Here is a 57,671-nt window from a genome sequence, read left to right on the forward strand (position 1 = left end):
ATCCCTCGTGCCATCAATTCTTCATTAATTTCCTCCAAAATTGGAGTCAGTTGCAAGAAAATAGATGGCTGCAAAAGTCTTAGTACAAGTAAATGCGTCGCTGGATCCGGATCTAACTCTATCCATGCACGATGCACCGCATCGACAAAAATCTCTGGTCGAAAAGGATTCTGGCTCACATCGATGGGCATACGATTCAAAATACGCCCAATCAAAGTATTCAGCAACACCAACGGCTCGGCATTTAGGACTTCTAAAGCCTGACTCGCATTACGAAGCAAGATCTTTGCTTCCATTTGTTCATAGGTCTGCGCCGTAGTATCGAGTTGTGCGTCATCCCTTCTTGTCCGCTTTTTTGTATTGAAAACACTGACTTCTTTACTCAAAGCCGCGTTAATTTGACCCGCGACCAAGCGATAAAACGCCGTGCTATTACGCATCACCAATTGATGTGCTTCAAAACTAATTTTGGCTTCATCAGGTCGAATTGACTGATCCGATAACTTAAAAAGCTCGTCAGCTAATCGCGTCGAAAAACCTTCCAATTGTGACGAAACCAAATTAGTTGCAAGCGGCACCATGTTTTGCAAGATTAACAGTCGCGCAGCATTCGACGACTCTGCTTTTTTCCCGGCAGCCGTCATTGATCTCGCGGAATTTCTCTTGGTTGTAGCCTGAATCTCAGGGATGAATGGGATCGTGTCCATATTTATGTTTTGTGATGACAATCAAAGGTCTGGAGGCCAAGTCGTTGATGGTTTCAAAATCAACGTGTGTGGTATGCCTCCGTAGCAAAAGTAATCACGACGATCAAGGCTACCGCAAACAACAACACGAGCAAAAGGCGACCAAACTTTGGACTCCCATCATCAGAAGTGTCATGCATCGGTTTACTCGACTTTTCTTCGCTCATAAATTATTCCTAATCATTACTACCAATCGCCCCGATAAGTAAGCGTCATAGGGGAAGAGTATATGTTGTTTTGTGTCAATTCGACTAGGGTCGAATGTCGATTTGTGAACGAAGCCACGACGAAATCAACAAAATAAAAGGAATTTCGGTAAATTCGCAGGATTTCCGCGCTTTCACGATACCAATTCTTATTTTTTGCTCAACAAATACATACCGATCATCACCAAGCAAGACCCTACAATTTGCCAGCCGCTGATTGGCTCATTCAAAATAAAAACGCCCAAAATCAGTGTTGAGACCGGCCCAATCATCCCTGCTTGAGAGGCGGTCGCGGCGCCGATTCTTTGAATCGCAAACATCGTCAAAAAAACTGGAAAAACAGTGCAGACGATCGCGTTCACGAAAGATAAACTCAACACGACTTGCGGTTGGACCAAAGTCGATAAAGGCTTGAGGAGAACAAATTGCAATAGGCATGCAATGCTCGATACGCACATGGCATAAGAAACCAAACGAAGTGGGCCGATCCGAGCAACCATCTCTCCAGAAAGTATTAGATAGCTCGCATAGGCAATGGCAGATCCCAATACCAAGCCCGAACCTAACACTACACTTGTTCCAAGAAATGAAAGATCGTGCATAAAAACCAAAACAATACCTAAATATGCAAGTCCCAACGACAAGAATTCGATCGAACGCACTCGACGCTTGAACCAAATTACATGAATCGTGAGGACAAAAGATGGCGTTAAGAACAGAATTAAACGCTCCAATCCGGCAGAGATAAACTGTAGTCCAAGGAAGTCGAGAAAACTCGACAAATAATAACCAAGCAATCCGAGCAATAGGAGACGCCATCGATCAATAGCATCTAATTTTGGATGCCGGCGTGCCTGCCAAATCGCGACACATGCGAAAACGGGCAATGAAAACAACATACGAAAGGCGATGACGGTGACGGCGTCAAGTTGATAGCGATAAAGTAGTTTGGCAACGATCGCCTTGGTGGAGAATAAAATTGCACCAATGATTGCCATGCCGAGACCAATAAGCTGATTCTGTCTACGTCTCGTTTCATTCATCAAAATCAAAACATCACTCCCTTAAATAATGCCCATCTTCCCGTCACGGCGCATTGCGAGACTACCAAAGTGATATCTCGAACGAAGATTGAAACGAGTATTGTGCGTGCTCAGTTTGAAATCGAGTATCGAAAGTTTGGGTTTCAATACATGTCTTCACCATTCATTGCGGTAATTGAATCTCAAAACGGGCACCGCCCAAACTCGAACGGGATACGATCACCAATCCGCCATGTCGGGCGATAATTTGCTTTACGATAGACAGACCGAGTCCAAAACCACCTGTCGCACGGTCTCGACTACGATCTAGTCGGTAAAAGGGTTCAAAGATAGCGTCATATTCTGACTCTGGAATTCCAGCGCCATCATCCTCGACGACAATTAGATACCGAGTGGATTTATTTTGTCCAACCGAAATTGTATTATTTGAAAGCGACAACAATACCCGCTGATCTGCGTATTTCATCGCGTTTTTGAGTAAGTTTTGAATCGCACGTAGTAACAATCGTTGATCCCCGTAGATCAGACCATGCGCGGAATGGTTCTGAATTTGTAGATCGATGTGATCGGGAATTGGCGGCAATTGTTGAACACTCAAATGCATCAGCTCGTCCGAAGAAATAAATTCTTTTTGAATTGCATCTTGCGCATCAATCTTCGCCATGTTCAACAACTCGGCGACAAGTTGGTTCAACTCACCCAAATCATCCTGCATCGCTACGATGCGCGTTACTTGTTGATGATGACCTTGCGAAATTAATTGTTCCTGCAAAATCTCCAATGCAAATTCAAGGCGGGCAATTGGAGTTCGCAACTCATGCGAAACCGAATGCAAGAGCGACTTCTGCGCACTCAACAATTCCTCAATTCGGCCTGCCATTTGATTAATTTTTTCTGACAAGGGATAAATACTTGCGCGCTCCGCCATGTTGGAGCGCGCTCTCAATTTACCCTCGCCAATATCAGCGGCAACTTTAGACAATGCTTGAATATCTCGCCAGTGAGCTCGTGACCAATAAGCAATGGGAATCAATAGGACGAATGCGATAATCACAAACCGAAGAATTTCGAGTTGCACATTGAACCAATAATCGATAGGCAAATTCTGCACAGACAGTACGTCTTCTTCACTACCGATATAGCGCTCACCATTCAAATCAACTCGACGATAAAACGCCTTGTTGGCGGCATCCATCACAATTGCACCGCGCAATAATTTTTCACGTTGACCTCGCCCCATTTTTTCAAGGGCGATTCCCATTGGGATCAATTCAAATTGAACTTGCGAAACCTCTCGAACCTTATTTAATCGCGCCAGCCACTCGTCGGTTCCAGCTTTATCGATATATTGTTCTAGCAAAAAAATCTGTGGGGCAGCTTGATGTTCCGCATTCTTCTCAATTGGATCGCCAAACAGGCTTATCACTACAATGTAAACAAGCGCTGTCGCGAATCCGATCGACAGTAAGACTGGAAACAAAAAACGTAAGAACAGGCGATTCAATGCCAGCTACTCCTATGTAAATGAACAAGTGGCATTCGGCGCCATGATAAAGATTTCTTATTTATTTTATCGAATGCTTAGGCCAACGTGGATCTTTTTACAGGATTTCTCTTCCTTTTGGAAATTTTTTAAGCTTTGTACAAATTGAAGACAAATTCCCTTTAATTCGCGGATGAATCAAAACCTGATCGCCTCTAAGATAACAATACAGATGATTGACGTGTCATATTTTGAAAGGATCGGTCTGTGCGAAATAACATATTGCAACTTGTTGCGATCGTCAGCCTGCTCACTTTGGCAGCCTGCGGTGGCAGCACGACAGAATATCAAATCAAAAACGGACAGACACCTGCACCGATTGCCACAAACGAATTTATCGCCATGGCAAAGACGGCAAACTGTGCAGAATTCAAAAATCGTTTGTTGGTAATCGATCAAAAGTATGTTCTTTGGGATAAAGCAGGCTCGTGCAGCGATGCGTCCTACTCTCGTAGCTTGTATGGCAATACAACACAAAATCTCCTGTGCAGTCATGTCGACAGCATTGCCGGTCCTCGTTTTCATTGCCAGGATGTGAGTGCGAGTCAACTTTTTAGAACAATCGTCGACAATATCGATCAAACGGACTTAGGCTTAGGAAAACAGCATAGCGTGCAAGCATTGACTATCCCAGAACCATTGCTAACCGTACTACCGATCAAGGTGTTGAGCATTCCTTTTTACACTAGCTTGGATATTGACTGGTTACTTATCAAAGATAAAGCTGGCTGGGATCAGTTTTGGCGGGCTTTTACCGTGAAACCAGCTGCCTCACAGCTAGTGCCTGATTTTAACGCGAGCATGACCCTCACGACTTTTTACAAGACTGCCAATTCATGCAGCATCACCCGGTTCTTGAAATTAACATCCGACGGCCAGCAAGTACGGGCAAATTTTTTTCGAGAGGACAGAATTGCACTAGAGAAGTGTAACAACGATGCGGCTTTCTCGACCCCGATGCAAATGATCGAGTTACCAAAGATTTTACTTCCGATCGATCTAAAAAACGTTAGTGCTAATTTAATTCAAGACAACGCCATCGCGACAGGAGAAAACTCTGACATAGAGATCGCACAACAATTAGTGATTCGCGATCAAGCAAGCTGGCATCAGCTTTGGAAACAACATGCAAACAGCGCATCACCCATCGTTGATTTCAACAAAAAAATGATCATCGCCGTTTTTCTTGGCGAGAGAAATTCGGGTTGTTCGGGACTCCAAGATGTCAGAGTTTGGCGAGATAGTCATGCCATCAACGTCAGCTTTTTCGTTCGACAAGCGGGCCCCCTCGATCTATGTACGGCGAATATCACGCGTCCTTACTACATCAGTGAAATTGACCGTTCGTCTGATACAGTCGAATTTAACCAAGTGATCGTACCAGCACATTAATACGATTTGTGATCAAAATTTACACCAAATTGCCACGATTCAAACATGAAAGTATTTCTCGATTGTAAAATGGTCAAACCTTTAGAACATTTCTAGCAATCCCGAGATTTAACAATGAGAAAAATATACGCTTTTTTTACCGTTGCATTGGCTAGCTGTAGCAATGCTTACGCACAAAGCCCCGCACAAAATCTGATGCCTGATGGCAGTCATGATATGTATGTTGGCTTGGGTATATTGTCTCGTCCGTTATATGAAGGTGCGATAAAAAATAAGCAAACCTTGATGCCCGTGGCACAGATTCAATGGAGTAATGGCTTGTTTCTAGCAGGTATGAGTGCAGGCTGGCATCTTTCGAACCAATTTGATGTCGAGTATGGCCCCATTCTCACGCTGGAACCAAATCGCACCCCGTCGGGAACCTCAAATAGCATTCATGTTGCCTATGACAGTCAATCCGGTTTGGTGGGACCTGAAAGTGCAGGTAGAACTCAGATAAAGAGCACAAACAAACTGGTTGGTATGGATGATTTGCGTACTCGCTTGTTGATGGGCGGTTTTTATAATCGCCAATTGACTAGTAATCTGCGTTTCACAAACACTTTCTTAGCTGGTGCGGGTAATAATAAAAAAGGATTACGTTGGACTAGCGACTTGCGTTACCACTTGAAAGATATTGCGCCCCACCATCAATTAACTTTTGGTATTGGGGTTAACCTTGTTAATGATGCCTATGCGCAAAGCTATTTTGGCGTCAGTGATAGTGAAGCAGGAAGAAGCATTAATCCAGCTTATTCGGCAAGTGGGGGAATTAAAGACTACCACGCAGATATCTTCTGGAACTGGAATTTAAGCTCAGCTTGGTTAATCACTTCGAAACTGAATGTGTCCCGACTACAAGAAGTACAAGCTAGCCCATTAATAGATCGCAAGACAAATTATTCGATTTCCACTGCACTCGCTTATCGTTTTTAATTTATCAACTACAAAACTTGTATTTACTCATCGTGACCTTACGCCAAAAATTCCTTGCCATCTTACTCGCATCTTCTGCATCCATTGCAGCAGCGCAGTCAGCTGACGACGCTATACGCGCAAAGGATGCGGAATGGATGAGCTATCGCGATGCTTACAAATCCATGTTGTGGTTCGAAAAATTTGGCAAGGCAAAGAATTTGATTCAATGGCACCTGCAAGTTTTCCCAAAAGATAAAAACATCTCAATCGAGAGTTTACGCTTGCATATTCTTAGCAAAAGTACGCACTTGGATTTAAGCTTGGATCCTATTGGACGTGCTAGCCTCCCCCTCTTAAAAGCAGCTTATGATGAAAACGCAGAATTAGTTTTGAATCAAAAAGCCGGACAAGCAGGTTTCCGATTTCGCACAAGCATTAACTTACGTGCTGATGGTATCTACGAGATTGCCGATCTACGAACTGCATGCGAGCAAACACTGGCATTTCAGTCATACATGGGCATGACAACTGGCACTGGAAGAAAATGTATTGGCGTACGATTTGCGTTTGCGAAAAAAGATCAGGCCGCACAAATTGAAATTCGACAAACCAATCAAGCTGTTCAAACTCTAACAATCACTGACAATACAGCAGTCTGGAGCGAAACCGCCAGCAATCTTAAAACTGGGAATTACCTGTTTGCGAATGCGAGTGACAAAGGCCAAATCATCACTCGTACGACACCGTTGGTCGTGATCGCTTTAATTGAATAAAAATGCGCATCCATGGGGTTCGATTAACACCAAGCTCTTGATAGATTTCGTATCGGTCAAGAAGAATACGCGAAGTTATCGATTCGCAAGAAATCCAAAAGTGTTTCGCTTTCGCTGGATCTCAAATGGAATAATAAACAATTCCCTTCGGCAGATTTAATCCCAGGCGGACGGCGAAAACAAATACCCCTCGCCCCACACTGTCTTAATTTTTTCTGACTGCTGATCGTCAAAACGGCGGCGTAGTCGAGAAATTAAATTATCGATACTACGGTCTAGCCCATCAAATTCTATCCCACGCATTTTCTTCAAAATGTCATCGCGAGAAAGTACTTTGCCGGGCGCCTCAACCAATACCATCAATAATTTGAATTCTGTATTCGATAAATCAACCACCTGCTGACGCCATGTCACAACTCGGTCGCTGCGGGATATGTGCAAGCTACCAAAATTCAGACTTTCTGTTTCAGTCTTTAAGGAAGCATTTTGACTCGGGATTCTTCTTACTAGAGCGCGCAAACGAGCAAGCAAAATTCGCGGTTGGACAGGCTTGCTGACGAAATCATCCGCTCCTTGTTCTAAAGCTGACACCTCGTCATAAGAATCTTCTCTCGCAGTAAGGATCAAGATGGGAACCTTGCTAATATCGCGAATTTGCCTGCATACAACCATTCCGTCCATACCCGGCAACATCAAATCGAGAACAACCATGTCCGGTGGATTTTCAGTAAATCGCGACAGGGCCAAATCGCCGCGGGGAACCAAATCAACCGTAAATTCATACGCTTGTAAATACTCGATAACAAGCTCTGCCAGACGCTCATCATCCTCAACTAACATCACACGATACATAGCAATTCTCCTTGCGTGCGATTGTATAAGGCAACGGGATTTACGGCAATCGATTCAGGAGAAGGATTTGCAAGAAATCATTTCAACTCTACGGAATAAACCATCAATCTTCAATTTTCAATTTTCAATTTTCAAATAACGTCGGATTGCTGATTTTAAGGAGGGCATCTGCTTCACGACTTGTTCAAAAATAATCGGTGTTCGAGAAAAATCCGCGTTTTTGCCTTTTTGCTCCAAAGCACGCGCAAGTTCCTCTATCGGCCTAGCATTAAAATTCGCAACCAGTCCCTTCAGAGTATGAGCGCTACGATATAACAACTCGGCGTCGTGTCGATCTAATGCAAGCTGCACTTCTTCAGTCATTTTGTCGCAGCCCTCCAAAAACATGGGGGCAATAATATCTAAAACCTCGGTGTCACCCTCGTGAATTGCGGCAAAAAAATCAAATTTAAGACCATATTCATCTGTGGCTCGCGGGGTCGCTTCCAATTCGATAGTTTGCGCTGGTTCTGACGGCCGACGTTCAATTCGATTTGTCGACATGAGGCTCGACAACAACTCACGCAATGACTCTGATTTGATCGGTTTCGAAAGATAGTGATCCATCCCCGCTTCTAAACATCGCTCTCTATCGCCGGGCATGGCATTTGCCGTCATCGCAATAATCGGGATATGCTGTCCATTTGATTCGAGACTGCGGATGATTTGCGTGGCTTCAATCCCGCCCATTTCAGGCATCTGCATGTCCATCAGGATTAAATCATAAGCTTGACTCTGATACTTTTCGATACCAACAATGCCGTTCTCCGCGACATCGGCGTGGTGTCCCCATTTCTCCAATAATGACAACGCTAGTCTCTGATTAATCAGATTGTCTTCGACTAACAAAATATTCAATTTATCGCGTGCAGTAACGACGGGGGCAGGATCGACGACTGAGTAATGCATCGCACCGCTTGGCAAGCCGCGCATGATTGCGTCAATGGAACTCTGTAATTCTTGTTGACTAAGCGGCTTCCGAACATAGCCATCAATTTGAAGTGCTTCGCAATGTTGTACATCATCATGCCCTGCAGCCGATGACAACATCAGTATCTTTGTCGTGCCAACTAAGCCTTGCTTCTGCAAGGACTCGACAAATGAGAAGCCGTCCATTTCAGGCATGCAAACATCAAGCAATATTAGGTCAGCTGGCGCATGCTTATCATGCATCTCTGTGACCACCAGAATCCCCTTCGCTGCCGAGTCGGCGAGCTGAACCGACATCTGCCAATTCATTAGCGTATCCAACAAATATTGTCGATTAATCGCATTATCGTCGACGACTAAAACTCGCATTCCTTTAAATTCGATAGGCGCAGAGAATTGTTTCTCTGCACGACTAACCCCAAAAATCGCATTAAAGTAGAAACGACTACCAAGCCCCGATTCGCTTTCAACTTGCAGCTCACCTTGCATGCTTTGGACTAAACGTGAGGAGATAGAAAGCCCCAATCCAGTTCCACCGTATTTGCGGGTCGTCGACGCATCAGCTTGACTAAATGGCTCGAAAATATGCTCGAGTTTTTCTTTTGGAATACCGATCCCGCAATCTTTAACCGAGAATAGAATCGGCATTTCACCCAAATTCGACTCAGCGCCGGCCCGATTTATTTCGACAGAAATATCACCGCTTTCACTAAATTTAATGGCATTGCCGACCAGGTTTGTTAAAACTTGCCGTAGCTTGCCTGGGTCGCCAATTAAGAGATCTGGAATCGATGGATCGATACGATAGACCAATTCCAAATCGCGCTCTTCAGCGCGAAGTGCCAATGACTTTAATGTCGTCGCAATTAACTCGCGCAAAGGAAATTCAATATTCTCAAGAACCAGCTTACCTGACTCAATTTTAGAAAAATCCAAAATATCATTGATAATACCCAGCAAGGCATGAGAAGAGACCTTCACCAAGTCGAGATACTCCCGCTGTTGCGGTTGCAAATCGGTATCTAATGCCAACTCTGTCATTCCAATGATGCCATTCATCGGTGTTCGAATTTCATGGCTCATCGTCGCGAGAAATTCACTTTTCGCACGACTCGCAGATTCAGCACCCATTTTCGCTTGAATCAATGCGGATTCAAATTCTTTGCGACTCGTGATGTCACGACAAGAGCCATAAATACTTCCATCTGGGAGCAAAGCCGCATTCATTTCAACCGGAACATGCTTGCCATCTTTCCTAACCAAACGAATTTCCTGACGAATCAATTTACTTTCGGCCAATTGACCAGCAAATGTCCGACGTGAGACTTCGCGATGCGTCTCTGGCAAAGTATCATAAATGCTCATGCCTATCAGTTCGTCACGTTGATATCCCAGCATTTGGGTTGCAAGATCATTCACGTAAGCCCAGCGTTCATCCTTACCAGCAACAAACACCGCATCCGCTGCGTTATCGAGCATCATACGTTGTTTATTTTCACTCTCCCGCAACGCTTCATCGGCAGCGCGACGCGCAGAAATATCTTGGAATGCCGCGACCGATCCAAGAATCTTTCCGTCTTCAAAAATGGGAGATGCGACGATCGAGATCGGCAACAGACGCCCCGATTTATGCTGGAAGTATTCATTATCGGAACGGAAGACCTCGCCTTGCCCTACCGCGTGCGTAATTGGACAGTCTTCCCGATCGACATGGTCACCATGCAAAGTCATTGAATGAATCAAATCGTGCAAAGTTTGTCCACGCATTTCATCGAAGGTCCAGCCCAAAATCTTTTCAGCCTCGGGATTGACGAAGGTACAACGGCCATCGGCATCAAGCGTATATACCCCTTCGCCCAACGTATTCATAATATTTTTGAGTAGCCGTTCGCGTGAAGCGATTTCATCCTTTAAAAAACGTTCGTGCGTGATATCCGTGCGAATTGAAATAAATTGATAGGGAATTTGATTTTCATCCAGGAAGGGAACGATGGTCGCATTCGTCCAATAAAAACTTTTGTCCTTCGCCTGATTACGAATCTCGCCGTGCCAAACCTTGCCACTACTAATCGTATTCCACATGCCCTGAAAAAAGTCTTTACTATGCAATGCGGAGTTAACGATTCGGTGATTGACGCCAATTAATTCCTCCCGAGCATATTGGCTAATCTCACAGAATTTATCATTGGCATAAATTATGTCACCTGAAGCATTTGTGATGCTCACGATCGCATGTTCATCCAGTGCAAACTGTTGATTTTTAATTGCAGCCAAAGCATTTTGCAATTCGCTTCGCGTATTCAGAATTTCGACCACTAATCCCGCAAGTAAAGTACTGAGATTTTCAAGGCTTTCTTCATCGGCCAAACGTTTCCCTAGTTGCGCTAGAACTTCATTTGTGGTGTCACGCAAGGTTTGCATGACAGAACGACGCATCTCGGCTTCGTGACGTAAAGTGATGTTTGCATTGGTTAATTCTTCGGAACTTAATTCTAAACTACGCTTGCCGAGCGCCAAATCACGGTCTGCTTGTTCATAGGCTTCTTCAACTTGTGAAAAAAATTGCCGCATGCCGCGTACCACAGTCAAGGCCTGATCACTCAGTGGCTCACCTTCTTTCAAACGATCAAATTCGTCCAGAACAAGGGCAAGTTGTTCTTCATTTTGAATTCCCAACAAACGCTTGAATTGGCGCGTTGCAAGTTTGTGTGCCATTCTTCCTCAACCTTTACCCATATAACGCAATCCAACAACCAAAATTCTAAGCATTCTTCTCTGTCAAATAGGTGATCGTCATAGTTTGATTATGCAATCCACAAGTTTGTACTTGGTAGCCAGGACTAATTTCCCCATTTGAATAAAATCCACAAATCACCGTACTATCACCGAGTACATCCTGAACTGCCTCCAATTCCTCATCAACCCGGCCACCCATCACCAACTTACGTCCGACGCAACTAACGAGCAATCCCAAGGACTGTCCTGCGCCTGCGCTTTTACCGTCCAAAACAGCGTTCGCTGCGGTTTCAGCGCCATCTACCAAATCGTTGGTATGTGCATGCATAAGCCGCAAGTAACCATCTGGGTTAATCGCACCGGCTAGGACAAGGCTACCCTCGCTTTCATTGACCCCAAGGATAGTCCGTATTTGTCCCAAAGATTCGCGGGCGTCTGTAAGCATTTCGAAAGGAAACAACAAACCAGAACCAGGAAGATCTTTGGCATAGTCGCCAAGGTAGCGCTTATACACCTCGAGAGCGGGCTCACCATCGAGTTCATACAAGATATTTCCAACACAACGTGTGACCTTACGGGTCGGCCCAAAGGGCTTCCATCCCCCAAAACTACCGTGATAAAAAACCAAATCATCGCCGCCCAAGCCAATACCGACAACTTGAGAAGTTGAAACACCGGCATTGGAAATGGTGTAGGTTTTCACAAAGGCTCCATCATCACCTGCAAGTCCGCCTGTGATCGGAAGCGTTGGACCTAATTGGCTCACCATGCCATCGATCAAAGCACTTCCGTTAATACTAACGCCTTGGCCAAACACCATCGCAGCTCGTAGATCGGGCCTAAGCAATTTGCGAGCGAGTTCTTCACCCGTTTGAAAAGACTGCTCCATATTCGCTAATTCGGCCGTTGCAACCTGAAACGCGATGGAAGCAAATCGAATCGCCGTTACAACCGTCGTATGATTCAATACAGCACTTCCAGCAATCTCACCTGCCGTTGTACATCCCACAATTTGCGCTGACGAAAAATGTTTTTGCAGCAATTCGGCTAACAAAGGATTTGCAAAATGTTCGACTGCACCAAAGACTAAAACGAGTTGTGGCTCGAGTGACACCAAACTCGCTAAGCGATCCGCATCACTCTCCAGATTGTTAAGTACAACTTGTGCGATTTTCATAAATAGTCCTATGTAAAAAGTGAAGGCATCTCGGCTAATTTTTGCATCACAGGTAAATTACAAGTGCGGTTCTTTGGTTCTAATTTGATAATATTAATGGCTCTTAATAGGAACCAAATCGCTTGAGGTCATCTTTATCTTCTTGATACTTTTCACGTATCGTCATGACATCAGTCAGACGAGCGAGAAATGCATCCACACATTCAGGATCAAAGTGTTTTTCACGCCCTTCTCGCAACAAATCCAAGGCCTGTTCAATCGGCCAAGCAGGTTTATAAGGGCGTTCCGAAGTGAGTGCGTCAAACACATCGGCCACGGCAACGATACGCGCGACCAAAGGTATCTGCGTACCAATCAAGCCTTGTGGATAGCCACTACCGTCATATTTTTCGTGGTGTGATAAAGCAATCTGCGCACCCATTTGCAATGTCGAAGAGGCACTTCCATCTAATATCTGAAATCCCAAAAGAGCATGACTTTTCATAATACTGAACTCTTCAGGCGTCAACTTACCAGGCTTCAATAGGATGTGATCGGGAATGCCAACCTTGCCGATATCATGCATCGGGGCTGCTTCCAACAACATTTGCTGTTCTTCTAAGGAGCAACCCAACTGCTCGGCAATGAGACGCGAATAATTGGCCATACGGACGATGTGCGCTCCCGTTTCAGGGTCCCGCGAGTCGGCGGCTTTTGACAAACGTAAGATAGTTTCTTGTTCGCGTGCCCGAATTTCCTCGGTTGCTTTCAACACCTCGGCATTCAGCCACTCAGCTCGGTCTTCCAACATCCGTTGGTGGCTACGCAATGTGAGCATATTCTTTGTACGAGCTAAAAACTCTATGCGATCAACTGGCTTGATCAGAAAATCATTCGCGCCCACTTCGAGAGCCTCATACCGCAACGCAACCTCGTCATTCGCGGTGATCATCAAAATTGGAATATCTTTACAACGAGGAAAAGCGCGAAAGCGACGAATGAACTCTATCCCATTCATGCTCGGCATCATGTAATCGACTAAAACCAAGTCAGGAATATGCGATTCACACCATTCCAGAGCCCGCTCTGGCTCGAGGAAACTCAAGGACGAACAATGTTCTAACTTGTCGAGCAAGCGACATAGCAACGTTACATTGATCTGTGCATCATCAATGACCAGTACCTGCATTTCCATTTCGCAGCCCTCAAACTGTCACATCAGGAATTGCCACAAGCATTGCTGTGGTGAAACCAGTGTAACGTATTCCAGCTACAAAGCTAAAGGCATAAATGCAGAAATGTTACATTTAAGAAAATTTGACAATAAACCCAAATGACTTTAACCGAAATCAAAGGATTCAGCGTACTTTCATGAAGAGGATTTAGTGTAGGCAATTCAGTTTAATCCGCTCCTTATTCTGCACAATTTTGGAGCATGGGCTGGCGAATTGCACGTATAGACCTTAGTCGTCTAACAAGGCTATACGGGAAGGGAATTGCACAGCAAATTGACTGCCGACACCCGGTACAGAATCGATCAGAAGATGGGCATGATGACGGATCAATACGTGTTTGACAATTGCCAAGCCAAGGCCTGTACCCTGCGTTTCGCGGGAACGGCTTTTATCCACTCGATAGAAACGCTCAGTAAGCCTAGAGATATGTTCTGGGCTAATACCTATCCCATTGTCTTGCACATAAAATTGCGGTCCCTGTTGGGTATTTTTCCAAACCAGCTTAATGGTCCCATTCACTGGCGTATAACGCACCGCATTCGTCACCAAATTGCTGAGTGCGCTACGAATTTCGTCACTACTACCTTGAATGTCTGGGCCATCAATTTCACAAGAAATCTGATGCTTGCCCGCTGATAGTGCCTCGGCCTCTTGCACAATTTGCGATAACATCGAATGTATGCGCACGCGCTCGGGTCGCAATTGAAAGTCGGCAGACTCAAGCCGACTCAGGGTCAGCATATCTTCGACAAGACGTTGCATCCTCTCACCTTGTTCGACCATCAATTTGACATGTGAGTTACGAATCGCCACATCCAAATCGGGCTGCATCGTAGCAATTTCCAAAAAGCCATTAATGACCGTCAGTGGGGTGCGCAATTCATGCGACGCGTTAGCGATAAAATCTCTGCGCATCATATCGATGCGCTCTGACTCAGTGATGTCGTGTGTAACCAAGATTTGACGTCGATTTTCAAAAGGTATCACGTGTACAACGAGCTTACGTTCTCGCACCGATAAAATTAGAGGCGTCTCATAGCGCCCCAAAATAATATAGTCAATAAATTCTGGAGCACGAACTAAGTTGGTCACACGCATCCCTTTATCGCGTGCTAAATCAAGTCCCAGATCACGTTCAGCAATCGGGTTACACCATTCGAGAAACATGACGTCGTCCATAATGACAACGCCGTCAGGCAACAGAGTCATCGCTTGCCGAAAGCGAGCGAGCCACTCGGCTAATTCAGATTGGTTTTTTTCATCGCCGCGGCGCAGTTTATACAAGCGTGAAAAAATCTCTGTCCATGCACCCCATCCATCGGGAAGTCGCGCACTACTGGGATTATCCAGCCAATCAGACAGATTCAACAAATACTTGAGCTGCACAAAAATCAGCGACAACATGCCGAGCAAAGCGAGCGCAAATCCGGTCGTCAAACCAAAGAAGTAGCCACACACCGCGGCTGTACCAAGCACAATGCCGAGACGCACTGAAGCAGAAATCCAAAAAATTAGGTGAGGATGCATTGTTTAGATTTGCAATTGAAAAGAAGTCATGCGACAAATAGTCTACTTTTGGGAGATTAATCGAGAATCGTCGCCGCTAGTCGAAAAACTAACTATTTTTTATTTTTCCGACAACATATATCCCACACTACGCACGGTTCTGATCAAGCCCTCCGCCTCTTTCAACACTTTTCTCAAACGTAAAACATGAACATCGACGGTACGCTCCTCAATAACCACGTGGTCCCCCCAGACTTTATCTAATAATTGACTACGCGAAAAAACACGCTCTGGATGAGCCATGAAGAATTTAAGTAACTTATATTCCGCATGTCCAATTTCAATTTTCTTGTCATCGATTTTGACCGTGCAACTGACTGGGTCAAGCAGGACGTTTGCAATCGCCAAGCTGGTTTGCGCGTGCTCAGGGCTCTTACGACGCAGCATGGCCTTAATTCGTGCCGTCAACTCGCGCGGCGAAAATGGTTTTGTAATGTAGTCATCCGCGCCATGATCGAGTCCAGATATTTTGTCCTCTTCCATACTTTTAGCCGTCAACATAATGACTGGCATCTCGTTAAAATTGCGGTCGCCACGAATGCGCGATAATAGACGCAGACCGCTTTGATCAGGCAGCATCCAATCCAACAAGATCAATTGTGGTGTCCGATGTTGTAGGAACTCCCATGCCTCTGCAGTGCTACCAACTGGAACGGTGTTCCATCCTGCACCTCGCAAGGTAAAGCAAATTAATTCACTGATCGCGGGTTCATCTTCTACGATCAAAATCGTGGTTTTATCAACTGACATAGTTTATTTTTTTATATAAATATTTCCACGCGCATTTCAATTCAGTAGAGTCGAAATGCGCGGGCCATTGTAATGTCTCAAGTCCATCTCCGCTTAACAATCGCGATCACCTCGTTTAAGGTATCACTCGCCTTGATGTTGCTTATCTTGTTTGGTCGCGACATAGTCAGAATGACGAATATCCCTGCCTTCAACAATATAAATCGTATGTTCGGCGATATTCTTTGCATGATCTCCAATGCGTTCTATCGCTTTAGCAACCCACAGTGCATCCAATGCGAATGAAATAGTGGCAGGATCTTCCATCATAAAGGTGATCAGATTACGCATAATTGATCGAAAATCACTGTCGATAATTTCATCAAATGCGATCAATTGTACGGCTTTTGCGTCATCGTGTCGGGCAAATGCATCAAGCGATTGATGCAACATTTGTCCAACACTGTTTGCCAAGACACGCACGGTTTCATAACCACTGAACATGGCATTGGTACGATTCTTACTTGCCATTTCTTGTGCGATTCGCGCGATCTTGGTGGACTCGTCTCCGATACGCTCAAGATCGGTAATCACCTTTCCTGTTGCCATCACCGTCCGCAAATCGTTCGCCGCAGGTTGACGCTTTACGATCAGATGGCTGCACATATCATCTAGCATAACTTCAAGACGATTTACTTCCTCATCGGATTTAACGACCGCTGCCGCATGCTCGCTATTTCCAGTGCGATAGCAATTCATTGCATCTTGAAAATGGTTCTCCACCAATCCGCCCATCAATAACACTTGAGAGCGGATTGCTTCTAAATCGTGATTGTACTGACTTGATGAATGTTCGCCTGTCATATTGACTCCTGAATTCTGAATGGTCTAACGCTAATTTTTGAATGAAGTTGTATCGTCTGTTGATTAACCGAAACGACCAGTAATGTAATCCTGGGTCTCTTTGCGCACAGGATTCATAAAAATATTGTCTGTCTCACCGAACTCAACTAATTCACCAAGGTACATATATGCCGTGTAGTCAGAACAACGTGCGGCTTGCTGCATGTTATGCGTCACTATCGCGATCGTGTAATCCTCTTTTAACTCATTAATGAGTTCTTCTATCTTAACTGTCGAAATCGGGTCAAGAGCCGACGTCGGTTCATCCAACAGCAAAACTTCAGGCTTTACTGCGACACCACGAGCGATACACAAGCGCTGCTGCTGACCGCCCGACAAGCTCAATCCGCTACTCGTCAGTTTATCTTTCACTTCATTCCAAAGAGCGGCTTTTTTCAATGACCACTCTACGCGCTCATCCATTTCTCCCTTAGACAAGTTTTCATAGAGGCGAACACCAAACGCAATATTGTCATAGACAGACATAGGGAAAGGTGTTGGTTTCTGAAAAACCATTCCGACTTTCGCACGCAATAAATTGATATCTTGGCCAGGCAACAGAATATTTTGACCGTTGTAGATAATTTCACCTTCTGCTTTTTGGCCTGGATACAAATCGTACATACGATTAAAAGTTCGCAACAAAGTCGATTTTCCACAGCCAGACGGACCAATAAACGCGGTCACCTTCTTGTCATACACCTTTAGATTCACGTCGTGCAAACTACGATTACTGCCATAAAAGAAGTTCAAGTTTTTTGTTTCGATACAAGCTTTTGGCTCAACTACGGGATTTGTATTTGGAATCATGATCGTTCAACTCTTCATTATTTGTTGATTTTTTGTGCGAAAACAGTGCGTGACAAAATATTCAATGCCAACACGCTAAAGGTCACCAATAAGGCGCCCGTCCAAGCCAATCCACGCCAGTTATCGTAAGGACTCATCGCAAATTGGTAAATCACAACAGGCAGATTTGCCATCGGCTTATTCATGTCTGTATTAATAAATTGATTGTTCAAAGCTGTAAATAATAACGGTGCCGTTTCACCCGAAATACGAGCAACAGCCAATAAGACGCCTGTCAAAATGCCAGCCTTCACTGCTTTCACCCGAATGAACAATGCGACTTTCCAACGTGGTGCGCCAAGTGCAAACGCAGCCTCGCGCAAACTAGTCGGCACTAACGCCAGCATATTGTCTGTGGTTCTCACCACAACAGGAATCGCAATCAGCGAAATTGCAAATGTCCCTGCCCAACCTGAAAAATGCTTAATATGAGCAACATAGATCGCATACACAAACAAGCCGATCACCACGGACGGTGCAGACAGCATAATGTCGGTTACGAAGCGGGTTAAATCACTGAACCAATTTTTCTCGCCATACTCGGCCAAATAAATACCCGCCAAAATTCCAATCGGCGTACTAATTAAAGTCGCAAACCCTACCATCATCAAACTGCCGACCAAGGCGTTGGCTAAACCCCCACCTTCTTCACCGGGAGCTGGCGTTGCTTCGACCAAAGCAGACCAACTTAAGGACCCAAATCCCTTAATGACCAAAGTAAAGAGAATCCACATGAGGAAAAAAATACCTAAGGCCATCGCAGCGGTAGACAAGAAAATTCCTATCTTGTGTTGACGCAGACGCGACTTGTAAACTGAGTTCACGGCAGTTGGGGTCATTTCACACCTTCTTTTCTTTTCATACTCAACAACAGCAATTTCGCAGAAGCCAACACAATAAAAGTAATGACAAACAAAATCAGACCTAACAAAAACAAAGAAGCAACATGTAATTCTGACTCTGCTTCGGCGAATTCATTCGCCAAGCTAGAAGCAATACTATTTCCGCCGGCGAACAAGGACCAATGTAATTTATGCGCATTCCCAATCACAAAAGTAATCGCCATCGTCTCGCCCAGTGCACGGCCTAAACCGAGCATTACGCCGCCAATGACCCCAGCGCGGGTGTAAGGCAAAACAACTTTTCGAACGACTTCCCAACGCGTACATCCCAAACCATAGGCAGATTCCTTCAAAACCGGGGGCACAATTTCAAACACATCGCGCATCACCGAGGCAATAAAGGGAATAATCATAATGCCGAGAATAATGCCTGCGGTCAGTACGCCAATCCCGATCATCGAGCCCGAGAACAAAACGCCAACGACTGGCAATTTACCCAAAGTATTGGCAAGAAATGGCTGCCCATACGTACTGAAGAAAGGGGCAAACACAAACAATCCCCACATACCGTAAATAATACTTGGCACCCCGGCTAACAACTCAACTGCTGTTCCCAAGGGACGCTTTAGCCAAGCGGGGCAAATTTCTGTCAAAAATAGGGCAATTCCAAAACTAATCGGAAAAGCAATCAACAAGGCAATTCCTGAAGTGACCAAGGTGCCAACGATCGCAATCATTCCACCATATTTATCATTAATCGGATCCCACTCTATCGTCGTAATAAAAGCGAATCCAAACTCTTTCATTGCTGGTAAGGCACCGTAAAACAATGACACCACGATACCTACCAACACCAACAAAACCAGAAGCGCAAAACTAAAGGTCAGTTTGTGAAAGAAAAAATCTTGTAATTTTTGTTTCCGCATAGCCGAGCTATGCTGAGTTGTTTGCGTATTTGTCATCACTTGACTGACTTCCTGTTGTTCATTTCTACCATCTTGAAATGACGAGTTCATCGCTGGAGTAGACATGCTTATTTGCTTTATGTGCAGACATCCCAACACGCGGTTGAGATGTCATTTTTTATCACTAAAAAAACTAGATTAGTACAATGCTTTACCAGCAGCATCTTTCAAGTTCGCCTTCCAACTCGCTTGAATTAACTTCACGACGTCTTTTGGCAAAGGAACATATTCCAATTCAGTTGCCATCGTTTCACCATTCATAAATGCCCAGTCAAAAAACTTGACAACTTCTTGTGTGTTTGCAGGATTTGCCGGCACTTTATGCAACAAAATAAAAGTCGCTCCGCTAATTGGCCAAGTTGTTTTACCAGCTTGATTGGTCAGAATCACACCCATCCCTGGTGTTTTCGCCCAGTCTGCACCCGATGCTGCAGCTTTAAAATTGGCATCATCCGGTTGAACGAATTGACCGTCCAAGTTCTTCACTTGGGTATGGATCATCTTATTCCGCTTAACGTAGGCATACTCAACATAGCCGATCGCGCCCTTAATACGTTGCACGTTTGCAGCAACGCCTTCATTACCCTTACCACCCAAACCAACTGGCCATTTGACCGCAGTACCAGAACTTACGGTCGATTTAAACTCTGCACTCACTTTTGACAAGTAGTCAGTCCAAATAAAAGTTGTGCCAGATCCATCAGAGCGATGCACGACCGTGATGTCTTCTGCTGGCAATTTCACGCCCGGGTTAATGGCAGCGATCTCCGCAGCATTCCATTTTGTCACGGTACCCATGTAGATTTTTGCCAAAACTTCGCCTGTCATTTTTAACTGACCCGGTGCGACGCCTTCCAAATTCACAACAGGGACGACACCGCCAATCACGGCTGGGAATTGCATCATGCCATCGGCTGCCAATTCTTCCGGTTTCAACGGCATATCCGTTGCACCAAAGTCGACAGTTTTCGCTTTGATCTGTTTAATCCCGCCGCCTGATCCAATAGATTGGTAGTTAATAGTGTTACCCGTTGCTTTTTTGTAAGCATCTGCCCATTTAGCGTAAATTGGGTAAGGGAAAGTCGCGCCAGCGCCAGTCACTTCGGCAGCATGCACAGACGAAAAAGCCAATGCAGCACCCGCCGCGATGACTAAAGACTTAACAATACGATTAAATTGCATATTGACCTCGATTAAATGGGAAAACAAACCGGTATGTTATTTTTCGCACTGCCTAACTAAATCATTGCTTGGATGGTCTGGCAATGCAACAACATGTGCCGAACTTTACAAGTCGAATATGACAAGAATATGACAAACAAAATTTGTCTATGAAAATCGGAAAATAAAGGTGATTTTTTGTCATAAACTTGTCACAAATGACAAATAGAATCCCTATGGATTTTTATGCTGTCGCAGGCAAGGCCTCGACTACAATGACTTGAATGTAGAAAAGAGAACGATGAACCACGATGTCACAATTGGCTCCAATGGCGCAAATGACACGCCAAGCGTAGTGGAAACAAACGCCACAGAATTACATCCTAACGACAGTCCGGTTACCAGCATGAATATAAAAGCAAGTAATGATAGTGAATCGGCATTGATGGCTACCTGGGGTCTGCCGCGATCAGGGATTTATCTTGATCGCGAAATGTCACAAATTGCTTTCAACTGGCGTGTCTTGGCTCAGGCGGAAGATAAATCGATTCCTTTACTTGAGCGCCTCAAATACTTATGCATTGTTGGGAGCAATCTTGACGAATTCTTTGAAGTAAGGGTCGCCAGCCTTTTAGCCCAAAATATCATTGATGGTCAACTAGCGCAGCATGCCGCATTTACGTCGATGATGGAACGAGTCGCGAATGAATGTCACGAACTAGCGACTCGCCAATATGAAGTCTTAAACCAAGAAATATTGCCTGCACTCTCGCGCAAGGGTATCCACCTCGTACGCCATAGTGAACGTACGGAAGCGCAACGGGCATGGGTTAAGTCCTATTTTGATCGTGAGGTTCGACCGCTACTAACGCCAATTGGGCTGGATCCAGCGCATCCCTTTCCGCAAGTTGTCAACAAGAGTCTCAACTTTATCGTCTCCCTCGCCGGAAAAGATGCGTTTGGAAGAGGAACAGCGATTGCCATTGTAAAAGCGCCGCGTGTGTTGCCCCGCGTGATTAAAATACCCGATGAACTGACTGAAAAAGGCATGGCCTTTTGTTTATTATCGTCGGTCATTCATGCGCACATAGGCGATCTATTCAATGACAGAGAAGTACTTGCCTATTCGCAGTTCCGTGTGACGCGGGATAGTGATTTGTGGGTTGACGAAGATGAAGTGAAGAATCTTCGTCAAGCGCTCCAAGGTGAATTACAAGGCAGACAATTTGGTGTTGCTGTCCGCCTCGAAGTAGCGAAAAATTGCCCGGAAGCGCTATCGCAGTTTCTTTTAGAGCAATTCTCCCTCAGCAAAGATCGACTCTATCCTGTGGATGGCCCAGTCAATATGGTGCGTTTATCTGAACTAATTGATCACGTCAATCAGGCCAATTTACGTTTCCCTGCTTTTTCACCGAAAGCCGATCCCAAACTGGCTCAAAAGAATATTTTTGATGTCCTTAATAAGCAAGACATTTTATTGCATCATCCATTTCAACCATTTCAAACGGTGATCGATTTCATCCGAACCGCATCACTCGATCCAACCGTACTTGCGATCAAACAAACGATTTATCGAACTGGCATGAATTCGGATTTAATGGAGTCATTGATTACCGCTGCTCGGATGGGAAAAGAGGTCACGGTTGTTGTTGAATTGATGGCCCGTTTTGATGAGGAAGCCAACATTAATTGGGCTGATCGACTCCAACGAGCGGGAGCGCAAGTCGTTTATGGCGTGGTGGGATTAAAGACACATGCGAAATTAGCACTCGTGATTCGACGTGAAGAAGGTGGGCGTTTGCGTCACTACGCGCATTTAGGAACGGGAAATTACCATCCATCGACAACACGCTTCTATACCGATTTTGGTTTGCTCACGGCACATCCCAAAAAAGCGGCAGAAGTCAATGAAGTGTTTATTCATCTCACTGGCTTAACGAAACCGAAAAAACTCGACTATCTGTGGCTTGCTCCATTTTCATTACAACCCAAGATTATTAGAGCGATTCGCAACGAAGCGCGCATTGCAAGAGAAGGACGCCCCGGACGTATCATTGCAAAAATGAATGCTTTGGTGGATGAATCGGTGATCCGTGCTTTATATGCAGCTTCAGCTGATGGTGTCAAAATCGACCTCATCGTGCGTGGCGCCTGTACCTTACGTCCAGGCGTGCCGGGATTATCTGAAAATATTAAAGTTCGTTCGATTATTGGGCGATTCCTAGAACACTCTCGTATTTACTATTTCCGGAATGATTTGGAACATGATGTCTATCTTGCGAGCGCAGATTGGATGAGCCGTAATCTATTTCGGCGGATTGAAGTCGCCTTCCCTGTACTCGAGAAAAGCCTAAAAAAACGCGTACTCAGCGAAGGACTTGAGCCCTATTTGAAAGACAATTTAAATGCGTGGACGCTTGATTCGAATGGCCACTATGAGCGTAAAAAGGCGCGTGGCAAGCAGAAACCATTCGGAGCCCAACAGTTCCTGATGCAAAGCCTTGGTTCTCCCGATATCGATACTTAAGCAAGACCATGGACTTAATCTTATGGCGACATGCAGAGGCTGAAGATCTCCACGAGGGGATCGATGATCACGCTCGCCGCCTCACCGCAAAGGGACAGAAGCAGGCACAAAAAATGGCCTATTGGTTAGATTCGGTTTTACCTGACAACTGCAGGATATTAGTAAGCCCAGCGCTGCGATCGCGCGAAACCATGATACCGCTTGCAAAACGCATGCGGAAATTTAAGATCGAAGAAAACATCGCACCGAATGCTGACGCCGGCGCATTACTTGATGCTGCGAATTGGCCGAACTCCCGTGAGAGCGTCTTACTCATTGGCCATCAGCCAAGCTTGGGACTGGTCGCCGCGCAACTCATCACTCCCACCCAACCAGAATGCGCAATACGTAAAGCCAATGTGTGGTGGATCACACAAAAAGAAAGAGATGGGGAAGGTTTGCGCACTTACTTAAAGGCGATCATGTCGCCTGATTTAGTCATTAAATCATAAATTTAGGCATTGCTTATGCCGTCATTGTTGTTGCCAAGAGTGATTGAGTTCGCCCTTGTGGCACCACGTCGTGCCAAGTAATTAAACGTAACTCACCATCCGTTTCTTCCACCAAAGCGGACAAACTTTCCACCCAGTCGCCATCATTGCAATACAGGATGCCACCGATATTTCGTATTTCTGGTTTATGGATATGACCACAAATCACGCCGTCCAGGCCTCGTTGCCGTGCTTCATCCGCCAAAGCGTCTTCAAATTTCGTGATATAGCTCACTGCATTTTTAACTTTTAATTTTAGATACTGTGACAAAGACCAGTACGGCAATCCAGCACGTGCTCGCCAATGATTGAAAATCTGATTTAGTTTCAAGATCATTGTGTACATACTATCACCCAAATGAGCGATCCACTTAGCGCAAGCAATCACACCGTCAAAGCGATCGCCATGTAGCACCAACATACGTTTACCATCGGCCGTTGTATGAATTAGCTCATCCCGAACCTGTATCCCGCCAAAATCGAGTGCAATAAATTGACGCGCAGCCTCGTCATGATTGCCAGGCACGAAAATCACATTGGTTCCTTTCTTCGCCTTTTTCAACACAATTTGCACAATGTTATTGTGAGTTTGGTCCCAATACCATCGTCGTTTCAGCTGCCAGCCGTCGATAATATCGCCGACCAAATACAAAGTCTCCGACTCCGTCGCCTTTAAAAATTCCAACAAACGTTTGGCTTGACAGCCTGTCGTCCCTAAATGGAGATCAGAAATCCAAATACTGCGAAAACGCATTCCTTCCTTCTTGGCATCCTTTTTTGGACACTTTACGGCTGAGCTGGTTTCTTGCTTCAGAAACTGATCTGCTGGGATCATGCTTGACGCTCCTCAGTGCCGTAATGCTTGGCATAGCGATTATCGAGATTCGATAGAGGTAACATCACAAACAAATCCGCGCTATGAAAGTCCGGGTCCCACGCAGGTTCGCCACAAATCCACGCGCCAGCTCGCAAATAGCCTTTCAAGAGAGGAGGAACTCTGGCCTCATGGCTAGCATCCATATTCTCAAGTGGAAAAGCTAAGAGCGGTGTGACCCTATATTCTAAGGGAGCAAATTCTTCGTCCTTAAATTGACGATAAATAGCGGCTGCGTTATGGCCACCATCGGACAAGCTAATGCTGGCACAACCGATTAAGTATTCACAACGTTCGCGTCGCATGTACGCCGCGATGCCCGCCCACAATAGCATGATCACCGCACCACTTCGATAATCAGGGTGGATACAAGCACGTCCGGCTTCCGCGATGCTACCTCGAATATTCGCCAGACGAGAGAGATCAAACTCAGCTTCTGAATAATAACGACCGATCTGTCGAGCTGCATTCGGGCTCAATATTCTGTATGTTCCCACGACTTTCAAGGTCTTGGTATCCCGTACGATCAGATGGTCACAGTATTCGTCAAATTCATCTTTGTCGAGACAATCTTCATTCGCCAATGCCGTCAACCCCATCGCTTCGATGAAAACCTTGTAACGCAGACGTTGCACTTCCTTCACTTCTTTTTTTGTACTAGCCAAACTCAAACTCAATTTTGAGAAACTGGGATTCGCATCACCGGGAATGGTTAACACTCTCATGCACTGTGCTCCTTTATTCGTTGTGTCTTCAGCACGCAGAATAAGCTGGCAATACTTCAGGATTGTGACAATTTCATGTCCATTTAATGACAGCCAAACCCTGCATTCCCATTGCTGCTCAATGGCAACGTGACACATTCAAGACAGTGGATGATTTAGTTTGTCACCAGCCTCACTAAATATTGCATAATCACAAGCATTCGAAATTTTAGGAGTTAAGATGAGTATTGCATTGTCGGTGTTTGTTAAAGCACTCGTCGTGGTACCCGTGACCTTGTTACCAATATTAAATCCCATTGCGGTCGCCCCTATCTTCTTATCCATGACGGGTCCTATGGATCAAATTATGGCAAATCGGCTAGCAAAGCGAATCGCATTTAACTGTTTTTTCCTACTGATGGGTGCTGTATTTGTGGGATCGTACGTTCTCGACTTTTTCGGTATTTCTTTACCGATCGTACGAGTTGCGGGCGGAATTGTCGTTGGTATGGCTGGTTGGAAACTGCTCAACGATCAGGGGCAAGATAAACTACGCAACTCTGTAGCAGAATCGGCAGGAAATTGGACTAAAGAGGAATTACGTCGCCATAGTTTCTATCCATTTAGTTTTCCCCTAACCGTCGGCCCCGGAGCAATCGCAACGTCAATCACTCTCGGCGCGCAACTCCCAACCAAGCCAGTTGATTGGTTAATCACAGGCATTGCCGCAACTATCGGTGTATTCATTACCAGCTTTGCAATCTATTTATCCTATCGATTTGCGCGCAATCTGGAGAGCTTTCTTGGCGACGTGGGAGCGACGGTACTGATGCGCTTATCGGCATTTATCTTATTGTGCATCGGCATCGAGATCGGTTGGTCTGGAATCTCAGAATTGTTGGAAGATTTAAAACTGTAACTTGCGCTATGGCCATTTAATCGCAACACTTTGCGAAAAAAAAGCATGTTGATCACACTACCGCGCGTGTCCAACATGCTTTTTTTATGAATAAAACTCTGAGGTATTCCCTTGTCATTCAAGGTCTAGATCGCGTAACAACTTTCTCCAATATCTCTAGAGAGTATCGTCAACAACGTCAGCTTCTGAGGTGGGTTCACCGAGCATCAAAGCATGTTCCACATGCGTCGATTCGTCGCCAATTTTACTTTTCCATGCTTTCAAAAAGTAAATGCGCTCGAACTCCGTCGGTGCCTCATGCCAAATCACCATCAGCGTCCCTTTATGATCGTGTAGTTTAGCTAATTTTGTAATGCAATCACTATTCCCATCCGCATCAGCCATGGCCATTGCATAGCCGTACACGCGATTGAGTCTTTCAATCCGATCGGGCTCTGTCTCGCTATGCGTAGCAGAAATTTTAGCGTGATCTAAAAACATCGCATTCTCCTCAAACCTATTGAATATGAGTTATTGATTTTAGCCCAAGCACGTAGCGATAAGGTTGTTTTATTTATTTTCGCACTAGGTTGGTAAATATTCTGTATCGACTTACAACGGTTCATACATAGAATCAAAATATCGCTTTGCAGTCTGTGGGCAATTTGCTTTAATGCTTTAGACTAGTATTGCAATTTGCAAGCGACTAACCAATGACTTTTGCTGTTACACGCCATCAATGCAGGCCACTCAAGAAATTCACCGAAATCGAATCATGAAAAATGTCTATCAGTCTTTAATTGATCGATGCCTACCCAGTCGAATTAGTTACCGACTCGCACTCAGCTATTTAGCAATCTTGTCGCTATTTATTTTTGTTACCGTGCGCAGCGTCGTTCATGTCCAAGAGGTCTCGAAACGAAGTCAGGAATTTGCAAACCAAGATCTACAAAAACTCTTGCAAGTACAGAACCTCGCGCTGGATATTGAAGGTTCTACTAGTGCCTTAGTCTTGATATTTAACGCTACTCAAGAAAAACGCAAGCCAGCTTATGACGCCATCGATGCAAAGAAAAAACATATTGATGAACTAATTCAGCAACTCAGTACCGAATTCGAAGACGAAGCACAACGACTTTGCTTAGAAAAATTATCGATAACTCATCAACAATATCGGCAATCCTATTTAAATCTATTTGATGAAATCGAATTAGAACATGCGCTTGGTGCAAAACAAGTTTTTGAAACACAGGTTGCTCCAGCACGCGAACAATTCTTAAACGAAAGCAATACCCTACTTGTACTCGCGAAGCAACGCATACAACTGAGGCAGGAAGAAGTCCGATCTGATTTAGCGCGACTTAAACTAGAGATTCTCGCCATTTCTATTCTCGCTGTATTGTTAGGTATCGGACTAGCGTTTATGACACAACACAGCGTTGTACAACCGCTCCGCATGCTAGAACTTAACGCTTTAAGAATCGCCTCAGGAGACTACTCACATAAACTACCACCAACCAACACCGCCGAGATCAGTCAAGTAAGCCAAGCACTGAATATCATGACAGATGCTGTCGCCGTTCGTGAAGCAGAGATCAAGCAGCTCGCTTATTTTGATCAATTAAGTGGGTTACCCAATCGCACACACTTACTGAAAAAATATGAACACCAAGACCTGCAACATCATGCCATGATCATCATGGACATGGCGCGCCTCAAAATTGTGAATGAGACTCTAGGTTTTGGTACAGGAGATACCTTAATTGTTGAGACTTGTCGACGTATTCAACATGCAGTTAATCCTTATGTTGACGCCCGGATTTTTCTCGCTAAATTTTCAGGGGGTCAATTTGCATTGATTTGCGCCGAGAAGTCTGATTCCGATAGTAAAGGATTAGTACAACGGCTCATCGAGGGCATTAACCATGCACTCAATCTACCAATTCAATGCAACAGCTACAGTGTCGATATCAATCTTGTTTTTGGTGTTGCATTAGCAAATGCGGAAACCAAGAATCTAACCACACTCATACGGAATGCGGAGATCGCACTGTATGCAGCGAAAGAACGCACAGCATCATCTGCATGGTATTCCGATGCGCAAGAGGCCTCGCGCTTGAGCCACCTCAGTTTATTATCGGACCTCCGTGCCGCCATTCAAAATGACGAGCTACAGATGTGGTTGCAACCAAAAATTCGTTTATGTGATCAAAGTTGCTATGGATTTGAAGCACTAGTCCGCTGGCAACATCCGAGAAGAGGCTTCATTTCACCCGCAGAATTTGTGCCATTCGCTGAACGAGCAGGTTATATCCACCATGTAACAAATTGGATGCTAGAGAAAGCAGTGAAAACATTGGCACAGTGGCGAGATCGCTATCCAACTTTGAGTATTGCTGTCAACGTCAGTACCAATGACTTACGTGATCATCATTTCCCAGATCGCGTCAGACAGTTCCTCCATCAATATCAAGTCACGCCGAATAATCTTCATTTGGAATTGACGGAGAGTGGCATCATGGAAAATCCGGAGAACGCGATAACTTTGCTCGACATGCTGAGAAATACAGGTATTGGACTATCAATCGACGACTTTGGTACAGGCCACTCGTCGCTTGCATATTTACAAAAGCTTCCAGTATCCGAATTAAAGATCGATCGCAGTTTTGTAATCAATCTCGATCAACACGACGCAACGCAAAAATTGGTGAAAACCATCATCGACATGGGCCATGGCTTAGATCTTCATGTCATCGCAGAGGGAATTGAAACTCAAGAGGAGCGTACTACGTTAACCGATCTCGGTTGTGATGCGATACAGGGCTATTTCGCTAGCAAACCTCTGCATGGGTCTGCATTAGACACTTGGCTGGAGAACTTGCCACGTTCGGTTCACCGAGGCTAAGGCAAGCTAAATGGGCTGACGCAATGCTTTATAATAGCGGCACACTGATTTTTCTCTTTCTTAAAATTTAATTATGATCGTCCTTGGCATCGAATCTTCCTGCGATGAAACCGGTATTGCCTTATTTGATACCGAGCGTGGCTTGCTATCGCACGCCCTGCATTCACAAATTGCGATGCATCAAGAATACGGCGGTGTGGTCCCTGAACTTGCCTCTCGCGATCATGTCAGACGTGCTATCCCACTCTTGACCGAAGCGCTCGAAAAAGCACAAATTGCTAAGCATCAAATTGACGCGATCGCTTACACCCAAGGACCCGGTTTAGCTGGCGCCTTGTTGGTCGGAGCCTCGGTTGCATGTGGCTTGGGGATGGCATTAGATAAGCCCCTCATTGGCATCCATCATTTAGAGGGACATTTACTTTCTCCTTTGCTGGCGAGCGAACCGCCTTCATTTCCCTTTATCGCCCTTCTCGTTTCAGGTGGGCATACCCAACTGATGCGAGTCGACGCAGTGGGTCAATATGAATTGCTTGGTGAAACTTTGGACGACGCTGCGGGTGAAGCTTTTGATAAATCTGCAAAATTACTAGGTTTGGCCTACCCAGGAGGACCAGCGATCTCGCAACTTGCAAGCCTAGGTGATCCTGATGTACATCAGTTTCCAAGACCCATGTTGCACTCAAAAGACTTGAATTTTAGTTTCTCGGGACTAAAAACAGCGGTCTTAACAGCAGTAAGAAAGTATCCCAATGCATTAAGCGAGCAGGACAAGGCAAACGTCGCGCGAGGGTTTGTCGATGCCATCATCGACGTCTTGGTTGCTAAATGCCAGACTGCAATGAAACAAACCGGTCTCAAGCGCTTGGTGATTGCCGGTGGTGTCGGTGCAAATCGCCAACTCCGAGCAAGTTTGAATGCGGCAGCAAACGCAGCGAATCCGAAAAAACGGTTTGAAGTGTTCTACCCCGAACTAGAATTTTGTACCGACAATGGTGCGATGATCGCTTTCGCCGGTGCCATGCGCTTACTTGCTTACCCAGAGCAAGCGGACAAAAACTATAGTTTTAACGTGCGTCCTCGTTGGCCGTTGCACGAATTAGTTCAAGCTTGAGTTCTTACCCTAGCACGCAGATCGACCCCAAATAAGCATAAAAAAACCTCGTCAATCTATGACGAGGTTTTTTAACTGTATGGGGGGCAACTCCACGCCCAAGTCAGTTGATTTATTTTTTCTTAGAACCGATCCGACTTTCTTTACCACGCATCAAATTCGCAATATTCGAACCGTGCCGATAAATTAAAAGACCACTCATGATGGCAACCGCCAATAAAGTCAAATCGGGACCAAATAATAGACCATAGTAAAACGGTGCAAACAAGGACGCTATCAGGGCTGCCAAAGAAGAATAGCGGAAGGCATACGCAACCACTAACCAAGTCACAAACGTACCAACGCCCAACCAAACATTGATTGCCAACAGCACACCCAAGGCCGTTGCAACACCTTTACCACCGACAAAGCGAAAAAATACCGGCCATAAATGACCGATGAACACAGCTAATCCTACCGCCGCAATGGTGCTGCTTCCCAATTCATATTGCTCTTTGAAAGTGAGTGCCAACCAGACCGCGAGCCAGCCTTTAAATCCATCACCCAACAAAGTTAGAGCCGCCGCTGCCTTATTACCACTACGTAAAACGTTGGTTGCCCCTGGATTTTTTGAACCATAAGTACGTGGATCAGACAAGCCAAACAAACGGCTTACCACCACAGCAAAAGAAATGGAACCAATTAAATAAGCCGCAAGAATCGCGAGCACTGAAGCCATCTGTTACCTCATCTATCATTTTAAGTTATGTCGTAGGTTGAACGTCCAATCAGATCGCATTGATTGTCAATCAAGTCGAATGTAGCGCAGACAATCCAATTTAGCCGTCTATTTTTGCACAGTCAATCTCGAAACTCTAGTGCTTTACTCAAACTCAACACTACAAAGCACAATTGACAGGTTTGCCACCTAGAATTTCAATCAAAATTTGCGGATCTATTCCGATCAAGTAACCACGCCGTCCACCGTTCAGATAGATTTTTTCCAAATCAAATATGCTCTGTTCAACATAGACTGGCATTGCTTTCTTGGTTCCAAACGGTGAGGTCCCCCCTATCATATAACCAGAATGCCGCTGTGCCACATCCGGCTTACAAGGTTCGACTGATTTACAAAAAATTTGCCTAGCCAAATTTTTTGTTGAAACGGTTTTATCTCCGTGCATCAACACGACCATCGGTTTGGCCTGTTCATCCTGCATGATCAGCGTTTTCACCACTGCATGCTCATCCACACCCAGTTCTCGAGAGGAGACTGCGGTTCCCCCATGCTCCTCGTACGCATAAGGATGCTCGGTAAATTGCACCCCTTTTTTTCGCAGCAATTGGGTTGCCGGAGTCTCTGATACATGTTCTTTTTTTGCCAAAATGCATCCGTCCAGAATTCAAATTTTCAAATATGACGCGCTGCATCGCTCATCCTACGATACAACTTACGAATGACCATTATACCGAGTACAGCTGGCGACTAACATAGTCTGACTATCGCGACGAAGGATTGCTGCTAAAAGTTGTGCGCAAAAACAATCACGATACATCTTTGTATTTCACCCACGTGGATGATGCTGTGCGTGCAATTGTTTGAGACGTTCACGCGCTACATGAGTATAAATCTGCGTTGTCGAAATATCAGCATGACCTAGGAGCAATTGCACCACCCGCAAATCGGCACCATGATTAAGTAAATGAGTCGCAAAGGCGTGTCGAAGTGTATGTGGTGACAAGGGTGTGGTAATTCCTGCTTGCGCAGCGGACTTCTTAATGACGACCCAAAACATTTGTCTAGTCATCGCCCCTCCTCGTGCAGTAACAAAGAGTGCATCGTCGATTTGTCCATTCAAAATCACCGGTCTAGCCTCACCCAAATAACGCTGCAGCCACATTCTAGCGAGCTCACCAAATGGAACCAGTCGGGTCTTACTTCCTTTCCCTGTCACCCGCAGCACACCATCGTTCAAACTCACTTCAAACGATTTGAGTGACACCAGTTCGGATACCCGTAACCCACAAGCATACAGAAGCTCGAGCATCGTACGATCACGCAAACCTAAAGGAGTTTGCACGTCCGGTGCATGCAACAAGGCTTCAACTTGTGCCTCACTCAAGGTCTTCGGTAGTCGGTCCGCCTGTTTCGCAGATCGAAGCTTCGTGCAGGGATTGACCGCAATTTGATGCGACCGAAATGCCTGTTGGTAAAACCGCTTTAAAACGGTCATCCTGCGATTCGCAGATGTCGCCTTTGAACTACGATGCTTTGCTGCTACATACGCAAAAATATCGGCTTCATTGACGTCTAACAAATCTTTTTGATATTCAAGCTGTAGCCACTCTGCGAACAAACGTATATCACGTCGATAGGCATCCAACGAATTTTTTGCCAATCCATCTTCTAACCATAAACTATCGCAAAATTGGTCAATTTGCGCTTGAACTTGCGGAGTCAATTCAACTGAATTGGATGAATGCGCAAGCTGGTCCGGCATCAACTCACTCCGCGATGCGACTTTCTTTCGCGCTACCACATTGGCACCTGTTGCTGGCTCGATCGATTATATTCAGCGACGCCTTCTAAGCGCAGTAAAAATAATTTGACGCCGAGATGAAATCCCGTTTCATCGTCGTGATGGGCAAAACCGCCCAAACCACCCGCAGCGGTAACCCTATGGCATGGAATGATCAGCGGAAACCAATTCGCGCCGCAAGCTTGTCCGACCGCTCTCGGGGCTGATTGAATATGCTTTGCAATCTGTCCGTAGGTGCGCACTTCGCCACATGGAATACGAGCTATCGCTTGCCATACCTTTTGTTGAAATGCACTGCCGTATGGCTTCAATGGCAGATTAAATTGAAATGTTGGATCAGAAAAATAACGTTCAATTTGTCGTGCAGTCTGCTCTGACACTGCATCATTCGGCGCTTTTTCTTGAAAACGCGGAGGTAGATAAACTAACTCAGTCAGTTGATTCAATTCTGTTCGCACACCCATAAAACCGAACGGTGCTGGGATGATTGCAGAGAAAATTGTTGCATGCAAATTTGCTTCCGGCGTTGCCATGATTTTTCCAATCCATCATTTTTATGTGATTGTCCTACATAAATCGCCAAGAAAAAAGGCGCATCATTTGATGCGCCTTCCAAATTTTTTCACGTTTGAGCTGTTTAGTCTTATTGAACAGGACTCAGCTTATATTGAAACGCGAATCTCCCCCCCTTTTTGACTGCACCCTGCTGGGCACTATTATTGCACTTCCTTATTCGGCCTTCGAAAATTGACAGTGGCGTTCCTCGGAACCATCGACATTGAAAATTTAAGGTGTGCGAAATATAGCATGTCTTTTGCGCAAAACAATCATCGCTTTTCATTTAAAAAAAGCTTTGTTGCATTTGTGCTTCTGCAGCAGAGAAAGATCGCAAACTTCAAAAAAAATGTGCTAATTCAAAATGAGAGATGATATTTTCTCAGTGGAAATAGAAGTAATGCCAACGAGAAATTTTGAAATCTTGCAATTCGCCAATACCCAAAAAAAGCTGCGAGATTCGTGATGAATGTCGCAGCTTTTTGAGTCTTCATTACAACGAGCAACCAAGCATTTAGTTGTAAATTAAATTCGGCAACCACGTTGAAATCGAAGGCACGTAAGTAACGAGTAACAGAAACCCCAGCATCGTGAACAGCCAAGGTAAAACCGCCACGGTTAATTCTGTAATCCCCATTTTGGTAATTCCTGACGCAACGTATAAATTCAATCCGACAGGTGGGTGACACATTCCCACTTCCATGTTCACTACCATAATGATGCCAAAATGCACGGGATCAATACCCAACTTCATCGCGACCGGAAACAGAATGGGCGCCATGATCAATACAATCGACGATGGCTCCATCACATTCCCTGCTAACAACAACAAAATATTCACGACAAATAAAAAACTGATCATGCCGAAACCGCTATCCAGTATCCAGCCGGCCATCGCCTGCGGGATATTTTCGCTCGTCATCAGAAATGAAAATAAAACCGCGTTTGTGATGATATACAAAAGCATGGCAGACATCGCAGCGGAATCAATCAGGACTTTCGGTACCTTTTTGAGACTCATATCTTTATACACAAAGACGGCAATGAAAAATGCATACACCGCAGCAACCGCGGCCGCTTCGGTAGGCGTAAAGACCCCTGAGTAAATTCCTCCCATGACGATGACGATAAGCGACAAACCCCAAGCACTCTTTCTAAACGCTGTTAAGCGCTCACCCCAACTTGCTTTAGGCATTCTCGGATACTGGTGTTTACGCGCCAAAAACCACGTCGTCAATCCAAGAAAAAATGCCAGCATGAGGCCAGGTATCACCCCTGCCATGAACAATTTCCCAACCGATGTATTGGTCGAAACCGAATACATCACCATCACGATCGATGGTGGAATCAAAATACCCAATGCCCCTGAGGTTGTCACCACCCCTGCGCCAAATCCTTTGGGATACCCCTGTTTCACCATCGCTGGCAAAATAATCGAGCCAATTGCAACAACCGTCGCTGGCGAGGATCCAGAAACCGCAGCAAATAAAGCACATGCTAATACGCCGGCAAGCGCTAATCCACCATGCCAATGTCCAACCATAGAAATCGCAAATTGAATCATTCGTCGTGCAACACCACCATGCGTCAAGAAATTCCCTGCCAAGATAAAGAAAGGAATCGCCATGATTTCAAACTTTTCAATGCCCGTGAATAGTTTCAGTGCGACCGATTCAATCGGCACTGAGGTCATGGTAAAAAGAAAGGTTAAAACAGTCAGGCCAAGCGCAATCGAAATTGGCATCCCCGTCAGCATTAACAATAAAAGCAATCCAAAAATGATCAGGGCACTCATGCTGTCACCTCATCCTCTAAGCCTTCAACATGGGCGTGATCATGCTTAGGTAGCTCGCCGCTCCGGATAAATATCCACGCGACTTGCAAGAATCGAAAGGACATTAAATAGGATCCCAAAGGAATGGCAAGATAGACCCACCACATTGGGATTTCCATATCAGGAGAGGTTTGATCTGTCTGTGCAATGCCGTAGACAAAATAGGCACCCAAAGTTCCAATGATTCCCGTGAACAAGGCACCCGCGCCTAAACTGATCACGACAAAGCGTTTTTTATTCGCTTCACTTAATCGATTCACCAAAACGTCAACCCCAACGTGAATCCCAGATCGAACACCATAAGCAGCGCCGAACTTCGCCATCCAAACAAACAGATAAATTGTCAATTCTTGCGCCCAACTTGTGTTGAGGCTAATCAGGAAATCCTGCACGCCAGGAATATTGAACCCAGACATATAGCGATGTACGACTGCAATGAAGGTAATTATGGTCGCCGTAGCCATCAACAAGGCGATCAAATACTCTTCCAAGTGATCAAGCAATTTCATGCGAGCTCCTTGAGAATCAAATTTAAAAAAAGGAATTGTCCAGATCAGCGATACCGCATTGCCAATCTGGTTTTATTCGAAGACGTGTTAGTAATGCCTAAGGATTATTTCAAACCGAGAGCGGCAGCTTCCTTGTGGACACTTTGGATGAGGTCTTTACCAATTCGACCTTCCATATCTTTCTGCACCGGCATCAAAGCTTTCACCCAGTCAGCGCGTTCTTTGTCAGTCAATTGATAAACCGTTGTTTTGCCCGACTTTTTAACCGCATCTAAGGCATTATCATTTTCAATTTGTGCGATCGCATTCGCATATTGCGTTGCTGACTTCATCGCTTTATTTAGCTCGGTACGAATATCAGCGGGTAAACCATCCCAGAATTTTTTATTCACAATCACGGCGTAGCCAAGATAACCGTGATTCGTTACGGTCACGTGTTTCTGCACCTCATGCATTTTTTGCGTATACAAATTAGACGGTGGATTTTCGGTTCCATCAACCACGCCTGTTTGTAAGGCTTGGTACACTTCTGAAAATGCCATCACTTGAGGATTCGCGCCGAGCGCCCGCATTTGTGCATCTAACACTTTTGATGACTGTATGCGCAGTTTTTTTCCTTTCAAATCGCTCGGCAGCCGCATCGGTACGTTCGAAGACATCACTTTAAAGCCATTGTCCCAAAAACCTAGACCTGTGATGCCTTTAGGTTCTAACTTCGCTAGCAAACCCGCTCCGACAGGACCTTCCGTAACGCGGTGTAGCACATCGCGATTTTGAAAGATGTATGGCAAATCAAAAACTTCAAATTCTTTCACACCCAAGGGACCAAACTTTGCCAAGGAGGGCGCCAGCATTTGGACTGCACCGAGTTGCAATGCTTCTAATTCCTCTTTGTCTTTATACAAAGTGCTATTCGGATAAAGCTCAACCTTCACACGACCTTTTGTTCCTTTTTCCGCTAACTCTTTAAACCGCTCAGCCGCTTTACCTTTGGGCGTATCGTTCGCGACGACATGACTAAATTTGATCACGATAGGATTTTGTGCATGGGCATAATGGCTAAAGCCAGCGACTGCTAGAGCTGCGCCCATCGTTGTCAACATCACACGTAAAGTCTGGCGCTTGGTTTGAGATTGCAAAAGTGCTTGATTCTTGGTGTTCATCGGTGTCTCCTATTAAATGTTATGCCTCATTATTAGCCTTGTTAAATCAAATACACAACTGTGGTAAACCACAATGTCGTCAGAAATCGACAATTTCCCAATCCGCACCGATTTTTGCCTCACTTCAGCTACACTTTTAGTATGAAAATCAAACCTTTAGAAAGCAGACGATTCCAGACCACTCTACCTTGGATCTTACCCGTCCTTTTGGTCATGCTATTTGTTGCAATCTTGATTTGGTTACCGTGGCAGGCGCAAAAGATGGAAACAAACGAGCGCCAAGAGCAATTGATTGCCGACACGCTGTGGGTCGAACAAGCCCTGCAATTCCAACTCAAACGCCATGAAGAAAGTCTCACCAATCTGGCTGACGACTTCGTTGACAATAAACTCAACAAACAAACGGTGGCAGAACGCTTGCGATTGTTAAGTGGAAATAACCACGAAATTCAAGATATCATTCTGTGGGACGCGCAAAACCTTCTAGTCGCGAGTAATTTCGATAGTCATTACCGCAACTCCGAGGAAGACATTTTTCCATTTCAACAAGCGCTCAAAGCAAGTGAAAGTTTTACTGAAAAACTACATAAGCCATCCTGTAGTCGACTCCTACCCACAAAGACAAGTAATGGTAGCGATATTCTGTGCCGCTATCCTATATTTCGGAATCACATCTACCGCGCCAGTATTATGGTTTCATTTCGCCTGCAAACTTTGCTCGATGAAATCGTTCCATGGTGGTTCGCCCAAGAAAATGACATCAGTCTGATCGACAACGAAGACAAAGTAATTGCACGGCGTGCGGCAGGCGGACGTGGAAAAAATGTCTACACACACAATCGTCAACTCGATTTTCCGCAACTTAGCCTTAACTTACACACCAACAGTACGAAAGCCGAGCCCAAACTCCTCTCTAATCTATTGGTCGTCAGTGTGGTTCTCTTATCACTCGGTTTGGTGTGGAGTTTATTTGCGTTATGGCGCGACATCCATCGGCGTTTACGAGCAGAAGGGGCGCTACGCAAAGAAGCGGCATTCCGCGCTGCCATGGAAAATTCGCTAATTACCGGCTTGCGCGCGCGCGACATGCAGGGGCGCCTAACTTATGTCAATCCATCTTTTTGTAAAATGATCGGTTTCCCGGAGGACGAACTGATTGGCAAGCTTCCTCCCATGCCTTACTGGGCGCCAGAAGAAATCGCAGAATACGAAAATCGGTTCGCACAAATTTTAACCGGCACGGTGCAACCTGAGGGTTTTGAAACCATCTACCAACGCGCAAACGGTGAACGTTTTCCGGTTCTCATTTACGAATCACCACTGGTCGACGAGCATGGCAAACAAACGGGGTGGATGAGCTCCATCTTGGATGTCTCTGAACTCAAACGAGCCCAAGAATTAAGTCGACAACAAGAAGAAAAAGTGCATCAAAACGCGCGTCTTGCAACGATGGGAGAGATGGCATCTATGTTGGCGCACGAGTTGAATCAACCATTGGCGGCAATCTCGAGCTACACCACGGGAGCGATCAACCTTATTAGTCAAAACCAAACCGATCCGCTTTTATTGCGTGAGGCGATGGAAAAAGCGCGCCAGCAAGCACTTCGAGCCGCACAGGTAATTCGCAGTGTGCATGAATTTGTCCGCAAGCGCGAAGCAAGCCGCGTCAATTTTAATGTCAACGCATTACTCCAGAGCGTCATGCCACTTATTGCGCTTCAGGCACAAAGCCATCATGTGCACGTGCATTACCAAATTGATCCTGATTTACCGGAAATTTTTGCTGACAAAGTACTGATCGAACAAGTTATTCTAAACTTAACTCGAAACGCCATTGAAGCAATGCATGAAATTGATATTCAGCAGCGTCAACTGCAAATTCACGCGCATGCAATCCCAGTCGAGGACGAGACAACGCGAAATACAAACCCAAATACGCCCCCTGGCAACACCCACAAACATCTTTTGATACAAGTGATCGATCGAGGACATGGTATCAGTGCCGAAGTCGGCGAGAAACTCTTTTCACCTTTTTTCTCGACAAAAGCGAGCGGAATGGGGATGGGTTTGAATATTTGTCGAACTGCGCTAGAGTTTCATGGTGGAAGTTTAAAGCACAGAGCCAATCCGACTGGTGGCACAATTTTCGAGTTCACCATTCCTTGCGCGACTTCCCCTAACTAATTCGAAAATACAGCAGCATCAATCGACATAGGAACACTATGCTACATATCGTTGACGATGAAGATATTCTACGTGATGCATTGAGTTGGCTCGCGCGATCTCGGCAAATTCCTTCACAAACCTATCCGAATGCTGAAGCATTTCTTGCGAAAATGAATCAAGGATTCGATTTTGCCAAGGAGGGAGATTGTCTCTTACTGGATGTCCGTATGGCGGAACTTAGCGGCACCGCTTTATTCGAGATTTTAAGTGTGCGCCGCCTAACCCAACGCCTACCAGTCATTTTCTTAACGGGTCACGGTGATGTCCCGATGGCAGTCGATAGCTTGAAGCGTGGCGCGTTTGATTTTTTCGAAAAGCCATTCAACGACAATGCACTCATGGACAGGGTAGAACAAGCCTTAGAACAATCCATCAAAGCTGGCGAAAAGCATCAAATACAATTGCGCTTAGAGAGTCTTTCGCAGCGTGAGCAGGAAGTATTGGAACGGATTTTACAAGGAAAAATGAACAAAAATATTGCCGATGAACTCGGTATTAGCATGCGCACAGTCGAAGTCCATCGCGCGCATATTTTCGATAAAATGCAGATCAAAACTGCGGTCGAACTCGCTGGACTTTTGAAGCAATAATGCGAGTAGGAAATCCTCCCATCTTGCTCAAACTTGGTGTTGATCCAAAGCCCAGACAACGTGCTCGCGTACCAATTCAGACGTAGCCAAATCATCGCGTCGTCTCTGTAACGCTTGTACTATATCTGCGCGACCTTTGAATTCCTTCGCAGCATTACCCAGACCCACAGCTAAATTACGTAACCATCTTTCATACCCAATACGGCGAATTGGACTGCCTTCCATTTTTCGCAAAAATTCACTTTCACTCCATCCAAACAGGTCTAACATGCTCGCTTGATCCAAGCCGTGTCGGACCTCAAAATCATCGAGTACGGCCATCTGCGCGAATTTATTCCAAGGACAATACAATTGGCAGTCATCACAACCATATACACGATTGCCTATCATGGAACGAAACTCTAGAGGTATCGCACCGTGCAACTCTATTGTCAAATACGAAATGCAACGACGCGCATCTAATTGATAAGGTCCAATAATTGCACGAGTAGGACAGACATCAATACAACTTTGGCAACTACCACAGTGATTCGAAGTTGGTGGATCAACAGGTAGAGGGATATCCACCAGTATCTCACCTAGGAAAAAAAGCGAACCCGCTTCTCGATTCAACAAAAGAGTATGTTTTCCACGCCAACCTAGGCCCGCTTTTTCCGCTAGAGCCACTTCCATCACCGGCGCCGAATCGGTAAACGCGCGATAGCCCAAAGCTCCAAGACGTGTTTCTATGGTGCTTGCAAGCTGCTGCAAACGCTGGCGCAATACCTTGTGATAGTCGCGTCCACGTGCATAGATCGAAATGATCGCAGTATCAGCTGCATGTCGCTGTTCTCGCTCACGCCAATTTTTTGTGCTTGAACGAGGCAAATAGTCAACTCGCACGCTAATTACCCGAACGGTTCCAGGGACTAATTCATCGGGCCGATAGCGCTTACTACCATGACTTTCCATGTACGTCATTTCACCATGATGCCCAGCGGCAATCCATTCTTGATAGCGCTCTACGGTGTGCGACAAATCGACATCACTAATGCGCACGTCCGCGAACCCCGCCTGTCGGCCTAGGTCTTTGATCTCCTGCGCAAGTTGGACGTAATCACTCATGTTATGGTATGTTTTGAGCCTTGACAGGCAGCAGTGAATTGAGAATGCAACATTATAAGACAAGCTTAGCAGATGAAGCGGCGACACTCGCGTTAGGAAAGAGTTTCGCACATTGTTTACGCGCGGGACTCATCATCTATTTGAATGGAGATCTTGGTGCTGGCAAGACCGCCCTGACACGCGCAATTTTGCATGCATCGGGATATGTTGGTACGGTTAAAAGCCCAACCTATACTCTCGCTGAACCGTATCAAATTAGCGTTCAAGGAAATCGCATCAAACTGATGCACTTTGACTTATATCGTCTACGTAGTCCCGATGAATTCACCGAAGCGGGTTTCCGTGATGAGATTAATACAGAAACGATTTGTATCATCGAATGGCCCGACAAAGCGGATGGAGTTCTCCCTCTTCCTGATATTCAAATTGACATTACCATTCTCGACGAAGGTCGCGACGTCGACATCAGGGCACACACTGACAAAGGTGAGTCTAGTCTGTCACAATTGCGCTTTGCGCCCAATCTTTAATAGCATCCATTCACTATGCACAAGCGTCACCAGAAACTTACGTCCAACAGCACGTGTGCCGGGACCCGCCGTACGTTTCTTCAAGCAGGCGGCTGCTTGCTTTTATCGGTACTTGCGCCACAGACTGCGACTGCAATGCAAATTTTGGCAGTCCGCGTTTGGCCAGCAGCAGATTACACTCGGGTCACGCTTGAAAATGATGCTGAACTCAAAGCCAGCCATTTTCTCGTAAAGGATCCAAATCGACTCGTGGTCGAAATCGAAGGTTTAACTTTGAATACGACCTTAAAGGAGTTGGTCGCAAAGATACAAACCAATGATCCCTATATCAAACAAGTCCGTGTCGGACAAAATCGCCCAAATGTGGTGCGAATGGTATTTGATCTCAAAGAAGAAATTAACCCGCAAGTTTTCACTCTCAAGCCTATTGGTACTTATCAACACAGGTTGGTATTTGATTTATATCCAGCGAATCCCATCGATCCAATCACCGCGTTGATTGAAAAAGGCGAATGGCAAAAAGAGGATGCCTTAAGTGCTGCGGTAGCAGGTAACAAGTCAGTGCCCGGAATACAATCAAACAAATCTGAGAAGCTTGCCAAACCCGCCGAAGCAGGTGACAAACGCAATAGCGAAACCAATAACGATGCGAAAGACCAAAACAAACAAATTCCTATGATCACCATCGCACTCGATCCTGGTCATGGTGGCGAGGATCCTGGTGCAATAGGACGCGGTGGAAGTCGCGAGAAAGATGTGGTGTTGGCGATCGCCAAGCGCCTCAAGCATCATCTTGAGAAGGAAGAACATATACGCGTGATGCTAACTCGCGACGCTGACTATTTCGTTCCATTGCAAACCCGCGTAAGTAAGGCCCGTAGCGTCCAAGCGGATTTACTGGTTTCTATTCATGCTGATGCCTTTGTTGAGCCAACTGCGCGTGGCTCTTCTGTTTTTGTACTGTCAGAACGCGGTGCAACTTCAACCGCAGCGCGCTGGCTCGCGAAAAAAGAAAACGATGCGGATTTGATCGGCGGTATCAATCTTAAGAATCAAGATAAACAACTTGCCGGTGTTTTATTAGACTTATCGACGACCGCTCAAATTAATGACAGTATCAAAGTAGGAAAAGTGGTTCTAAAAGAGATTGCGTCGATCAATCGATTGCACAAAGCATCGGTCGAGCAGGCTGGTTTCGTGGTCTTAAAAGCGCCTGATATTCCGAGTATTTTAATCGAGTCAGCATTCATCTCGAATCCAGAAGAAGAAGCGAAATTGACCGATGAAGCCTATCAAAATGAGTTAGCGGAGGCAATCGTGAAAGGGATTAAAAAATACTTCGCGAAGAATCCCCCGCTACAACGCAGCAAACTCGCCTGAACCAGCGAGTAACTGCGCTTGTACGTGACTAGAACGCCGGTACCACGGCCCCCTTATAGCGCTCTTGAATAAATTTTTTCACTTCGGGTGAATTCAGCGCAGCAGCTAGCTTCTTGAAAGCCGGAGAATTTTTATTGTCTTCACGTGCAACCAATAAATTTGCATACGGCGAATTCGCATCCTCAATAAACAGTGAATCTTTCAAAGGATTCAGTTTGGCCTCAATCGCATAATTGGTATTAATCAGTGCCAAATCAACTTGCCCCAAAATACGCGGTAAGGTCGCTGCCTCCAGCTCCTTAAATTTCAAATTTTTCGGATTTTCAACAATATCTTTTTTCGTCGCCGAGATATTATTCAGATCTTTCAACTTCAACAGACCTTGCTTCGCCAAGAGAATTAAAGCACGACCTGAATTGGCTGGATCATTCGGAATGGCAACCGTTGCTCCATTCGGTAAATCACTAAGTTTTTTATATTTACTTGAATAGCCTGCAAATGGTTCGACATGGACCTTCACCAAAGGAACCTGTAGATCGTTTTTATGGCTTTTCTTAAATTCATTTAAATACGGTTGCGTTAAGTAGTAATTTCCGTCGAGATGTTTCTCATTAACCTGTACTCCTGGTTGAATATAGTCGGTGAAAACTTTGATCTTTAAGTTCACACCTTGTTTCGCCAATTGCGGCTTAACGAATTCTAAGATCTCAGCATGTGGCACAGGATTCGCAGCAATCGTTAAAGACTCTTGTGCTTGCACTGCTCCAATAAAAAAGGGCAAAACGACACTAGCGATTACCGCGACACGACGTGAAAAGAGGAATAAAGCAGACATAAAACCTTTCAATTTTTTTCAATTATTTATTTACGGGTAAACTTAGCCACCAGTAGATCGCCCCACCACTGAAACAACTGTACCAAGATCACCAAAATCGCCACGGTGACGACCATGACTTCCGTTTGAAAACGTTGATAGCCATAACGTAAAGCGAGATCACCTAAGCCACCGCCGCCAATGACGCCAGACATCGCAGAATAAGACACTAAAGCAATCGTGGTCACAGTCGTTGCGGCCAATAATCCCGGCAAGGCCTCAGGCAACAAAGCCTGCAAAATAATTTGATGTGTCTTTGCCCCCATTGCTTGACAGGCTTCGATAATACCTTTGTCGACATCACGTAACACATTTTCGACCAATCTTGCAAAAAATGGCGTCGTTCCAATCACCAATGGTGGTATCGTTCCAGCCACGCCTAAGGATGTCCCCACCAACAACAGAGTAAAAGGAATCAGTACGATCAGTAAAATAATGAAAGGAACCGAACGCAGCATATTGACGACGAACGAAAGTAAAGCGTAAATACCACGCTGCTCAAGCAACTGCTGCTTACTCGTCAAAAACAGCAGTACACCTAGCGGTAGTCCCAAGAGTATTGTAAAAATCAAAGACACTCCCGTCATGGTCAGCGTATCGAGTGTCGCCTGAAAAATATCTGCCCAATCAATTAAAGCGAAGTCCATCTTATTTTCCTCCGATCTGATTGAGCAAATGATTTAACACATCGACGCGTATATCTGCCCGCCCTAACAACTTCAAAACTTTATCGATTTCGTCCTCTGCGCCAATCACTTCGACGATCAACTGGCCATACGGTGTATTTTTAATGCGTGCGATGACGCCTTGCAAAATCGCAATTTCCGCGCTCGTCTGTGCCGTTATACGACTTAAAATCGGTTCATGTGTCGAATTGCCCACGTAGGTTAAACGTAATAAATGGCTGTGTTCACGACGCTTTCCACGCTGTGCTAATTCTTGTAGCAAGCTGAGATCTAGCGCTTGATTTTCTGCGACAAGACTCTGCGTCACGGCGTGGCGCGGATGTAGGAATACTTCTACTACATTGCCCACCTCAACGATCTCGCCCCGATCAATAACAGCGACGCGATCACAAATCGTACGAATCACTTGCATCTCATGCGTGATCAATACAATTGTTAGGCCTAATTGTTGATTAATCTCGAGCAACAACTTCAGAATTTGCTGTGTCGTTTCAGGATCTAACGCGGAAGTTGCTTCATCACAAAGCAATAAATGTGGGTAATTCGCCAAAGCGCGGGCAATTCCCACACGTTGTTTTTGTCCACCGGACAATTGGGCAGGATATTTATCAGCGTGTTCTTGCAAACCAACTAATTGCAATAATTCAGCGACGCGCTGCTGGCGTTCATTCGCATCATATTTACCCGTCAATTTCAGCGGGAACTCAATATTTTGGCTGACTGTCTTAGCGTTCAGCAAATTAAAATGCTGGAACACCATGCCAATACGTTGACGCAAAGCTTGCAGTTGTCCAGCTTGAAACTGACTAATATCCTCGCCTTCAAAGATGACTTTGCCACGTGTTGGTCGTTCCAGTAAGTTCAAAGCACGCAATAAGGTGCTTTTACCCGCGCCTGAGCGCCCGATGATGCCAAAGACTTCGCCTTGTTCAATCTTTAGATTGATGTCGCTTAGCGCAGGTATTGCACGTCCTTGAACCACATACTCTTTTTCTAACTGGGTGATTTCTATCACTGAAAATATCCTTCTGTCTATTTGCGTTCCTACCTAGTTGATGTCAGCTAAACTAGTGCTACACAAAGTCCCCACATTCTAACGAACTCACATACCACTTTCCAATCATTTAAAAAGCTATGCTTATAAGGTAGGGGCATTTAGTCATTTGAAATGTTCAAATCATCCCTTTTATTCGGGCTGAATAATCGAATCGCAAGCCACGTCCGCCGCAATTGAGCGACGAATCCAACGGCGAAACAAAGGAACAAGCCATGCGGGTAGAGCTTTGACATAATGAGATGGCCGGAGCAGCATGCCACAGCGATACTGTTGCGCTTCAATTGACCATTCAAGCGCACGACAAGTTCCGTGCCACTGCCATAGGAACACGCGAGAAACGGGACAAGGGCTGGCCGCACAACAAACCCCGCAACCATTGCACGGCTGTCCCGCTTTTGGCTTATTTGGGGCTTGAACTTGAAGCCATATAATCTGTTGGTGTTCAGGGGTTTTCATCGCTCACCCATACATAACCATGCCAACACACCACCCCACAACCCCGTAAGAACGCGCTTATTTAGAACACTTAAGCAGGAGAATCTACGGTGTTTTTTTGGAAAATAAACGACGACCAAATTTCCATGCGAGGCCGAGAATGATCGGAACAATTGCCGCACCAACTCCTATCATTACGATGATAGAGAGATTATTCTTGATGAGGGGGATATGTCCAAAATAATACCCTGCCAATACCAAAGAACCAATCCAAAGGATCGCACCCAGTACATTAAAGAACTGAAAATTCTTATGGCTCATTTCAGAAAAGCCCGCCACAAACGGTGCAAAGGTTCGAACGATGGGGGTAAAGCGGGCCAGTACGATCGTTTTACCACCATGTTTTTCGTAAAAGGCATGGGTTTTTTCTAATGCAGATTTGTCTATCCAGCGTGAATTGCTGGCCATGACGCGATGCCCAATACTTGCGCCTATCCAATAATTAATCGTATTTCCGACGATAGAGGCGACCAATAACAGTATGATCAAGAACCAAGGATTCATGGCTCCCGCAGCGCAAAAGGTCCCCGCGATAAACAACAAAGAATCCCCCGGCAAAAACGGAAAAATAACAAACGCGGTTTCACAAAAAATGATGGCAAAAAGGACGACATAAATTAAGGTGCCGTATTGTTCAATGAGTTGTCCCATTTTATCGACATGCAACACCATATCTAAAAACTGCATCAAATCCATAATGCTCAACTTTCTGTGAGGGAAAATTCTGACGATTGAATGAAATAAACACTGCTGAAAACACGCAAGCAATGAACTCGCGGCGACATCATACACCAAGCGAACCCAGTTATAATGACAGCATGACGACATCCTACTCTCCACGCCCAATTCTGGCCTTGCCAGACCATTTAATTTCACAAATTGCCGCCGGTGAGGTGGTTGAACGCCCTTCTGCCGTAGTAAAAGAATTACTCGAAAATGCATTGGATGCAGGGGCGACAAATATCACAGTCCGACTTGAAGAAGGCGGCGTCAAGCGTATTGCGATCATCGATAATGGGCGCGGCATTCCTGCGGATCAGCTACCGTTAGCGATGCAAAGGCACGCGACCTCAAAAATTAGCTCGCTAGAAGAACTAGAAAATGTCGCAACACTCGGATTCCGTGGCGAAGCTCTTGCCTCGATTTCCTCTGTCGCAGTACTCAGTCTTACAACACGCACTGCGGATGCACCACATGCATGGCAAATCGAAAATGGCAAAGTCACGCCCGCATCTGGAGCGCAAGGAACGACCGTGGATGTGCAAGATTTGTATTACAACACACCAGCAAGACGGAAATTTCTCAAATCGGAGCAAACCGAATTTGGGCATTGTGCTGAAGTAGTACGCCGCATCGCGCTCGCACGTCCGGACGTATCATTCTCGCTCTCGCATAATGGCAAAATTGTTGATCACTGGAACATCAGTGCGATCGACAAACGTAGCGCGACCATACTTGGCGAAGGATTCGCTGCCGCCCGGCTACCCATTGATGAAAGCGCAGGCCCTCTGCGACTACACGGCTTCATAGGACTGCCAACTGCGTCAAAAGGCCGCGCCGACTCGCAATACTTTTATGTCAATGGACGATTTGTCCGAGACAAATTGCTCACCCATGCAGTCCGCGCTGCCTATCAAGACGTTCTCCATGGGGATCGCTATCCCTCGTATGTGATCGCCCTGGATTTGGACCCTGCGTTGGTCGATGTGAATGTCCATCCATCCAAAATTGAAGTCCGCTTTCGCGATAGTCGCGCAGTACACCAATTTGTTTTCCATGCAGTCAATCGCGCTTTAGCGCAAACTTCAGCCACTGCATTTGGTACCGTTCCTGGCCCAGCCACAGCAGGAATCGCCGAGAATGGCGAGCTAAGAAGTCGACTACCATGGATTGGAGGAGAGCAAACCAGTTTCTCGACACAATTTGCCACGCCAGCGTTTTCGGAATCTGGGACCCGCACCGCCTCCCCCATCGGAGGCGCAGCCTATGACTACCAATTTATGCAGCAACGAGCGCAAGTTGCAGGCATAGGACAGTCCACCGAACAATACGGAGCACTGTTTAGCGGCAATTCCTCTGTCAATATTGGGGCCTCCTCGACTTCGTCAACCGATGAGCATCCGCTTGGTTTTGCACTGGCCCAACTCCACGGCATTTACGTCCTAGCGCAAAATAGCAAGGGCTTGGTTCTCATCGATATGCATGCTGCGCACGAGCGCATTCTTTATGAACAACTAAAAAATGCACTCGATGAAAATGCGATGCCGATTCAATCACTCTTGATTCCCATGACTTTCCATGCCGATGCTGTCGAAGTCGGCACAGCGGAAGAAAATCAAGATATTTTGCAATCTCTCGGGTTCGACATTGCAGCGATCTCACCCACCACCTTAGCGGTTCGTGCTGTTCCAGCTCTGTTAAAAAATGCAGATGCCCAATCGCTAGCCCGTGATGTCCTACGCGAGGTCAGAGAGTTTGGTGGCTCACGCGTCCTCATTGATCGACGCAATGAATTACTCGGTACACTTGCTTGTCATACCGCTGTTCGTGCCAATCGCAGCCTGACGATCGTCGAAATGAACGCACTCTTGCGGCAAATGGAACAAACCGAACGAGCAGATCAATGCAATCATGGTCGTCCAACTTGGGTCCAGCTAGGAATGAGCGATCTAGACCGCATGTTTATGCGTGGCCAATAGTTTGTTTTAAAGACCTAAAGGCCTCAGCCCAGCGATTTCAAAGCGTCAAACGTAGCGGGCTAAGGGCGCGATCAAATTATTGAAACGAACAACACCATGCCACAACAAAAAATCATTGCAATCATGGGACCTACCGCTTCCGGCAAAACTGCCGCAGCCTTAGCCATCGCCCGCGAAGTACCGGCAGAAATCATTTCGGTCGATTCTGCACTGGTTTACCGAGACATGAATATTGGCACAGCCAAGCCGAATTCAGAGGAACTCGCAGCCGCTCCCCATCACCTGATTGATATTATCGATCCAAGCGAAGCCTATTCCGTTGCGCAATTTCTCAATGACAGCGCTCGCCTAGTCAAAGAAATTCAACTGCGTGGGAAGCTCCCCATCTTAGTCGGTGGCACCATGATGTACTATAAAGCCCTGATCAACGGTATTGATGATCTGCCACCGGCCGACCCAACGATTCGCACTCAACTCGAATCAGAGATGGCACAAGTTGGCGTCGCAGGATTGCACGCACGCTTAATGCAAGTCGATCCAATTACTGCCGCGCGCCTCCAAGTTAACGATAGCCAACGCATACAACGCGCACTCGAAATTTATCAACTGACGGGACAAGCGATGTCGACCTTGATCTCGCAACAAGTGCGGCCAAGTGCGCCATTCCAACTGCACGCCATATCATTAGAACCGAGTGATCGGGCTTTTTTACACGAACGCATCGCCAAACGATTTGACGACATGTTGGAACAGGGCTTTATCGACGAAGTACGGCGACTTAAACAAAGACCAGATCTCACGCCCGATCTCCCTTCAATCCGCTGTGTCGGTTATCGCCAAGCGTGGGACTACCTAGAAGGTCATATTCCGTTTCAAGAAATGCGCGAGCGCGGCATCATCGCAACACGTCAATTAGCAAAACGTCAATTGACCTGGTGTCGCTCTATTCCTGAGCGAATTATTATCGATTGCACAAAAAACACAATTAACGAACAAGTTCTTGTCCAATCGCACGAGCTAATCAAGGCGATTTAAACCAACTTGAGCGATGTTAATGTATTTTAAATATCGAGAACAAACGCATCACATTATTTCTTGACGCATCAGACTTCAACTGGCATAATCTTGGGCTTCTTGGTGATATAGCTCAGTTGGTTAGAGCACAGCACTCATAATGCTGGGGTCGGTGGTTCAAGTCCACCTATCACCACCAGAACACAAAGCCCTGTTAGCAATAACAGGGCTTTTTTGTTAGCCTTTTTCTTTCTCAGCACAACTCCACGTTTTACCTATTCACTTGAGACAGATTTGAGACGGCTTTGAACCACTCAGATCAAATTATCCAATTTATTCAACAGGGTAATCCCCACATTTTTAATGCGGGCGATAAGTAGAAACTAAGCGGCAAGTTCGCGGCCTTGAGGAAACTGGTCAAGGATGGTGGGTAATGAGAAAAGCCGAGACCAGCGTTGCAGTATTTCCTCTTGGCTTAGGTTCGCCGCAGCCTCACGATCCACATGCAGCACCACAAGGTAATGGTTCGACATGACTGCATACGCGCACACCTACATCGCAAACACTTCAGAGAGCTCGGCCAAGCGCTCCACCACCCAGCCTTTACGATGCGAAAAATCTTGCCCAGAGAAATGATCTTTACCCCACAAGAAAGCACGACGAACACAGCGCCCTATGCAGTGATAATACGGTGTTGCCTCCAAAGAGATATAACGACTACGTGCCATCGGCATGAACCACCTCCTCCATTTTGAGAAAAATTGAGAGTGGCTTCAGCCTAGGTCAAACAATTATTAAATTGCAAGATTATTTATTAAAATATTACCTTTTGAGATGGGTGTCTTTTGTTTGTTTTCTTTGCAAAGCGTCGCAATATTCAGAACACGCGAACTCACAAAATTTCACAAAAAAAAAGATGAAATATCGAATATCCCCCTCGTTACTGGCAATTAAAGAAAAGTTTCCGCGCACCATCTCTTAATACAGATTTACCTTTGCCCGAAATTTCCTCTTGAGTTTTCGCGCAATAATTATTAGTTAGATTGATTACAATATCGACATTTAGTCAATTAAAATTGGAACACAACAGAGAATCGCCGCTTGGTATGTCGAAATTGGTTTTGGCTAATTTGAAATCTTCCAAGCGAAAATGTTTGGGACAATAGTAAAGCTCAAAAATTGGGAATTTAAATGAGATATTTTGGAATGTTGACTGTTGTACTTACACTTGCTTCTGCAAGCATTTCGCAAGCAAGTCTATTGAAAGAAGCAGTCATAGCGAATGAAAAGGATGATTTGTTAGCAGAATTTCGAAAGTTGATGCCGCTAGCAAAGTCGGGCGATGTCAAAGCACAACATTACATCGGCTTAATGTACATTACTGGCGAAGGTGTCCCCAAAGATATTCAGCAGGGTCTCATTTGGTTACGCAAGGCCGCCGATCAAGGTGATGCTGACGCACAGAGCAGTCTCGGTTTGCTGTACTCTAAAGGCGAAAGTGTGCCGAAAGACGATCAACAGGCGCTCCTTTGGTTTGTTAAGGCTGCCGAACAAGGCGAAGCCACGGCACAGTATAACCTCAGCTCAATGTATATTAATGGCGAAGGTGTCCCGAATGATATTCAACAGGGTCTCGTTTGGTTACGCAAGGCCGCCGATCAAGGGATTGCCGTTGCACAATACAATCTCGGTGCGATGTATGCTCACGGCTTTGGTGTACCGAAAGACACCCAACAAGCTTTGATTTGGTTTCGTAAGGCGGCGGATCAAGGTGATGCCGACGCACAGAGCAATCTTGGCGTTTTATATTCTTCTGGCGATGGTTTACCGAAAGACGATCAACAGGCGCTCTTTTGGTTTAGTAAGGCGGCCGATCAAGGCGATGCCGACTCACAATATGCTCTTGGCTTAATCTATGTCCTAGGCAAAGGTGTACCCAAAGATAATCAACAGGCACTCAATTGGTTTCGCAAGGCGGCTGAACAAGGCGTGGCGAACGCTCAATACAATCTCGGCTTTTTGTATTCTACTGGGGAAGGTGTGCAAAAAAACAATGAGCAGGCACTGATGTGGTTGCGCAAAGCGGCTGATCAAGGCGTTACTGAAGCACAAACCAACCTCGGCTTAATGTATGCTAAAGGCGAAGGCGTCCAGAAAGACGAACAGCAAGCATATTTCTGGTGGCTATTGGCGAATACAAAAGGTAATGCCGATACAGCGAGGAATCTCAGTATTGTTGAACGAAAATTGACTCCACAGCAACGAGCAATCGTACAAGCACAGGCAAGTGATTGGAAACCGCGCAAGTAGGTGCGAGAAAACAACTTTCAAATTATCGTTTTTTTCAAACAAACCAACATCTATTCCTTACCCTGAGATTAAATACCCAAGCAAAAGTCTTTGTTGGTATCTATGTTGGTATAAATCGAATTAAAAAATCACAAATTCATTTACAGCAAAGGATTTCAGGCACTATTCAATTCCACCAATCCCACCAGAACACAAAGCCCTGTTAGCAATAACAGGGCTTTTTTGTTTTATCAAAATTCCTCGATTCAACTCCGTCTTTTTCCTGCCAACATCAAACTGTTTGAGACAGTTTGAGTTGATATTGTTATGTGAAACGCAAAGAAAAATAGCGGGCACACTGCTTGCATCACTCAACCTAGAGGTGCAGAGTCCCATTCTTTTCAGTCTCGGACATTCGAACAAATATCGACAACGAATTTCAAGCTATCGACACCATTGGCACCTTATTGTTGATTTAAAAGCGCGTTCAGCTTTTCACGCGTTTCTTTCATTTCGCCGAATTCCAAGGCACGTTGAAAACTCTCGATCGCCTTTGATTTATCTCCTTTGGCTAAATACAGATCACCTAAGCAATCATAACTATTGGAATCACTCGGGTAATTGCTAACTAACTGTTGAAAAAAATATTCGGATTTATCGAATTGCTTACGGTTTAAAAACATATAACCCAAATTGACCAACTCATCGCTTTCTGGTCGGACGGTATATCCCATTTTCATAGAGAGATCTCGATAGTGCGCCGAAAAATGACGAACGATATCGAAACGAAGATTGTCACGATCTTTCTCACCCATTTTCAGCGGATAAAAATCAAATATAAAACGCAACGCGTCAATTTGTCCCTGTAAGGTCACAGAATTGTGATTATCTTCAGGATAGTAGCGTTGAACTAAACGCAAATTTAAATTTTTGTGTTTGGCAATTTCATCGCTAAGCTCTAAATTGGCACGGGCTAAATCGCTACTACTCGTTTTATCATATCGAAGTTGCTTTAGACTTACCGGTTTTTCCATGTGATTGGCGATCGCCAAGAACAATGTTTTTCCAGCCAGCGAAGAAGTAGCCATTCGACTTTTTGCATCTTTAACTATTTGATGCCCGTTCCACCAAAGCGCACCTTCGAGAGAAATATAATTTTGAAATAATTGAGGTCGATGCACCAAGCCATGGACAACAGTTAAACCACCCACCGAATGTCCGACAAAGGTTCGATAAGGTGCTGTCCGATATGTCAGGTCAACATAAGGAACCAGTTCTTTTTCTATGTAATCTAAGAATTGATCGCCACCACCACTCGCGCCAGAATATTCCTTGTCTTTGCCAAATGTCAGGTCGACCATTCTGTCTCCCTGAATAATCCCAACGACAATCATCTTTGGAATAAGGCGCAATTCACTCAAGTGCTCTGTGATCGCGACTAGAGATCGAAACTGCGAGTCACCATCGAGCACATAGATAACGGGGTAGCGTTGCACTGTGTTTCTTTGGTAGCCATCAGGCAAATGAACCCAAAATTTTCGTTCTGCTTGCAGCATGACTGACTGCGAATTGACTTCAAAACCGATTACAAGAGGATTTTGTTCTTGCGCGTGGAGAAAAGGAACGACACAAAGTAAGGCAGTCAAAATCAAAAGTTTTTTCATAAGGATCTAATCCAATGGTATCGAAATCAATCAGAATGAGTACGAACGAATTAAAGGATATCGATTCGTATCAATAGCAACTAGGCGCGCTGACGAAGTTAGTAAATTCCACGTTAATAAAGTTCCGTTAAATTAAAATCACTGCGCAGCTCCAATGCGATCCTCTTCTCGACTTTAGCGTAAATTTGTGCAGAAGAAAGCTCCATCGGCCTATATTAAATGTATTTTGGCTAGAGATCGTTTTTTAAAATGTCGTCGATTTTTATTCTGCATACTAAGGCGCTAACTGGTACTAGGTCATGCGGGGGTTGCTAAATATACACAACACACACTCTAGTTCGTACAATATTAAAATCTCACGAGAAACGATGCCGTCGGAAAAGTAGCACTGGAAGTCCACGCAATTACTTTGATTTACTCACTTCGTAACGCTGAGATGACCACTGTCAATCTCGACCATGTGTTTGATGTTGGACTCGTTACACACCTAAGCAGAGAGGAATTAGATAATTTTTTCCGCGCCGCACCAAATCTACCCTTACTTCAATATCTATTGCTCAGCGAAGCTGTAGCGTGTTCAACTTGCCGCATTGGGGAATATTTCACTAGATAAATTTTGAAATATAGTCGAATATCCAAAATGGCGAAGCGGATGATATCGAAAACGGCATTTGCCAAGCGTGAAGACTAATCGCGCATTGCTTTTAAAACTCCAATTAATGGTCGTTGCGTTTGATCGGCTTGATGTCGGTCTTATCAAACATGAATAAAAACAATCTTTCAATTCCACCCACTCAATTACACAACAAACGACAGCTGCTTGCCTTAGGTGTTAGCTTTGTTATTCTGTTTTTTATCTTTTGTGCCGTCGTCACTTTGAACTATTTGCGACATGAAGCCTATGCGCAGGCACGTAAGACAACTGAGAACCTTGCAAGCTCGATTGAACAAACCTTCGATGGGATGATCGATACAATTGATGTCGCACTCCTCTCGGTCGTCGATCAAATCCAATACGCAAAGTCGAGTGATGCGATCAATGCCATCTTAAGCTCACAAGCCCATCGTGTACCGCATGTCGCTTTCATGCGGATTACCGATGAGTACGGCCTTGTCATCCATGGCGCGGACAGTCACCAAGAGCCCGTCTATTTAAATGATCGCGAATTCTTTCAGGAACTAGCAAACAACCCACAGCTTGGATTAGCGATTAGTGAACCGCTGTTTGGGAAGATTACAAAACGTTGGCTCTGGACTTTCGCTCGCAGAATAAACAAGCCTGACGGGCGGTTCGGGGGCATGGTGTACGCCTCAATCTTCACAGACGATTTAGAAAAACTTTTTCAAAAAATTCAGATCGGCTCGGGCGGTTCGATCGCTCTACGCGACCAACAGTTGCGTCTGATTGCCCGTACTACATTTGATCGCAGCAATCCGATTCCGATAGGTAGTGCCAGCTTATCACTTCCATTTCAACAGTCATTCAAGAGGAATCCGACCCAAGGCAACTACATTAGTGACGCGACAAGTACTGACCCTTTGACGCGGAGCTACTCGTACCAGCGTAGTGCCAAATATGGCTATCTGGTGAATGTCGGACTTGAATTAGATATCGCACTGCAAACTTGGGACAATCAGCTAAAAGTAGCGATCGCGGTAATTAGCTTATTCGCGCTCACCCTCTTTTTTTTAGTCAGACGAGTCGACTATGTTTGGCGCCAATATGACTCTGCGATGAAGACTCTTGAGGACAGCAAACAAGCATTACAAGAGAAACATCAACTCTTGATCAATTCAGAAAACCAGCATCGTTCAATTTTAGAAAAACTCTATACGGCAATCGTCGTCCACGCGCCAGATAGCCGCATTATTTTTAGTAATTCACGCGCCTCCGAATTATTAGGTCTATCAGAAGATCAATTGCATGGAAAAGTAGCGATTGATCCGGCGTGGTGTTTTACTGACGAGAATGGTAGACGATTAAGCCCCGAACACTATCCAGTCCAACGAGCACTAAGTACACGGCAATCCTTTTCAGAAATGGTGATTGGAATTCGGCGTCCCGACGACCATGAGACTTGTTGGGTCCAAGTCAGTGCATTTCCCGAGCTGGATGAGGCGGGAAATATTTTTCAAATTGTCGTCAACTTCAATGACATCACTGAGCGCAAAGAAGCTGAAATGCGCTGGCAATTTGCTTTGGAAGGTGCGGGTGACGGCGTATGGGATATCAACCTCATTTCGAAAAAGGGTAACTTTTCTAAACGATACTTGGAGATGTTAGGCTATAGCGAAGGGCGATTCGCGAATAATTATGAGGAGATCTATCAACTCATCCATCCTGATGATTTTGCGTGTCTTATCGATCAGATGGAGGAGCATATTCAACATCGAACATCGCAGTTTGCCGCTGAATTTAGAATGCGATGCCAAGACGGCTCGTATAAATGGATTTTTGGTCGCGGCATCGTCGTTAGCACCGACGAATTTGGAAGATCAATCCGAATGGTGGGTACCCATACCGATATTTCAGCAATGAAAAATGTCGAAGCCAAAATTTGGACTGAAGCGAACTATGATCCTTTAACGAAACTCCCCAATCGTCGACTCTTCTACGACCGTATCGAAGAGAATGTAAAGAAAGCCAAGCGTGAGCACGAAACGATTGCATTGCTCTTTATCGATTTAGATCATTTTAAAGAGGTAAACGACACGCTGGGTCACGACGTTGGCGATCAATTGCTGATTCAAGCAGCCGATCGCATCAAATCTTCCGTACGTATTTACGACACGGTCGCACGCCTCGGTGGTGATGAATTTACCGTGATTTTGACGGGATTTCATCAAAGCGCTGATATCGCCAATCTCGCTGGAAAAATAATTGACCATTTATCTGAAGCATTTGTCATCGGTGGCGTCGAATCATATGTCTCGGCGAGTATTGGAATCGCACTGTATCCCGACGATGCGAACACCGTCGTCGAGTTAACACGGAACGCAGACCAAGCAATGTACTCAGCGAAAAATAGCGGTCGCCAATGTTTCCGCTTTTTTACCAAAACGATGCAGGAAAGTGCGACCCAGAGAATGCGTCTCACTACCGACTTGCGCCACGCCATTCGCCAAAATCAATTGCATGTCTACTACCAGCCCATTCTCGATTTACGGCAAAATCATTTCTACAAAGCCGAGGCTTTGCTGCGTTGGCAGCATCCAGAATTGGGATTTGTTTCACCGGCAGAGTTTATTCCTATTGCAGAAGACACCGGGATGATCCACGCAATCGGCGATTGGGTCTTTATGCAAACATTGGAACAAATCAAGTCCTGCCAAACCGTTCTCGGTCAAAGCGTACAAATTAGCGTTAATAAGTCTCCCGTTCAATTTTTAGAAGATCGAGGTGACCAACATCATTGGCTAGAATTAATGAACGAAGCCAATATTTCAGGAGAAAGTATCGTCATCGAGATTACCGAGGGCGTACTGATCAACAATGATGTCCGTGTTAGCCATAGTCTTTTGCAATGTCGTGATGCTGGGATACAGGTAGCGATTGACGACTTCGGTACGGGCTATTCTTCATTATCTTATCTAAAAAAATTCCACGTCGATTATCTCAAAATCGATCAGTCGTTCACCCAAAGTCTAAAGCTAGATTCATCTGAATTTGCACTTTGCGAGGCGATTATCGTCATGGCACATAAACTCGGTATGCAAGTGATTGCAGAGGGTGTGGAAACTGAAGAGCAATTGACCATCCTAAAGCAGATGGATTGCGATTTCGCACAAGGCTATCTACTCTCTCGTCCAATTCCGGCCGATCAATTGATGACATTCTTGCGACACAACAATCCGTCTGTGCCGAATGCATAACGGGGAGAGTCAGATTCTGGGTGGCGATACGCGATAACTTGCGTTGTCGCAATGTCGCTGATGAAAATTGGTGCATGATTTGATGCATGAACCTCCCATTGTATCGGCTCAACCTTCCGTTTTCATCATGCAGATCCCACACCATCGCGCTCGCCCATTAGCTCATAATCTGAATGAACTCAGGCATTTACTCGACTTGCAAACAGGGTTGAGCCACGAACGCTTGGGACAGTACTTACTCAACGAACGGTTGATCACGCCGGAAAATCTACGCGACGCTCTATCCATCGTACGCCACTCGGATTCAAAGAAACTAGGAGAAGTCCTGCTCGAATCAAACCTTCTGACAAAAGAATCACTTGAAAAAGCCTTACTCGATCAACTGGATATTCCAAGCTTAGTCTTAGATCAGTTCGAATTTGAAGCGCAAGCATT

49 protein-coding genes and 1 tRNA gene (2 of these 50 cut by a window edge) are annotated in these 57,671 nt (G+C 45.3%); 18 read left to right on the forward strand and 32 right to left on the reverse strand.

Going from position 1 to position 57,671, the window contains the following annotated elements; genetic code table 11:
* From KDM90_RS05140 to KDM90_RS05155, 4 genes are all read right to left on the reverse strand, one after another.
* On the reverse strand, positions 1 to 644 hold the start of the coding sequence (locus KDM90_RS05140; RefSeq protein WP_212674544.1) for a DUF1631 family protein. 1,516 nt of this gene lie to the left of the window's left edge; the window shows 644 of its 2,160 coding nt (coding positions 1–644); it begins with the start codon at positions 642 to 644; its stop codon lies beyond the left edge, outside the window.
* Between the two features lie 122 nt (positions 645 to 766).
* A complete protein-coding gene (locus KDM90_RS05145) occupies positions 767 to 913 on the reverse strand; it encodes a hypothetical protein (RefSeq protein WP_212675059.1) in 147 nt (48 codons plus the stop codon).
* A 188-nt stretch (positions 914 to 1,101) separates the two neighbouring features.
* Positions 1,102 to 1,950, reverse strand: coding sequence for a DMT family transporter (locus tag KDM90_RS05150; protein ID WP_230409625.1), 849 nt, complete (start codon positions 1,948 to 1,950; stop codon positions 1,102 to 1,104).
* Between the two features lie 208 nt (positions 1,951 to 2,158).
* Entirely contained in the window at positions 2,159 to 3,499 is a 1,341-nt protein-coding gene (locus KDM90_RS05155) for an ATP-binding protein (RefSeq protein WP_212674545.1), read from the reverse strand.
* Between the two features lie 246 nt (positions 3,500 to 3,745).
* Between KDM90_RS05155 and KDM90_RS05160 the strand changes: the two genes are divergently transcribed.
* From KDM90_RS05160 to KDM90_RS05170, 3 genes are all read left to right on the forward strand, one after another.
* Complete coding sequence (locus KDM90_RS05160; protein ID WP_212674546.1) at positions 3,746 to 4,930, forward strand: hypothetical protein; 1,185 nt, start codon at positions 3,746 to 3,748, stop codon at positions 4,928 to 4,930.
* 114 nt (positions 4,931 to 5,044) lie between these two features.
* Complete coding sequence (locus tag KDM90_RS05165) at positions 5,045 to 5,905, forward strand: MipA/OmpV family protein (protein ID WP_212674547.1); 861 nt, start codon at positions 5,045 to 5,047, stop codon at positions 5,903 to 5,905.
* A 17-nt stretch (positions 5,906 to 5,922) separates the two neighbouring features.
* The gene (locus KDM90_RS05170; protein WP_212674548.1) at positions 5,923 to 6,660 is read left to right on the forward strand and encodes a hypothetical protein; all 738 of its coding nucleotides are present in this window, start codon (positions 5,923 to 5,925) and stop codon (positions 6,658 to 6,660) included.
* Between the two features lie 156 nt (positions 6,661 to 6,816).
* Here KDM90_RS05170 and KDM90_RS05175 read toward each other — a convergent pair whose 3' ends face one another.
* From KDM90_RS05175 to pstS, 11 genes are all read right to left on the reverse strand, one after another.
* The gene (locus tag KDM90_RS05175) at positions 6,817 to 7,512 is read right to left on the reverse strand and encodes a response regulator (RefSeq protein ID WP_212674549.1); all 696 of its coding nucleotides are present in this window, start codon (positions 7,510 to 7,512) and stop codon (positions 6,817 to 6,819) included.
* A gap of 117 nt (positions 7,513 to 7,629) precedes the next feature.
* Positions 7,630 to 11,196, reverse strand: coding sequence for a PAS domain S-box protein (locus tag KDM90_RS05180; RefSeq protein WP_212674550.1), 3,567 nt, complete (start codon positions 11,194 to 11,196; stop codon positions 7,630 to 7,632).
* A 46-nt stretch (positions 11,197 to 11,242) separates the two neighbouring features.
* Positions 11,243 to 12,394, reverse strand: a complete 1,152-nt coding sequence (locus tag KDM90_RS05185) for an FIST signal transduction protein (protein WP_212674551.1) — start codon at positions 12,392 to 12,394, stop codon at positions 11,243 to 11,245.
* Between the two features lie 103 nt (positions 12,395 to 12,497).
* Positions 12,498 to 13,562, reverse strand: a complete 1,065-nt coding sequence (locus tag KDM90_RS05190; protein ID WP_212674552.1) for an HD domain-containing phosphohydrolase — start codon at positions 13,560 to 13,562, stop codon at positions 12,498 to 12,500.
* Between the two features lie 274 nt (positions 13,563 to 13,836).
* Complete coding sequence (phoR, locus tag KDM90_RS05195) at positions 13,837 to 15,135, reverse strand: phosphate regulon sensor histidine kinase PhoR (protein ID WP_212674553.1); 1,299 nt, start codon at positions 15,133 to 15,135, stop codon at positions 13,837 to 13,839.
* A 99-nt stretch (positions 15,136 to 15,234) separates the two neighbouring features.
* On the reverse strand, positions 15,235 to 15,924 hold the full coding sequence (gene phoB / locus KDM90_RS05200; RefSeq protein WP_212674554.1) for a phosphate regulon transcriptional regulator PhoB: 690 nt from the start codon (positions 15,922 to 15,924) through the stop codon (positions 15,235 to 15,237).
* A 123-nt stretch (positions 15,925 to 16,047) separates the two neighbouring features.
* Positions 16,048 to 16,767, reverse strand: a complete 720-nt coding sequence (gene phoU / locus KDM90_RS05205) for a phosphate signaling complex protein PhoU (RefSeq protein WP_212674555.1) — start codon at positions 16,765 to 16,767, stop codon at positions 16,048 to 16,050.
* A gap of 63 nt (positions 16,768 to 16,830) precedes the next feature.
* Positions 16,831 to 17,616, reverse strand: coding sequence for a phosphate ABC transporter ATP-binding protein PstB (gene pstB / locus KDM90_RS05210; protein ID WP_212674556.1), 786 nt, complete (start codon positions 17,614 to 17,616; stop codon positions 16,831 to 16,833).
* A gap of 17 nt (positions 17,617 to 17,633) precedes the next feature.
* Entirely contained in the window at positions 17,634 to 18,494 is an 861-nt protein-coding gene (gene pstA / locus KDM90_RS05215; protein ID WP_212674557.1) for a phosphate ABC transporter permease PstA, read from the reverse strand.
* On the reverse strand, positions 18,491 to 19,459 hold the full coding sequence (gene pstC / locus KDM90_RS05220; RefSeq protein WP_230409669.1) for a phosphate ABC transporter permease subunit PstC: 969 nt from the start codon (positions 19,457 to 19,459) through the stop codon (positions 18,491 to 18,493). The genes pstA and pstC overlap by 4 nt, the downstream gene beginning before the upstream one ends.
* Positions 19,460 to 19,600: 141 nt before the next feature.
* Positions 19,601 to 20,644, reverse strand: coding sequence for a phosphate ABC transporter substrate-binding protein PstS (gene pstS, locus KDM90_RS05225; RefSeq protein WP_212674558.1), 1,044 nt, complete (start codon positions 20,642 to 20,644; stop codon positions 19,601 to 19,603).
* Between the two features lie 424 nt (positions 20,645 to 21,068).
* On the opposite strand from pstS, the gene ppk1 reads away from it, so the two are divergent.
* Both ppk1 and sixA read left to right on the forward strand, forming a co-directional pair.
* Positions 21,069 to 23,150 carry a polyphosphate kinase 1 gene (gene ppk1, locus KDM90_RS05230; RefSeq protein WP_230409670.1) on the forward strand — a complete coding sequence of 694 codons (2,082 nt, stop codon included), beginning with the start codon at positions 21,069 to 21,071 and terminating at the stop codon, positions 23,148 to 23,150.
* 8 nt (positions 23,151 to 23,158) lie between these two features.
* Positions 23,159 to 23,641 carry a phosphohistidine phosphatase SixA gene (gene sixA / locus KDM90_RS05235; protein ID WP_212674559.1) on the forward strand — a complete coding sequence of 161 codons (483 nt, stop codon included), beginning with the start codon at positions 23,159 to 23,161 and terminating at the stop codon, positions 23,639 to 23,641.
* A gap of 13 nt (positions 23,642 to 23,654) precedes the next feature.
* On the opposite strand, the gene KDM90_RS05240 is transcribed toward sixA, so the two are convergent.
* Both KDM90_RS05240 and KDM90_RS05245 read right to left on the reverse strand, forming a co-directional pair.
* Positions 23,655 to 24,515: a UDP-2,3-diacylglucosamine diphosphatase gene (locus KDM90_RS05240; protein WP_212674560.1), complete on the reverse strand. Its 861-nt coding sequence runs from the start codon at positions 24,513 to 24,515 to the stop codon at positions 23,655 to 23,657.
* Positions 24,512 to 25,279, reverse strand: a complete 768-nt coding sequence (locus KDM90_RS05245; protein ID WP_212674561.1) for a GNAT family N-acetyltransferase — start codon at positions 25,277 to 25,279, stop codon at positions 24,512 to 24,514. The genes KDM90_RS05240 and KDM90_RS05245 overlap by 4 nt, the downstream gene beginning before the upstream one ends.
* A 220-nt stretch (positions 25,280 to 25,499) precedes the next feature.
* Here KDM90_RS05245 and KDM90_RS05250 point away from each other — a divergent pair, with 220 nt between their 5' ends.
* Entirely contained in the window at positions 25,500 to 26,177 is a 678-nt protein-coding gene (locus KDM90_RS05250; RefSeq protein ID WP_212674562.1) for a MarC family protein, read from the forward strand.
* A 156-nt stretch (positions 26,178 to 26,333) separates the two neighbouring features.
* On the opposite strand, the gene KDM90_RS05255 is transcribed toward KDM90_RS05250, so the two are convergent.
* The gene (locus KDM90_RS05255; protein ID WP_212674563.1) at positions 26,334 to 26,657 is read right to left on the reverse strand and encodes a hypothetical protein; all 324 of its coding nucleotides are present in this window, start codon (positions 26,655 to 26,657) and stop codon (positions 26,334 to 26,336) included.
* Positions 26,658 to 26,931: 274 nt separating this feature from the next.
* Between KDM90_RS05255 and KDM90_RS05260 the strand changes: the two genes are divergently transcribed.
* Together KDM90_RS05260 and tsaD are read left to right on the forward strand one after the other, a co-directional pair.
* Complete coding sequence (locus KDM90_RS05260) at positions 26,932 to 29,061, forward strand: putative bifunctional diguanylate cyclase/phosphodiesterase (RefSeq protein ID WP_212674564.1); 2,130 nt, start codon at positions 26,932 to 26,934, stop codon at positions 29,059 to 29,061.
* A 73-nt stretch (positions 29,062 to 29,134) separates the two neighbouring features.
* Positions 29,135 to 30,175, forward strand: coding sequence for a tRNA (adenosine(37)-N6)-threonylcarbamoyltransferase complex transferase subunit TsaD (tsaD, locus tag KDM90_RS05265; protein WP_212674565.1), 1,041 nt, complete (start codon positions 29,135 to 29,137; stop codon positions 30,173 to 30,175).
* 112 nt (positions 30,176 to 30,287) lie between these two features.
* Here tsaD and plsY read toward each other — a convergent pair whose 3' ends face one another.
* From plsY to KDM90_RS05300, 7 genes are all read right to left on the reverse strand, one after another.
* Entirely contained in the window at positions 30,288 to 30,893 is a 606-nt protein-coding gene (plsY, locus tag KDM90_RS05270) for a glycerol-3-phosphate 1-O-acyltransferase PlsY (RefSeq protein WP_212674566.1), read from the reverse strand.
* A 160-nt stretch (positions 30,894 to 31,053) separates the two neighbouring features.
* Entirely contained in the window at positions 31,054 to 31,539 is a 486-nt protein-coding gene (ybaK, locus tag KDM90_RS05275) for a Cys-tRNA(Pro) deacylase (protein WP_212674567.1), read from the reverse strand.
* Between the two features lie 180 nt (positions 31,540 to 31,719).
* Positions 31,720 to 32,655 (reverse strand): site-specific tyrosine recombinase XerD, encoded by a 936-nt coding sequence (gene xerD, locus KDM90_RS05280; RefSeq protein ID WP_212674568.1) that lies wholly within the window; start codon positions 32,653 to 32,655, stop codon positions 31,720 to 31,722.
* Between the two features lie 32 nt (positions 32,656 to 32,687).
* A complete protein-coding gene (locus tag KDM90_RS05285; RefSeq protein ID WP_212674569.1) occupies positions 32,688 to 33,227 on the reverse strand; it encodes a methylated-DNA--[protein]-cysteine S-methyltransferase in 540 nt (179 codons plus the stop codon).
* A gap of 536 nt (positions 33,228 to 33,763) precedes the next feature.
* A complete protein-coding gene (locus tag KDM90_RS05290; RefSeq protein WP_212674570.1) occupies positions 33,764 to 35,044 on the reverse strand; it encodes a TRAP transporter large permease in 1,281 nt (426 codons plus the stop codon).
* Positions 35,041 to 35,592, reverse strand: a complete 552-nt coding sequence (locus KDM90_RS05295; RefSeq protein ID WP_212674571.1) for a TRAP transporter small permease — start codon at positions 35,590 to 35,592, stop codon at positions 35,041 to 35,043. The genes KDM90_RS05290 and KDM90_RS05295 overlap by 4 nt, the downstream gene beginning before the upstream one ends.
* A gap of 104 nt (positions 35,593 to 35,696) precedes the next feature.
* Positions 35,697 to 36,695 carry a TRAP transporter substrate-binding protein gene (locus KDM90_RS05300; protein ID WP_212675010.1) on the reverse strand — a complete coding sequence of 333 codons (999 nt, stop codon included), beginning with the start codon at positions 36,693 to 36,695 and terminating at the stop codon, positions 35,697 to 35,699.
* Positions 36,696 to 37,016: 321 nt separating this feature from the next.
* On the opposite strand from KDM90_RS05300, the gene KDM90_RS05305 reads away from it, so the two are divergent.
* Both KDM90_RS05305 and KDM90_RS05310 read left to right on the forward strand, forming a co-directional pair.
* Positions 37,017 to 38,939 (forward strand): two-component system sensor histidine kinase NtrB, encoded by a 1,923-nt coding sequence (locus tag KDM90_RS05305; RefSeq protein ID WP_230409626.1) that lies wholly within the window; start codon positions 37,017 to 37,019, stop codon positions 38,937 to 38,939.
* A gap of 38 nt (positions 38,940 to 38,977) precedes the next feature.
* Positions 38,978 to 39,571 (forward strand): response regulator transcription factor, encoded by a 594-nt coding sequence (locus tag KDM90_RS05310; RefSeq protein ID WP_212674573.1) that lies wholly within the window; start codon positions 38,978 to 38,980, stop codon positions 39,569 to 39,571.
* Positions 39,572 to 39,598: 27 nt separating this feature from the next.
* Here KDM90_RS05310 and queG read toward each other — a convergent pair whose 3' ends face one another.
* A complete protein-coding gene (gene queG / locus KDM90_RS05315; RefSeq protein ID WP_212674574.1) occupies positions 39,599 to 40,675 on the reverse strand; it encodes a tRNA epoxyqueuosine(34) reductase QueG in 1,077 nt (358 codons plus the stop codon).
* A 44-nt stretch (positions 40,676 to 40,719) separates the two neighbouring features.
* Between queG and tsaE the strand changes: the two genes are divergently transcribed.
* On the forward strand, positions 40,720 to 41,205 hold the full coding sequence (tsaE, locus tag KDM90_RS05320; protein WP_212674575.1) for a tRNA (adenosine(37)-N6)-threonylcarbamoyltransferase complex ATPase subunit type 1 TsaE: 486 nt from the start codon (positions 40,720 to 40,722) through the stop codon (positions 41,203 to 41,205).
* A 15-nt stretch (positions 41,206 to 41,220) separates the two neighbouring features.
* On the forward strand, positions 41,221 to 42,585 hold the full coding sequence (locus KDM90_RS05325) for an N-acetylmuramoyl-L-alanine amidase (protein WP_212674576.1): 1,365 nt from the start codon (positions 41,221 to 41,223) through the stop codon (positions 42,583 to 42,585).
* Between the two features lie 28 nt (positions 42,586 to 42,613).
* Here the strand turns inward: KDM90_RS05325 and KDM90_RS05330 are convergent, their stop codons facing one another.
* The 4 genes from KDM90_RS05330 to KDM90_RS05345 form a co-directional block, all read right to left on the reverse strand.
* A complete protein-coding gene (locus tag KDM90_RS05330; RefSeq protein ID WP_212674577.1) occupies positions 42,614 to 43,420 on the reverse strand; it encodes a MetQ/NlpA family ABC transporter substrate-binding protein in 807 nt (268 codons plus the stop codon).
* 26 nt (positions 43,421 to 43,446) lie between these two features.
* A complete protein-coding gene (locus KDM90_RS05335) occupies positions 43,447 to 44,106 on the reverse strand; it encodes a methionine ABC transporter permease (protein ID WP_212674578.1) in 660 nt (219 codons plus the stop codon).
* 1 nt (position 44,107) lies between these two features.
* A complete protein-coding gene (locus KDM90_RS05340) occupies positions 44,108 to 45,160 on the reverse strand; it encodes a methionine ABC transporter ATP-binding protein (RefSeq protein ID WP_212674579.1) in 1,053 nt (350 codons plus the stop codon).
* A gap of 582 nt (positions 45,161 to 45,742) precedes the next feature.
* Positions 45,743 to 46,393, reverse strand: a complete 651-nt coding sequence (locus KDM90_RS05345) for a VTT domain-containing protein (RefSeq protein ID WP_212674580.1) — start codon at positions 46,391 to 46,393, stop codon at positions 45,743 to 45,745.
* Between the two features lie 122 nt (positions 46,394 to 46,515).
* On the opposite strand from KDM90_RS05345, the gene mutL reads away from it, so the two are divergent.
* From mutL to KDM90_RS05360, 3 genes are all read left to right on the forward strand, one after another.
* The gene (gene mutL, locus KDM90_RS05350) at positions 46,516 to 48,396 is read left to right on the forward strand and encodes a DNA mismatch repair endonuclease MutL (RefSeq protein WP_212674581.1); all 1,881 of its coding nucleotides are present in this window, start codon (positions 46,516 to 46,518) and stop codon (positions 48,394 to 48,396) included.
* A 96-nt stretch (positions 48,397 to 48,492) separates the two neighbouring features.
* The gene (gene miaA, locus KDM90_RS05355; RefSeq protein WP_212674582.1) at positions 48,493 to 49,431 is read left to right on the forward strand and encodes a tRNA (adenosine(37)-N6)-dimethylallyltransferase MiaA; all 939 of its coding nucleotides are present in this window, start codon (positions 48,493 to 48,495) and stop codon (positions 49,429 to 49,431) included.
* Positions 49,432 to 49,532: 101 nt separating this feature from the next.
* Positions 49,533 to 49,609, forward strand: a tRNA-Met gene (locus KDM90_RS05360).
* A gap of 352 nt (positions 49,610 to 49,961) precedes the next feature.
* On the opposite strand, the gene KDM90_RS05365 is transcribed toward KDM90_RS05360, so the two are convergent.
* Complete coding sequence (locus tag KDM90_RS05365) at positions 49,962 to 50,144, reverse strand: hypothetical protein (protein WP_212674583.1); 183 nt, start codon at positions 50,142 to 50,144, stop codon at positions 49,962 to 49,964.
* A gap of 457 nt (positions 50,145 to 50,601) precedes the next feature.
* Here KDM90_RS05365 and KDM90_RS05370 point away from each other — a divergent pair, with 457 nt between their 5' ends.
* Entirely contained in the window at positions 50,602 to 51,720 is a 1,119-nt protein-coding gene (locus KDM90_RS05370; protein ID WP_212674584.1) for an SEL1-like repeat protein, read from the forward strand.
* Positions 51,721 to 52,163: 443 nt separating this feature from the next.
* Here KDM90_RS05370 and KDM90_RS05375 read toward each other — a convergent pair whose 3' ends face one another.
* Positions 52,164 to 53,363: an alpha/beta hydrolase-fold protein gene (locus KDM90_RS05375; RefSeq protein ID WP_212674585.1), complete on the reverse strand. Its 1,200-nt coding sequence runs from the start codon at positions 53,361 to 53,363 to the stop codon at positions 52,164 to 52,166.
* A gap of 762 nt (positions 53,364 to 54,125) precedes the next feature.
* On the opposite strand from KDM90_RS05375, the gene KDM90_RS05380 reads away from it, so the two are divergent.
* Positions 54,126 to 57,236 (forward strand): bifunctional diguanylate cyclase/phosphodiesterase, encoded by a 3,111-nt coding sequence (locus tag KDM90_RS05380; protein ID WP_212674586.1) that lies wholly within the window; start codon positions 54,126 to 54,128, stop codon positions 57,234 to 57,236.
* A gap of 82 nt (positions 57,237 to 57,318) precedes the next feature.
* A protein-coding gene (locus KDM90_RS05385; RefSeq protein WP_212674587.1) for a GspE/PulE family protein crosses the window boundary here: on the forward strand, positions 57,319 to 57,671 show its 5' portion. The gene runs 1,444 nt beyond the window's last position; the window shows 353 of its 1,797 coding nt (coding positions 1–353); its start codon is at positions 57,319 to 57,321; the stop codon falls past the right edge of the window.

It is taken from the genome of Affinundibacterium fentianense (assembly GCF_018139545.1).
GTDB lineage: Bacteria > Pseudomonadota > Gammaproteobacteria > Burkholderiales > Burkholderiaceae_D > Undibacterium > Undibacterium fentianense.

Bases quoted from the DNA above. Each gene is read 5' to 3' on its own strand.
- KDM90_RS05145 (WP_212675059.1), bottom strand. From the start codon at position 913: ATGAGCGAAGAAAAGTCGAGTAAACCGATGCATGACACTTCTGATGAT.
- KDM90_RS05150 (WP_230409625.1), bottom strand. From the start codon at position 1,950: ATGGCAATCATTGGTGCAATTTTATTCTCCACCAAGGCGATCGTTGCC.
- KDM90_RS05165 (WP_212674547.1), top strand. From the start codon at position 5,045: ATGAGAAAAATATACGCTTTTTTTACCGTTGCATTGGCTAGCTGTAGC.
- KDM90_RS05175 (WP_212674549.1), bottom strand. From the start codon at position 7,512: ATGTATCGTGTGATGTTAGTTGAGGATGATGAGCGTCTGGCAGAGCTT.
- KDM90_RS05180 (WP_212674550.1), bottom strand. From the start codon at position 11,196: ATGGCACACAAACTTGCAACGCGCCAATTCAAGCGTTTGTTGGGAATT.
- KDM90_RS05185 (WP_212674551.1), bottom strand. From the start codon at position 12,394: ATGAAAATCGCACAAGTTGTACTTAACAATCTGGAGAGTGATGCGGAT.
- KDM90_RS05190 (WP_212674552.1), bottom strand. From the start codon at position 13,562: ATGCAGGTACTGGTCATTGATGATGCACAGATCAATGTAACGTTGCTA.
- phoR (WP_212674553.1), bottom strand. From the start codon at position 15,135: ATGCATCCTCACCTAATTTTTTGGATTTCTGCTTCAGTGCGTCTCGGC.
- phoB (WP_212674554.1), bottom strand. From the start codon at position 15,924: ATGTCAGTTGATAAAACCACGATTTTGATCGTAGAAGATGAACCCGCG.
- phoU (WP_212674555.1), bottom strand. From the start codon at position 16,767: ATGACAGGCGAACATTCATCAAGTCAGTACAATCACGATTTAGAAGCA.
- pstB (WP_212674556.1), bottom strand. From the start codon at position 17,616: ATGATTCCAAATACAAATCCCGTAGTTGAGCCAAAAGCTTGTATCGAA.
- pstA (WP_212674557.1), bottom strand. From the start codon at position 18,494: ATGACCCCAACTGCCGTGAACTCAGTTTACAAGTCGCGTCTGCGTCAA.
- pstC (WP_230409669.1), bottom strand. From the start codon at position 19,459: ATGACAAATACGCAAACAACTCAGCATAGCTCGGCTATGCGGAAACAA.
- pstS (WP_212674558.1), bottom strand. From the start codon at position 20,644: ATGCAATTTAATCGTATTGTTAAGTCTTTAGTCATCGCGGCGGGTGCT.
- ppk1 (WP_230409670.1), top strand. From the start codon at position 21,069: ATGGCTACCTGGGGTCTGCCGCGATCAGGGATTTATCTTGATCGCGAA.
- sixA (WP_212674559.1), top strand. From the start codon at position 23,159: ATGGACTTAATCTTATGGCGACATGCAGAGGCTGAAGATCTCCACGAG.
- KDM90_RS05240 (WP_212674560.1), bottom strand. From the start codon at position 24,515: ATGATCCCAGCAGATCAGTTTCTGAAGCAAGAAACCAGCTCAGCCGTA.
- KDM90_RS05245 (WP_212674561.1), bottom strand. From the start codon at position 25,279: ATGAGAGTGTTAACCATTCCCGGTGATGCGAATCCCAGTTTCTCAAAA.
- KDM90_RS05250 (WP_212674562.1), top strand. From the start codon at position 25,500: ATGAGTATTGCATTGTCGGTGTTTGTTAAAGCACTCGTCGTGGTACCC.
- KDM90_RS05255 (WP_212674563.1), bottom strand. From the start codon at position 26,657: ATGTTTTTAGATCACGCTAAAATTTCTGCTACGCATAGCGAGACAGAG.
- KDM90_RS05260 (WP_212674564.1), top strand. From the start codon at position 26,932: ATGAAAAATGTCTATCAGTCTTTAATTGATCGATGCCTACCCAGTCGA.
- tsaD (WP_212674565.1), top strand. From the start codon at position 29,135: ATGATCGTCCTTGGCATCGAATCTTCCTGCGATGAAACCGGTATTGCC.
- plsY (WP_212674566.1), bottom strand. From the start codon at position 30,893: ATGGCTTCAGTGCTCGCGATTCTTGCGGCTTATTTAATTGGTTCCATT.
- xerD (WP_212674568.1), bottom strand. From the start codon at position 32,655: ATGCCGGACCAGCTTGCGCATTCATCCAATTCAGTTGAATTGACTCCG.
- KDM90_RS05285 (WP_212674569.1), bottom strand. From the start codon at position 33,227: ATGGCAACGCCGGAAGCAAATTTGCATGCAACAATTTTCTCTGCAATC.
- KDM90_RS05290 (WP_212674570.1), bottom strand. From the start codon at position 35,044: ATGAGTGCCCTGATCATTTTTGGATTGCTTTTATTGTTAATGCTGACG.
- KDM90_RS05295 (WP_212674571.1), bottom strand. From the start codon at position 35,592: ATGAAATTGCTTGATCACTTGGAAGAGTATTTGATCGCCTTGTTGATG.
- KDM90_RS05300 (WP_212675010.1), bottom strand. From the start codon at position 36,695: ATGTTGACAACGATGGGCGCAGCTCTAGCAGTCGCTGGCTTTAGCCAT.
- KDM90_RS05305 (WP_230409626.1), top strand. From the start codon at position 37,017: ATGGAAACAAACGAGCGCCAAGAGCAATTGATTGCCGACACGCTGTGG.
- KDM90_RS05310 (WP_212674573.1), top strand. From the start codon at position 38,978: ATGCTACATATCGTTGACGATGAAGATATTCTACGTGATGCATTGAGT.
- queG (WP_212674574.1), bottom strand. From the start codon at position 40,675: ATGAGTGATTACGTCCAACTTGCGCAGGAGATCAAAGACCTAGGCCGA.
- tsaE (WP_212674575.1), top strand. From the start codon at position 40,720: ATGCAACATTATAAGACAAGCTTAGCAGATGAAGCGGCGACACTCGCG.
- KDM90_RS05325 (WP_212674576.1), top strand. From the start codon at position 41,221: ATGCACAAGCGTCACCAGAAACTTACGTCCAACAGCACGTGTGCCGGG.
- KDM90_RS05330 (WP_212674577.1), bottom strand. From the start codon at position 43,420: ATGTCTGCTTTATTCCTCTTTTCACGTCGTGTCGCGGTAATCGCTAGT.
- KDM90_RS05335 (WP_212674578.1), bottom strand. From the start codon at position 44,106: ATGGACTTCGCTTTAATTGATTGGGCAGATATTTTTCAGGCGACACTC.
- KDM90_RS05345 (WP_212674580.1), bottom strand. From the start codon at position 46,393: ATGGATTTGATGCAGTTTTTAGATATGGTGTTGCATGTCGATAAAATG.
- mutL (WP_212674581.1), top strand. From the start codon at position 46,516: ATGACGACATCCTACTCTCCACGCCCAATTCTGGCCTTGCCAGACCAT.
- miaA (WP_212674582.1), top strand. From the start codon at position 48,493: ATGCCACAACAAAAAATCATTGCAATCATGGGACCTACCGCTTCCGGC.
- KDM90_RS05365 (WP_212674583.1), bottom strand. From the start codon at position 50,144: ATGCCGATGGCACGTAGTCGTTATATCTCTTTGGAGGCAACACCGTAT.
- KDM90_RS05370 (WP_212674584.1), top strand. From the start codon at position 50,602: ATGAGATATTTTGGAATGTTGACTGTTGTACTTACACTTGCTTCTGCA.
- KDM90_RS05375 (WP_212674585.1), bottom strand. From the start codon at position 53,363: ATGAAAAAACTTTTGATTTTGACTGCCTTACTTTGTGTCGTTCCTTTT.
- KDM90_RS05380 (WP_212674586.1), top strand. From the start codon at position 54,126: ATGAATAAAAACAATCTTTCAATTCCACCCACTCAATTACACAACAAA.